The organism is Sphingomonas faeni (genome assembly GCF_030817315.1).
In the GTDB taxonomy this organism is placed as follows: Bacteria; Pseudomonadota; Alphaproteobacteria; order Sphingomonadales; family Sphingomonadaceae; genus Sphingomonas; species Sphingomonas faeni_C.
Genome location: NZ_JAUSZF010000001.1, coordinates 547,671 through 605,341, shown reverse-complemented (window position 1 = coordinate 605,341; position 57,671 = coordinate 547,671). Strand labels below are relative to the sequence as shown.

The 57,671-nt window shown below is 66.4% G+C and carries 44 protein-coding genes, 3 tRNA genes and 1 pseudogene (2 of these 48 cut by a window edge); 21 read left to right on the top strand and 27 right to left on the bottom strand.

The genetic code is table 11. The features are described 5' to 3' along the window. Window positions 1-39, bottom strand: partial view of a sensor histidine kinase gene (locus tag QFZ54_RS02840; RefSeq protein ID WP_307084228.1) — the beginning only. 1,830 nt of this gene lie to the left of the window's left edge; the window shows 39 of its 1,869 coding nt (coding positions 1-39); it begins with the start codon at window positions 37-39; the stop codon falls past the left edge of the window. A 197-nt stretch (window positions 40-236) separates the two neighbouring features. Between QFZ54_RS02840 and QFZ54_RS02835 the strand changes: the two genes are divergently transcribed. Next, on the top strand, window positions 237-704 hold the full coding sequence (locus tag QFZ54_RS02835; RefSeq protein ID WP_055880606.1) for an Lrp/AsnC family transcriptional regulator: 468 nt from the start codon (window positions 237-239) through the stop codon (window positions 702-704). Between the two features lie 228 nt (window positions 705-932). Here the strand turns inward: QFZ54_RS02835 and QFZ54_RS02830 are convergent, their stop codons facing one another. Further along, window positions 933-2,225, bottom strand: coding sequence for a hypothetical protein (locus QFZ54_RS02830; protein WP_307084223.1), 1,293 nt, complete (start codon window positions 2,223-2,225; stop codon window positions 933-935). Between the two features lie 163 nt (window positions 2,226-2,388). Between QFZ54_RS02830 and yaaA the strand changes: the two genes are divergently transcribed. The 5 genes from yaaA to QFZ54_RS02805 all read left to right on the top strand — a co-directional run bounded on the left by yaaA (window position 2,389) and on the right by QFZ54_RS02805 (window position 7,623). Further along, entirely contained in the window at window positions 2,389-3,138 is a 750-nt protein-coding gene (gene yaaA, locus QFZ54_RS02825) for a peroxide stress protein YaaA (protein ID WP_307084221.1), read from the top strand. Further along, the gene (locus QFZ54_RS02820; protein ID WP_307084219.1) at window positions 3,135-3,821 is read left to right on the top strand and encodes an SDR family NAD(P)-dependent oxidoreductase; all 687 of its coding nucleotides are present in this window, start codon (window positions 3,135-3,137) and stop codon (window positions 3,819-3,821) included. The genes yaaA and QFZ54_RS02820 overlap by 4 nt, the downstream gene beginning before the upstream one ends. Before the next feature lie 274 nt (window positions 3,822-4,095). Beyond that, window positions 4,096-4,374, top strand: coding sequence for a hypothetical protein (locus tag QFZ54_RS02815; protein ID WP_307084217.1), 279 nt, complete (start codon window positions 4,096-4,098; stop codon window positions 4,372-4,374). A 121-nt stretch (window positions 4,375-4,495) separates the two neighbouring features. Beyond that, the gene (gene gyrA / locus QFZ54_RS02810) at window positions 4,496-7,276 is read left to right on the top strand and encodes a DNA gyrase subunit A (RefSeq protein WP_307084216.1); all 2,781 of its coding nucleotides are present in this window, start codon (window positions 4,496-4,498) and stop codon (window positions 7,274-7,276) included. Beyond that, a complete protein-coding gene (locus tag QFZ54_RS02805) occupies window positions 7,273-7,623 on the top strand; it encodes a DUF952 domain-containing protein (protein ID WP_307084214.1) in 351 nt (116 codons plus the stop codon). The genes gyrA and QFZ54_RS02805 overlap by 4 nt, the downstream gene beginning before the upstream one ends. 239 nt (window positions 7,624-7,862) lie before the next feature. On the opposite strand, the gene QFZ54_RS02800 is transcribed toward QFZ54_RS02805, so the two are convergent. The 3 genes from QFZ54_RS02800 to QFZ54_RS02790 all read right to left on the bottom strand — a co-directional run bounded on the left by QFZ54_RS02800 (window position 7,863) and on the right by QFZ54_RS02790 (window position 9,155). Then, window positions 7,863-8,810, bottom strand: coding sequence for an alpha/beta fold hydrolase (locus QFZ54_RS02800; RefSeq protein WP_307084213.1), 948 nt, complete (start codon window positions 8,808-8,810; stop codon window positions 7,863-7,865). A gap of 141 nt (window positions 8,811-8,951) precedes the next feature. Continuing rightward, a tRNA-Arg gene (locus QFZ54_RS02795) sits at window positions 8,952-9,028 on the bottom strand. A gap of 50 nt (window positions 9,029-9,078) precedes the next feature. Then, a tRNA-Arg gene (locus QFZ54_RS02790) sits at window positions 9,079-9,155 on the bottom strand. Window positions 9,156-9,249: 94 nt separating this feature from the next. Here QFZ54_RS02790 and QFZ54_RS02785 point away from each other — a divergent pair. Next, window positions 9,250-9,759 (top strand): hypothetical protein, encoded by a 510-nt coding sequence (locus tag QFZ54_RS02785; protein ID WP_307084211.1) that lies wholly within the window; start codon window positions 9,250-9,252, stop codon window positions 9,757-9,759. Between the two features lie 8 nt (window positions 9,760-9,767). On the opposite strand, the gene QFZ54_RS02780 is transcribed toward QFZ54_RS02785, so the two are convergent. Further along, window positions 9,768-12,008 carry a spermidine synthase gene (locus tag QFZ54_RS02780; RefSeq protein ID WP_307084209.1) on the bottom strand — a complete coding sequence of 747 codons (2,241 nt, stop codon included), beginning with the start codon at window positions 12,006-12,008 and terminating at the stop codon, window positions 9,768-9,770. After that, window positions 12,001-12,993, bottom strand: coding sequence for a porphobilinogen synthase (gene hemB, locus QFZ54_RS02775; protein ID WP_307084207.1), 993 nt, complete (start codon window positions 12,991-12,993; stop codon window positions 12,001-12,003). Before hemB ends, QFZ54_RS02780 begins: the two co-directional genes overlap by 8 nt. Window positions 12,994-13,099: 106 nt before the next feature. Here hemB and QFZ54_RS02770 point away from each other — a divergent pair, with 106 nt between their 5' ends. After that, window positions 13,100-13,984, top strand: coding sequence for a diacylglycerol/lipid kinase family protein (locus QFZ54_RS02770; protein ID WP_307084205.1), 885 nt, complete (start codon window positions 13,100-13,102; stop codon window positions 13,982-13,984). Window positions 13,985-14,228: 244 nt separating this feature from the next. Here the strand turns inward: QFZ54_RS02770 and QFZ54_RS02765 are convergent, their stop codons facing one another. Continuing rightward, entirely contained in the window at window positions 14,229-14,849 is a 621-nt protein-coding gene (locus tag QFZ54_RS02765; RefSeq protein WP_307084203.1) for a peptidylprolyl isomerase, read from the bottom strand. A gap of 114 nt (window positions 14,850-14,963) precedes the next feature. Between QFZ54_RS02765 and QFZ54_RS02760 the strand changes: the two genes are divergently transcribed. The 6 genes from QFZ54_RS02760 to QFZ54_RS02735 are packed head-to-tail and all read left to right on the top strand — an operon-like array spanning window position 14,964 to window position 20,085. Next, the gene (locus QFZ54_RS02760) at window positions 14,964-15,869 is read left to right on the top strand and encodes an ATP-grasp domain-containing protein (RefSeq protein WP_307084201.1); all 906 of its coding nucleotides are present in this window, start codon (window positions 14,964-14,966) and stop codon (window positions 15,867-15,869) included. Beyond that, on the top strand, window positions 15,869-16,885 hold the full coding sequence (locus tag QFZ54_RS02755) for an LLM class flavin-dependent oxidoreductase (protein WP_307084200.1): 1,017 nt from the start codon (window positions 15,869-15,871) through the stop codon (window positions 16,883-16,885). The genes QFZ54_RS02760 and QFZ54_RS02755 overlap by 1 nt, the downstream gene beginning before the upstream one ends. Continuing rightward, entirely contained in the window at window positions 16,882-17,616 is a 735-nt protein-coding gene (locus QFZ54_RS02750) for a methionine ABC transporter ATP-binding protein (RefSeq protein ID WP_307084198.1), read from the top strand. Before QFZ54_RS02755 ends, QFZ54_RS02750 begins: the two co-directional genes overlap by 4 nt. Continuing rightward, on the top strand, window positions 17,613-18,275 hold the full coding sequence (locus tag QFZ54_RS02745; RefSeq protein WP_307084196.1) for a methionine ABC transporter permease: 663 nt from the start codon (window positions 17,613-17,615) through the stop codon (window positions 18,273-18,275). Before QFZ54_RS02750 ends, QFZ54_RS02745 begins: the two co-directional genes overlap by 4 nt. Window positions 18,276-18,283: 8 nt before the next feature. Beyond that, a complete protein-coding gene (locus QFZ54_RS02740) occupies window positions 18,284-19,078 on the top strand; it encodes a MetQ/NlpA family ABC transporter substrate-binding protein (protein WP_307084194.1) in 795 nt (264 codons plus the stop codon). A gap of 38 nt (window positions 19,079-19,116) precedes the next feature. Next, complete coding sequence (locus tag QFZ54_RS02735; RefSeq protein ID WP_307084193.1) at window positions 19,117-20,085, top strand: magnesium and cobalt transport protein CorA; 969 nt, start codon at window positions 19,117-19,119, stop codon at window positions 20,083-20,085. Window positions 20,086-20,263: 178 nt separating this feature from the next. Here the strand turns inward: QFZ54_RS02735 and QFZ54_RS02730 are convergent, their stop codons facing one another. Beyond that, window positions 20,264-21,253, bottom strand: a complete 990-nt coding sequence (locus QFZ54_RS02730; RefSeq protein WP_307084191.1) for an NADP-dependent oxidoreductase — start codon at window positions 21,251-21,253, stop codon at window positions 20,264-20,266. Window positions 21,254-21,394: 141 nt separating this feature from the next. After that, window positions 21,395-22,720: a DUF2171 domain-containing protein gene (locus QFZ54_RS02725; RefSeq protein WP_307084189.1), complete on the bottom strand. Its 1,326-nt coding sequence runs from the start codon at window positions 22,718-22,720 to the stop codon at window positions 21,395-21,397. Between the two features lie 248 nt (window positions 22,721-22,968). Between QFZ54_RS02725 and QFZ54_RS02720 the strand changes: the two genes are divergently transcribed. Then, window positions 22,969-23,044: transfer RNA gene (locus QFZ54_RS02720), tRNA-Ala, on the top strand. Window positions 23,045-23,150: 106 nt separating this feature from the next. Here the strand turns inward: QFZ54_RS02720 and QFZ54_RS02715 are convergent. From QFZ54_RS02715 to QFZ54_RS02690, 6 genes are all read right to left on the bottom strand, one after another. Then, window positions 23,151-23,633: a MarR family winged helix-turn-helix transcriptional regulator gene (locus QFZ54_RS02715; protein ID WP_307084188.1), complete on the bottom strand. Its 483-nt coding sequence runs from the start codon at window positions 23,631-23,633 to the stop codon at window positions 23,151-23,153. Continuing rightward, window positions 23,630-24,817: an HlyD family type I secretion periplasmic adaptor subunit gene (locus QFZ54_RS02710; protein WP_307084185.1), complete on the bottom strand. Its 1,188-nt coding sequence runs from the start codon at window positions 24,815-24,817 to the stop codon at window positions 23,630-23,632. The genes QFZ54_RS02715 and QFZ54_RS02710 overlap by 4 nt, the downstream gene beginning before the upstream one ends. Next, window positions 24,814-26,958 carry a type I secretion system permease/ATPase gene (locus QFZ54_RS02705; RefSeq protein ID WP_307084183.1) on the bottom strand — a complete coding sequence of 715 codons (2,145 nt, stop codon included), beginning with the start codon at window positions 26,956-26,958 and terminating at the stop codon, window positions 24,814-24,816. Before QFZ54_RS02705 ends, QFZ54_RS02710 begins: the two co-directional genes overlap by 4 nt. After that, complete coding sequence (locus QFZ54_RS02700) at window positions 26,955-28,265, bottom strand: TolC family protein (protein ID WP_307084181.1); 1,311 nt, start codon at window positions 28,263-28,265, stop codon at window positions 26,955-26,957. The genes QFZ54_RS02705 and QFZ54_RS02700 overlap by 4 nt, the downstream gene beginning before the upstream one ends. A gap of 164 nt (window positions 28,266-28,429) precedes the next feature. Next, window positions 28,430-38,875: a BapA/Bap/LapF family large adhesin gene (locus tag QFZ54_RS02695; RefSeq protein ID WP_307084179.1), complete on the bottom strand. Its 10,446-nt coding sequence runs from the start codon at window positions 38,873-38,875 to the stop codon at window positions 28,430-28,432. Between the two features lie 491 nt (window positions 38,876-39,366). Continuing rightward, window positions 39,367-41,412 carry a M13 family metallopeptidase gene (locus QFZ54_RS02690; protein ID WP_307084177.1) on the bottom strand — a complete coding sequence of 682 codons (2,046 nt, stop codon included), beginning with the start codon at window positions 41,410-41,412 and terminating at the stop codon, window positions 39,367-39,369. A 182-nt stretch (window positions 41,413-41,594) separates the two neighbouring features. Here QFZ54_RS02690 and QFZ54_RS02685 point away from each other — a divergent pair, with 182 nt between their 5' ends. Next, window positions 41,595-42,008: an HIRAN domain-containing protein gene (locus QFZ54_RS02685; RefSeq protein WP_307084175.1), complete on the top strand. Its 414-nt coding sequence runs from the start codon at window positions 41,595-41,597 to the stop codon at window positions 42,006-42,008. Between the two features lie 6 nt (window positions 42,009-42,014). Here QFZ54_RS02685 and QFZ54_RS02680 read toward each other — a convergent pair whose 3' ends face one another. Next, the gene (locus QFZ54_RS02680) at window positions 42,015-42,773 is read right to left on the bottom strand and encodes a competence/damage-inducible protein A (protein WP_307084173.1); all 759 of its coding nucleotides are present in this window, start codon (window positions 42,771-42,773) and stop codon (window positions 42,015-42,017) included. Between the two features lie 51 nt (window positions 42,774-42,824). Here QFZ54_RS02680 and map point away from each other — a divergent pair, with 51 nt between their 5' ends. Then, entirely contained in the window at window positions 42,825-43,652 is an 828-nt protein-coding gene (map, locus tag QFZ54_RS02675) for a type I methionyl aminopeptidase (RefSeq protein ID WP_307084171.1), read from the top strand. 29 nt (window positions 43,653-43,681) lie between these two features. Here the strand turns inward: map and QFZ54_RS02670 are convergent, their stop codons facing one another. Continuing rightward, window positions 43,682-44,140: a hypothetical protein gene (locus QFZ54_RS02670; RefSeq protein WP_307084169.1), complete on the bottom strand. Its 459-nt coding sequence runs from the start codon at window positions 44,138-44,140 to the stop codon at window positions 43,682-43,684. Between the two features lie 104 nt (window positions 44,141-44,244). Here QFZ54_RS02670 and purL point away from each other — a divergent pair, with 104 nt between their 5' ends. The 4 genes from purL to bfr all read left to right on the top strand — a co-directional run bounded on the left by purL (window position 44,245) and on the right by bfr (window position 49,354). Beyond that, complete coding sequence (gene purL, locus QFZ54_RS02665; protein ID WP_307084166.1) at window positions 44,245-46,473, top strand: phosphoribosylformylglycinamidine synthase subunit PurL; 2,229 nt, start codon at window positions 44,245-44,247, stop codon at window positions 46,471-46,473. A gap of 760 nt (window positions 46,474-47,233) precedes the next feature. Next, window positions 47,234-48,484 carry a DUF418 domain-containing protein gene (locus QFZ54_RS02660; RefSeq protein ID WP_307084164.1) on the top strand — a complete coding sequence of 417 codons (1,251 nt, stop codon included), beginning with the start codon at window positions 47,234-47,236 and terminating at the stop codon, window positions 48,482-48,484. An 81-nt stretch (window positions 48,485-48,565) separates the two neighbouring features. Further along, window positions 48,566-48,736, top strand: a complete 171-nt coding sequence (locus tag QFZ54_RS02655; RefSeq protein WP_307084162.1) for a (2Fe-2S)-binding protein — start codon at window positions 48,566-48,568, stop codon at window positions 48,734-48,736. Window positions 48,737-48,838: 102 nt separating this feature from the next. Next, window positions 48,839-49,354, top strand: a complete 516-nt coding sequence (bfr, locus tag QFZ54_RS02650) for a bacterioferritin (protein ID WP_307084160.1) — start codon at window positions 48,839-48,841, stop codon at window positions 49,352-49,354. Window positions 49,355-49,481: 127 nt separating this feature from the next. Here bfr and QFZ54_RS02645 read toward each other — a convergent pair whose 3' ends face one another. From QFZ54_RS02645 to QFZ54_RS02610, 9 genes and pseudogenes are all read right to left on the bottom strand, one after another. Then, entirely contained in the window at window positions 49,482-49,652 is a 171-nt protein-coding gene (locus tag QFZ54_RS02645) for a hypothetical protein (protein ID WP_307084158.1), read from the bottom strand. A gap of 208 nt (window positions 49,653-49,860) precedes the next feature. After that, window positions 49,861-50,046 carry a hypothetical protein gene (locus tag QFZ54_RS02640; protein WP_307089234.1) on the bottom strand — a complete coding sequence of 62 codons (186 nt, stop codon included), beginning with the start codon at window positions 50,044-50,046 and terminating at the stop codon, window positions 49,861-49,863. 39 nt (window positions 50,047-50,085) lie between these two features. Further along, window positions 50,086-51,474 (bottom strand): ribosome biogenesis GTPase Der, encoded by a 1,389-nt coding sequence (gene der / locus QFZ54_RS02635; RefSeq protein WP_307084156.1) that lies wholly within the window; start codon window positions 51,472-51,474, stop codon window positions 50,086-50,088. A 194-nt stretch (window positions 51,475-51,668) separates the two neighbouring features. Beyond that, window positions 51,669-52,994 (bottom strand): outer membrane protein assembly factor BamB family protein, encoded by a 1,326-nt coding sequence (locus QFZ54_RS02630; RefSeq protein ID WP_307084154.1) that lies wholly within the window; start codon window positions 52,992-52,994, stop codon window positions 51,669-51,671. Beyond that, window positions 52,991-53,203, bottom strand: a complete 213-nt coding sequence (locus QFZ54_RS20325) for a hypothetical protein (protein ID WP_373458425.1) — start codon at window positions 53,201-53,203, stop codon at window positions 52,991-52,993. The genes QFZ54_RS02630 and QFZ54_RS20325 overlap by 4 nt, the downstream gene beginning before the upstream one ends. 1 nt (window position 53,204) lies before the next feature. Further along, window positions 53,205-53,732 carry a tetratricopeptide repeat protein gene (locus QFZ54_RS02625; RefSeq protein ID WP_373458424.1) on the bottom strand — a complete coding sequence of 176 codons (528 nt, stop codon included), beginning with the start codon at window positions 53,730-53,732 and terminating at the stop codon, window positions 53,205-53,207. Window positions 53,733-53,804: 72 nt separating this feature from the next. After that, entirely contained in the window at window positions 53,805-54,665 is an 861-nt protein-coding gene (panB, locus tag QFZ54_RS02620) for a 3-methyl-2-oxobutanoate hydroxymethyltransferase (protein ID WP_307084152.1), read from the bottom strand. Window positions 54,666-54,713: 48 nt separating this feature from the next. Beyond that, window positions 54,714-55,112: a hypothetical protein gene (locus QFZ54_RS02615; RefSeq protein WP_307084151.1), complete on the bottom strand. Its 399-nt coding sequence runs from the start codon at window positions 55,110-55,112 to the stop codon at window positions 54,714-54,716. A gap of 232 nt (window positions 55,113-55,344) precedes the next feature. Continuing rightward, window positions 55,345-57,671 (bottom strand): annotated as a pseudogene (locus QFZ54_RS02610) (TonB-dependent receptor) (it continues 98 nt past the right edge of the window).

The window sequence follows — 57,671 nt, the reverse complement described above, 5'->3', positions numbered from 1 at the left end:
GGCGGCAAGGATCGTCTTCAGGCTATCGTCGAACCGCACATCGTTCCCCGGCTTCCGCGGGCTTAGCACGCACTCCGTACCGATTCCTTAACGCGCCCGATAATCCGAAGGAACAACCCATTTTGGTGTGCAAACGCCTTCGTCGCATTGTGGGACAATTGCGTTTCACCGCAACAATCTTATGGCTATGAGGAATGAATCGCTTGGTTTGCGATGCCTATCGGGAGTTGCGTGAAATGAGTTTTGACCGGATCGATCGCCAGATCCTGTCGCTGTTGCAGGCCGACGGTCGGATGACCAATGTCGACCTGGCCGACCAGGTGGGGCTTACCGCCCCGCCTTGCCTTCGCCGTGTCCGCGCGCTCGAGGAAGCGGGGGCCATTCGCGGCTATCACGCCGATCTCGACGCCAGCCGCCTGGGCTTCCCGATCACCGTGTTCGCGATGGTGTCGCTACGCAGCCAGGCCGAGCACGACCTCGCCGCGTTCGAGCATCACATCGCCGACATTCCCGAAATTCGCGAATGCCACATGCTCAACGGCGAGATCGACTTCATCCTGAAGATCGTCGCGGCGGATTTGAAGAGCTTCCAGGAGATCCTGACGACCCACTTGACGCCTGCGCCGAACGTTGCGAGCGTGAAGACGTCGCTGACGATCCGGACGGCCAAGGCGCTGTCGGGGATCCCGGTGGTGGTGGATTAGTCTTCGCTTCTCGATCCTCCCCTTTGCGGCGGAAGATTGAGGGGTTGGGCTAACCTTCGCCCCTCCCTGGAAGGGAGGGGTTGGGGGTGGGTCGGGTTCCGCTGGGTTCAGACCTTCGTGGCACGAGCCGGCCTACCCACCACCTGCCCCTCCCTTTCAGGGAGGGGAGTTCGGACGCCGCACTTGGCGGTCGTAGCTACAAACGAAAACGGTTCGAGACGCCCTAGCTTATACAGCCGGCGCGCCGAGCCAGGTCGTCCACAGACCGGCGACATCGGCCTTTGGCGACGCCTTGACCGCGGAGAACGCCGTCGCGGCGCCGGCCTTGTCACCCGACCGCGCGAGCGCGATGCCCATGTGCAGGTTCACGTCGTCGGCATCGACACCGCCCTTGGTCAGCGCCAGGCGATACAGCTCGATCGACTTCGCGTAGTTGTTCTGGCCGAGATACGCATCGGCCGTACCGGCGGCAAGCTTGCCGTTGGGCGCGGCCGCAGCGCGCTTCTCGAGACCGGACAACGGACCATCGTTGGCGATGTTCTTGTTCGCATCCGCCAGCAGACCCTTGGCCATCGTGTTCGACGCCGGGATCTTGCCCTGCGCCAGGCCTTCCTTGATCACCGCCTGCGCTTCGCTCGGCAGGCCGCGACGGTTCACGCTGTCGGCATATTGCAGATAGTCGGTCTGGTCGGCGAGTGCGTTGGTCGCACGCATCAGGCGGAACACATCGACCTTCTGCGCCTCGTCGAGCGGGATCAGCGCGTTAGCCTGGATGCCCGACAGGATCAGCACGTCACGCCAGTTCTTCGCGGTCGGATACGCGGTGATCCACTTCTTCAGCCACGCCATCGTATCGGCATTACGCTTTGCCGCGTACGACTTTGCGACGGCATAGCGGTAATATTCCTCCGGCGCCTTCTGGCCCGATGCGGTCATCTGCGCGATGCTGGCATCCAGGTCGGCGGTCGCACCGGCGACGTCGCCGCTGTCCATCTTCGCCTTGATGATCTGCAGCGGCAGGTTCGGATCGTTGTAGCCGAGCTCCTTCGCCTTGGCGAAATACTGAAGTGCGATCGGATACTGCTTGCCGTTGAACGCGAGCGCGCCGCGGCGATAGGCGTAGCGGCCGCGATCGGCGGCCGGCGTCGCCGGGTTGGCGATCAGCGCGTCGAGCGGCTTTGCGAGCGTCGTCTCGTTCATTGGTGCGTTCGGGTTGGCGGTCTGCGCGGCGACCAGCTTCTCGTTCTCGAGCTGATAGCGGAGCGCGGCGCCGATATACTTCTCGTAATCGGTCTTCGCGGCGGCATCGATCTGATCGATCGCGGTCTGTGCGCCGGCGTAATCCTTGGCGGTCAGCGCGGTCTGCGCGGCGATGCCGGGCTTCTGGACTTCGGGGCTCAGCTTCATTGCCGGCGCCGCATCGGTCTTCTTGTCCTTAGCGAACGCAGGCGCCGACAGCGCAAGGCCGCTCGTGCCGGTGGCGAACGCCGCAATCAGTGCAAGCTTGGAAATGGTCTTCATGCGGAAACTCTCCCTCTGCGTCGGCCCGCTTACGTAAGTGGCGCGCGACGTCGCTATATGATCCGCCATGCATACGTTCAAGCGAGCGGCTTGGATCCCGCCGATGTGAGATTGCGCGTGAACGTCGATTGAACGCGCCCCCGGCCGTCGCTAGATCGCGGCGATGATCGCTGTCCTATCGCCCGCCAAGACGCTCGATTACGAGAGCGCGCTGCCCAAGCTCGAGCCGACCGCGCCGCGGTTTGCCGACGAGGCGAAGACGCTGGCGCACGCCGCCGCGCACCTGACGCAGAAGAAGCTGTCGGAGCTGATGCATATATCGCCGGCGCTGGCGAAGCTGAACGCGGACCGATTCCGCGATTTCGATACGCTGCCCGAGCGGCCGGCGATGTTCGCGTTCGCCGGCGACGTCTATACCGGGCTGGAGGCGAAGACGCTCGACGAGGCGGCGGTGGATTATGCGCAGGATCATGTGCGGATGTTGTCGGGCTTGTACGGGCTGCTGCGACCGCTCGACCTGATGCGGCCTTACCGGCTTGAGATGGGCACGCGTTGGGCGCCGCGGAAGACGAAGCTGACCGACTGGTGGGGCGATCGGATCGCCAAGCTGCTCGCGGACGACGTCGAGGCGGAGGGATCGGGGACGATCCTCAACCTCGCCAGCCAGGAATATTGGGCGGCGGCTGACGGCAAGCTGCCCTCCTCCATACGCGTCGTCGCGATCGATTTCCGCGAAGGAGAGGCGGAGAAGTTCGTCAGCTTCCACGCGAAGAAGGCCCGCGGGATGGTCGCGCGGTGGCTGGTCGAGCAGCGCGTCGACGACATCGAGGGCATCAAGGGCTTCGACAGCGACGGCTATGCGTATGACGCCGCGGGCAGCAGCGACGCGCAGTTCCGGTTCGTGCGCAAGTGAGCAGCGCTGTCGTCATCGGTGCCTCGGGCGGCATCGGCAAGGCGATGGAGGAGGCGCTGATCGAGGAAGGCGCGTTCGACAAGGTCTACGGGTTCGCGCGATCGGAAAGCGGCGACCGGCATCTCGATCTGGAGGACGAGGCGAGCATTGCGGCGGCGGCTGCGCGTGTCGGGTCGCCGACGCTGGTGATCGTCGCGACGGGATTGCTGCACGACGGCGACAAGGGTCCCGAGAAGGCGATGCGCGAGCTCGATCCGGTGTGGATGGCGCGCAACTTCGCGATCAACGCAATCGGGCCGGCGCTGGTGGCGAAGCATTTCTTGCCGGTGACACCGAAGGCGGGGCGGATCGTGTTTGCGGTTCTCTCGGCGCGGGTTGGGAGCATCGGCGATAACAAGCTGGGGGGCTGGTACGGGTATCGGGCGTCGAAAGCGGCGCTGAACCAGTTGGTGAGAACGATTTCGATCGAGGACAAACGGCGCAATTCGAGCGGGATCGTGGTGGGGCTGCATCCGGGGACCGTGGACACCGGGCTGTCGAAGCCGTTCCAGGGGAATGTGACGCCGGGCAACCTGTTCAAGGCCGACCGCGCGGCGGTGCAGTTGCTCGACGTGATCGATGGTCTGCGGGCGCCGGACAGCGGGAAGCTGTTCGCTTGGGACGGGGTAGAGGTAACGCCGTAACTTCTGCTCCCCTCCCTGGAAGGGAGGGGTTCGGGGTGGGTCGGCCGGTTGCAGATCGCTACAGCTCGCCAATGCGGAAGCCGACCCACCCCCTGCCCCTCCCTTCCAGGGAGGGGTAAGAAGTGAGGGCCTTCTTTCTTGGAAGGCTGGGGCTTGGGTAAGAAGTGAGGGTCCTCCATGACGCCGATTTCACCCATCCGCCATAGGGCGGTCAGGTCCCCCGGCGCATGCTCTGCTCATCGTCCACCAAGGCCGAAGCAGAGAGGATACCCCCATGACCAAGTCCCTCCCCCTCGCGATCCTCGCTGGTAGCGCGCTTCTGTCCGGCGGCGCTGCGATCGCCGCGACGCCAGCCAAGACCGTCCAGCCCAAAACCGTCGCGACGCACACCCCCACGACGAAGACCACCACGCCGACCGGCAACACCAGGGTCGCCAAGCACACTACGACCGTCAAGAAAGGCCGCATGGTCAGCGCAAAGCTCGCGAACGGCAAGACCGTCACCTATGATTGTTCGCTCGCTGGCAACAAGACCAAGACCGCCTGCAAATAACCCGCAAATTAACGATGAAACCCTTCTCTCTCGCGTGCGTACGCGTGCGCGGGGGTAGTAAGGTGCCCCCCCCTCGGCTAAGGTGTGTCACAACACCGCAACAAGCCGAAAGCGTTCAGATTTGACCGACGAGACTATCCTCGCCGAACCCCAGGGCGGCGAGCCCGCCGGCATCGCCACGATCTCGATCGTCGACGAGATGAAGTCGAGCTATCTCGACTATGCGATGAGCGTCATCGTCGCGCGCGCGCTGCCCGACGTCCGCGACGGCCTGAAGCCCGTCCATCGCCGCATACTGTACGGCGCGCATGAGAGCGGCTTCGTCGCCGGCAAGCCGTATCGCAAGTCCGCGCGCATCGTCGGTGACGTGATGGGTAAATACCATCCGCACGGCGACAGCTCGATCTACGATGCGTTGGCCCGCATGACCCAGGACTGGTCGATGCGCGTGCCGCTGATCGACGGCCAGGGCAACTTCGGCTCGATGGATCCCGATCCGCCCGCGGCGATGCGCTACACCGAGGCGCGCCTCGGCAAGGTGGCGAATGCGCTGCTCGGCGATCTCGACAAGGATACGGTCGACTTCACGCCCAACTATGACGGCTCGGAGCGCGAGCCTTCGGTGTTGCCGGCGCGGTTCCCGAACCTGCTGGTCAACGGCGCGGGCGGCATCGCGGTCGGCATGGCGACCAACATTCCGCCACACAATCTCGGCGAAGTCATCGACGCGTGCCTCGCGTACATGGACAATGGCGCGATCACGACGGAGGAATTGTTCGAGATCGTCCCCGGCCCCGACTTCCCGACCGGCGCGATCATCCTCGGCCGCGCGGGCGCCAAGTCGGCGTACGAGACCGGCCGCGGCTCGATTATCGTCCGCTCGCGCCACATCGTCGAGGAGGGCAAGGGCGACCGTCGCTCGATCGTCCTTACCGAGATCCCGTTCCAGACCGGCAAGAACGGCCTGGTCGAGAAGATCGCCGAAGCCGCCAAGGACAAGCGGATCGAAGGCGTCAGCGACATTCGCGACGAATCGAGCCGGATGGGCGTGCGCATCGTCATCGACCTGAAGCGCGACGCGACCGTCGACGTGGTGCTCAACCAGCTCTGGCGGCACACGCCCGCGCAGTCGAGCTTCCCCGCCAACATGCTGGCGATCCGCGGCGGCCGTCCCGAGCTGCTCAACTTGCGCGACATCATCGGCGCGTTCATCACCTTCCGCGAACAAGTCATCACGCGGCGGTCTAAATTCGAACTGGCCAAGGCACGCGAGCGCGCGCACCTGTTGCTCGGCCTCGTCATCGCGGTCACCAACCTCGACGAGGTCGTCAAGATCATCCGCGGCTCGTCGAGCCCGGCGGAAGCACGCGGCAAATTGCTCGCCCGCGAATGGCCGGTGGAGGAGATCGCGCCGTACATCGCGCTGGTCGAGGCGGTCGAGGACAAGCAGCAGGAGGGCATCTACAAGCTGTCCGAGCCGCAGGTCCGCGCGATCCTCGATCTCCGCCTGCACCGCCTTACGCTGCTGGGCCGCGACGAGATCGGCGACGAGCTGAAGGCGCTCGCCGCGACGATCGGCGAGCTGCTCCACATTCTCGGCGACCGGGCGAAGCTGTACGAAGTGATGCGCGGCGAGCTGATCGCGATCCGCGACGAATTCGCCACGCCGCGCCGCTCCGAGATCGCCGCCGCCGCCAACGGCATCGACGACGAGGACCTGATCGAGCGCGAGGACATGGTCGTGACCGTGACCATGCAGGGCTATATCAAGCGCACCAGCCTCGACACGTTCCGCGCGCAGGCCCGCGGCGGCAAGGGTCGCGCGGGCATGTCGACGAAGGACGAGGACGTCGTCACCGAGCTGTTCGTCACCTCGACGCACACCCCGGTGCTGTTCTTCTCGAACCTCGGCAAGGTGTATCGCTACAAGGTCTGGCGCCTTCCCGAGGGTGGCCCGGCCACGCGCGGTCGGCCGATGATCAATCTGCTGCCGCTGGCGCCGGGCGAGACGATCTCGACCGTGCTCCCGCTGCCGGAGGACCTCAGCGAGTGGAGCCGCCTGCACGTGATGTTCGCGACGCAGCGCGGGCTCGTGCGCCGCAACGCGATGGATGCGTTCACCAACGTGCCGTCGAACGGCAAGATCGCGATGCGCTTCGAGCCCGGTGAAAATGGGGAGGCTTCGGAGGACAAGCTGATCGGCGTTGCGCTGCTCAGCGAGCATGACGACGTGCTGCTCGCGACCAAGTGCGGAAAGGCGATCCGTTTTGCCGGCGACGACGTCCGCGAGTTCCAGAGCCGCACCTCGACCGGCGTGCGCGGCATCACCCTGAAGAACGACGACGAGGTGATCTCGCTGTCGGTTCTCCACCGTGTCGGCGCGACGCCCGACGAGCGCGAGACGTACCTCAAGTTCGCACCCTGGAAGGGCGAGCGCGAGGGCGATCACGGGATGGGCGACGAGCGCTACAACGATCTGAAGGACCGCGAACAGTTCATCCTGACGGTCTGCGAGAACGGCTATGGCAAGCTGTCGAGCGCCTATGATTACCGGCGCACGGGTCGTGGTGGTCAGGGCATCACCAACATCGACAACATCGCGCGTAACGGCCCGGTGGTGGCGAGCTTCGCGGCGGCGAAGGGCCATCAGCTGATGCTGGTCACCAACCAGGCCAAGCTGATCCGCACGACGCTGGCGTCGCTTCGCGTCATCAGCCGCAATTCGGCCGGTGTGAAGCTGTTCGACGTGGCGAAGGGCGAACATGTCGTCTCGGCCGCACGGATCGAGGAAACCGAGGAAGACGCCGAGGTCAACCTGGCCGACGCGACCCCGGAGATCGCACCCGACACCGGTGCGACGATCGGCGAAGACACGGCGGCTGGCCCGGAGGACGGCGAATGAGCCGCGATCCGATCGCCTACAAGGTGCTGACGGGGGAGCAGCTGGCGACCTTGGAGAGCGGGAGCTTCGCGGGCGCGCCGGTGGATGTGGCCGATGGGTATATCCACCTCTCGACCGCGGAGCAGCTGACGGAGACGGTCGACAAGCACTTCGCCGGCCAGTCGGACCTGCATGTTGCGGCGATCGATCTCGAAGCGATTGGCGACGACGTGAAGTGGGAAGAGTCGCGTGGGGGACAGCTGTTCCCGCACGTCTATGGCGGGCCGTTGCTGCTGGAGACGGTGCTGTCCTACGGGCCGCTGGAGCGCGATGATGCGGGCAAGGTGAAGCTGCCCGTCGCGGGGTAACCTGCTTCCTTGTTCTCCCGCGAAGGCGGGAGTCCGGTCTGGGCTCCCGCCTTCGCGGGAGAACAAGAACGCGCAAGTTGGCAGCAGATGGCCGCTTCCAACACCACCCCGGCGAAGGCCGGGGCCCAGGTGGGGAGCGCTGCTAACGGAGGGGAGCGCTTCGTTACCTCAACCTTTCCACCTGGGCCCCGGCCTTCGCCGGGGAGGTGCTTGGTGTTCAGGTCAACTCGTTGCGAACCTCACCCAGCGGCGAACGCAGCCCGCACAAACCGCGCACAAGCCTCAGGCGCGGTGATCGGGATCATGTGCCCGCCCTCGATCGTGTCGATCTTAGCCCCCGGAATAACCGCCGCAGTCCGGTGCCCATTCCACGCAGGATCGAGAATCGCATCCTGCCGCCCGAACAAAATCCGCACCGGCAAGCCGATCTCAGCATACCGCGCGACCATCGCCCTCACATCGTCGTTAGCCCCGGCCAGATCCGCCGCCGCCGCCGCGATCGCGATCGGCCGCGCCGACAGTGCGCCGCCGCCCCGCGTCACGAAATCCTCCGGCACGGCCTCTGGCGCAAACACGCCCTCAAGCGTCTTCTTCGCGGTCAACCGGCTCAGCGGGGTACCCAGCACCTGCGCGAACGCCAGACGCGCGCCCGACGGGATCCTGGCCAGCCCACGGAAGCTCTCGGGCACCTGTTCCAGCGGCTGCGTCAGCGGCGCGATCAGCGCCAAAGCGCGGACCAGGTGCGGATGATCGAGCCCGACCGCGAGACTGAGCGCACCGCCCAGCGAATGCCCCACCAGCAACGGCCGATCGAGCCCGAGCTTCTGGATGAAGTCGGCGATGATCGCGCCCTGCCCGATGATCCCCGGCATTGCCCCCGTCGCGGTCGAGTAGCCCGAGCCCGGCCGATCGACGACGATCACGCGGTAGTCGTCCTTCAACAGGTCGACGAGCGCATAGCTGAAGTTGCGCAACTGTCCGCCGAGGCCGTGGACCATGACGATCGTCGGACCGGATCCGACATCGATATAATGCAGCCGCGCGCCCGCGACGTCGAGGAAGCGACCCTCCGCGGGCACCAGCTCCTCGGCCTTCCGCGCGACGCGGCTCGAATAAAGCGACAGCCCGATCCCGGATACCGCCGCCAGCAGCGCCCCGCCGATCAATCCCTTGCCCGTCCGCCTCATCGCCATCTCCTTCAAGTCCATAGTGCGCTGAACGCGCCGCCGTGTCCAAAGTCGCAGTCGCAGTCGCGCAGGCGGATGAACGCGACCGACCGATCGCGAGACCGCATGGCCCGTTGCCTCGACGCCCGATGATAAGAAGAATGGTGCACCCAGAGCGATTCGAACGCCCGACCCTCAGATTCGTAGTCTGATGCTCTATCCAGCTGAGCTATGGGTGCATCGCCGTCCCGTGTCCGGTTCGACAAGCCCGCCGTGAAGCGGAAAATCCTGGTGCACCCAGAGCGATTCGAACGCCCGACCCTCAGATTCGTAGTCTGATGCTCTATCCAGCTGAGCTATGGGTGCACTGGAGGGGCGCTGATAGCAGGCATTTTCGGGGGCGCAAGGGTTTGCCGCGAGAAAGTTGTGTCGGAGGGCGTGGACGCATAGAGCGGCGAACATGAAACTCGCCTTCTCGCTCCGCTCGCTGTCGCTGTTCGCCCTGCTCGCGGTGGCGGCGTGCAGCAAGGATACCACCGCCTATCCGTCGCTTGGACTGCGCCCGGTGGAGAAGCTCGGGTTCGCGGAGCCCGAGGTGAAAACGGCGGTCGCGACGCCCGACCCGGCACTCGACACGGACATCGTGGCGATCGCCGGCAAACTCGATGCCATCAGCACCGGGTTCACGCGCGATGCAGCCAAGGCGGAGGTGCTGGCCCGGACTGCACGCGGCGCTGCGGTCGGCAGCGACGCTTGGCTGGCCGCGCAGACCGCGCTGGCCGGGCTCGACGACTGGCGCGCGCAATCGTCGGCGCTGGTGACCGACGTCGAGCAACGCGCCACCGACCGCGCCGCCAAGCTGCAAGCCGAATATCCGGCGCTGACCGTAATCCGCGACAAGGCGCAGGCCGAGAACGATCGCCAGGGCGCCACGATCGCACGCATCCAGGCGAGCCTGCCGGCCGCCTGATCGAGAGGCTAGAACCCCTTCAACAACGGCAGGATCGTCGAATAATCGTCGGTCCACGCGGTAAAGTCCTTACGCGGCACCAGCTGCGCCCATTTGGGATCGCCCGACCGCAACGCTGCGATCGCACGCGGGTCACGCGACAACGCCACCCAGTCCGACGCCGACGCGCGATCGACGAGCAAGCTCGACGGGCGATATTTCAGTTCGACCGCAATCCAGCCGCCCTCCTGCGCCGCCGCCGCGATCACCGGTTCGAGATCGATGAACCGGTTGGAGATATGGGCCAGCAACAGGCCGTTGCGGGACAGCACGCGGCCATAGGTCGCGAACGCCTCGCGCGTCATCAGGTGCATCGGCACCGAATCCGACGAGAACGCATCGAGCGCGAGCAGGTCGAGGCTGTCGGGCGCATCGTGCGCGAGTGCGATCCGCGCGTCGCCCATCCGGATCTCGGACTTGGGCAGGCAGCGCGACAGATAGGTGAACTGCCCCGTATCGCGCGCGATCCGTACCACCGCCGGGTCGATCTCGTAGAAACGCCAGCGCTGGCCCGGCCGCGCGTAGCAGGATAGCGTCCCCGTCCCGAGGCCGACTACGCCGATCCTGGCCTGCGGACCGTATAAGGCCGGCGCGGCGAGCATCGCCTGCCCGACGCCCGAACCGGCGGCGTAATAGGTGGTCGGCGTCCGCTCACGCTCGGCTGACCCCCGCAACTGGATGCCGTGCACCGTCGTCCCGTGATCGAGCTCGCGCACGCCGCCATTCGGCCCCGGCGTATTGCGCACGGTATAGACGCCGAAATAGCTACGCACCCGCGCCCCCGGATCGAGCGAGAACTCGAGCGACCGGTACCCGCCGAACAATACGAGCGCGCCCGCCAGCACGACCATGTACGGCCGCCGCGCACCGATCGCGACGAACCCGATCGCTGCAATCACGAGGAAACCAAGACCTTGGCTGTTTTCGCCGAACAGGCCGTCCGGGTTGCTGATCCGCAAGCCAATGAGAACGAGCATCGCACCGACGATCGCCAGCAGCGCGACGTGTTTCGCAGACCCCTTGCCCATCCAGAGCGCGCGGAACCGCCCGAACAGATACATCTGCGGCACCAGCGCACCCGCCGCGAGGATCAGCAGCGGATATTCATACGTCCAGTCGAACACCACCGGCGCGATCAGCGCGGCGAACACGCCACCGAGCGCTCCCCCAGCCGACATTGCCAGATAGAACCCGGTCAGCCGATCGGGCACCGGCCGCTTGCGATACAGCGCGGTGTGCAGCGCGACGGAGATCATGAACAGCAGCACCAGCGCGATTCCCGCGCTGAAGAACGGCCGTTCGCTCACCCCACCCATGATGATCCCGCCGAACAGCAGGATCGTGATCGGCGCGATCCGCGTCAGCAGGTCGGCGAGCCAGCGGTCGTTCGCGAACGCCACGCTGAAGCTCAGCAGGTACAGCCCGAGCGGGATCACCCACAGCAACGGCATCGCGACGATATCGGTGGTGATATAGGTCGACGTCGCGAGCATCATTCCCGACGGCACGAGCGCCAGCGCGATCCAGTGCGCGATCCGCCTGGCACCCGGCGGCGCGCTGGTTGCCGCGACATGATCGACCGCCGCAGTCTTCGGCAGGCGGGTGGCGCAGGCGAGCACCAGCACGATCAGCAGCAGATACCCGCCGCTCCACAACAGGCTCTGCCCGTGCACCGCCATCAGCGGCTCGACCAGCAAGGGATAGGCGATCAGCCCCGCGAAACTGCCAAGATTGGACGCGGCATACAGCGCGTAGGGATCACCGCCGCCACTCGCCGCGCTGAACCAGCGCTGGATCAGCGGCGCCTGCGCGGAGACCGCGAAGAACAACGGTCCGATCGACAGCCCGAGCAGCCACGGCACCCACAAGGCGGGGAGCGCGTCCGCCGGCAGGTCCATCGCGATCAACCCGATCGGCAACCACAACGCCGCGACGATCAGCACGCCGAGGTGGATAGCCGCCTGAGCCCGCGGCCTGACCCGCCCAAGCCAATGCGCATACGCATAGCCCGCGAGCAGCAACGCCTGGTACACCAGCATCGCCGAGTTCCACACCGCCGGCGCGCCACCGAGCCGCGGCAACGCCATCCGCGCCACCATCGGCTGGACGAGGAACAGCAGGAACGACCCCGTCAGGATCGTCGCCACGAACATCGTCCGGCACCAGCGCGCCATCAGCGGCTTGGCGTCCGCGCCGACCGTGTCAGCCATTCAGCAATTTCGCCGCATGTGCCGCGTGGTAGGTCAGCACGCCCGAGCAACCGGCGCGCTTGAACGACATCAGCGTTTCCAGGACCATCACGTCGCGCTCCGCCGCGCCGGCCGCGACCGCGTGCTCGATCATCGCGTACTCGCCCGACACCTGGTAGGCGAACACCGGAACCTCGAACGCCTGGCGGACGCGGACGATGATGTCGAGATACGGCAGGCCGGGCTTGACCATCACAGTGTCGGCACCCTCCGCAAGGTCCATCGCGACCTCGCGCAGCGCTTCCTCGGCGTTGGCATTGTCCATCTGGTAGGTCTTCTTGTCGCCCTTCAGCAGCCCGCGCGAGCCGACCGCGTCGCGGAACGGGCCGTAGAACGCGCTCGCATATTTGGCGGCGTAGGACATGATCTGGACGTTGTGGTGCGAGTCCGCCTCGAGCGCATCGCGGATCATGCCGATCCGGCCGTCCATCATGTCCGACGGGGCGATGATGTCGGCACCCGCATTCGCCTGATTGAGCGCCTGCGCCACCAGCATCTCGGCAGTCGTGTCGTTGACAACATAGCCCGCCGCGTCGACCAGCCCGTCATGGCCGTGGCTGGTGTAGGGATCGAGCGCGACGTCGGTCAGCACGCCGACCTCCGGCACCGCATCCTTCAGCGCACGGATCGCCTGGCACATCAGATTGTCGGGATTGAGTGCCTCGCGGCCATCCTCCGTCCGACGCTCGACCTGCGTGTACGGGAACAGCGCGATGCACGGGATGCCGAGATCGCGCGCTTCGCGGCCCCGCGCGACGATGCCGTCGACCGACCAGCGCGACACGCCTGGCAGGCTGGCGATCGGTTGCTCGACGCCGGCTCCCTCGGTGACGAACAGCGGCCAGATCAGGTCGGCGGGGGTCAGCACGGTCTCGGCATGGAGGCGGCGGCTCCAGGCGGAGGCGCGGGTGCGACGGAGGCGAAGCGCGGGATAGCTTGCGGTCATGCAGGCGGCTTTGCGGGATGCGTGGCGACGGATCAAGCGTTACGGCCCCAAAACGGAAGGCCGAGCGTTACGGCTGCGAAACCGCATACCGTGCGTTGGGGGTCTTATGTCGAACGATACGATCACGTCTGCCGCGCTCGTCGTCAACGCGAAGTCGCGCAAGGGCCAGAAGCTGTTCAAGCGTGCCTGTGCGGCGATGTCGGGACTGCCGTACGAGGTCGACGCGCATGCGGTCGAGGATCCCAAGGACCTGGAAGCGACCGTGCTGCGGGCGCTGGCGAAGAAGCCGGACCTGCTGATCCTCGGCGGCGGGGATGGCACGGTGAGCGGGTTGGTAGACCTGATGGTCGGCCATGACGTGATCCTCGGCGTGTTGCCGCTCGGCACCGCGAACAGTTTCGCCCGGACGCTCGGCATCCCGCTCAACATCGAAGGCGCGGTCGAGGTGATCCGTACCGGCAAGCCCCGCCGGATCGATCTCGGCATGATCGACGGTGATTATTTCGCGAACTGCGCCGCGATGGGCATCAGTCCGAAGATCGCCGCCACCGTCCCGCACGGGCTCAAGAAAGTGCTCGGCAAAGTCGGTTATCTCAGCTGGGCGGCGTATCAATATTTCCGCTTCCGGCCGTTCACGCTGATCGTCGGCGAAGGCCCGACCGCGGTTAAGATCCGGGTGGTCGAGGTGCGGATCTCGAACGGACCGTATCATGGCGGCACCGAACTGGTGGATGCCGCGGCGGTCGATTCGGGCGAGATCGTGGTGCAGGCGGTGATGGGTCACGTGAAGCGGCGGCTGGTGCAGAACTGGTACGCGAGCGTGTTCCGGCTCGAGTCGCGGCATGAGAAGGTCCGGGATTTCCGCGGAAAGAGCTTGAAGATCAACACGATTCCGCCGCTGCCGATCTCGATCGATGGGGAGGTGCTGGCGAAGACTCCGGTGACGGCGAAGGTGGCGGCGGGGATTATTCGGGTGATGGCGCCGGCTTGAGTCGGGGGTCGTTCCCTCCTCCTTGTTCTCCCGCGAAGGCGGGAGCTCAGTCTGGGTCCCCGCCTTAGTGGGGAAACAAGTTCGGTTCACGATAGGCCACCCTACCAGCCGCCACCCCGGCGAAGGCCGGGGCCCAGCTGGGGGACGTCGCCAACTAACCGCTGCGTTTCGTTACTGCGACCTTTCCAACTGGGCCCCGGCCTTCGCCGGGGTGGTTAGATTTAAGGCGAAGTAAGGTTTTTCCCTACTTAACCCGACGAACGGTGAGTACCTTAACCGGCGCAGCAATCATCTGCCCCTTCATCACCCCCACCCCAGCCGTCGGCGACGTCGGCGCGGCAAGGATGCGCTTCACCACGTCCATCCCCTCGACGACATGCCCGAACGCCGCGAACCCCGCCGTGTCCCCAGTCCCCGCCGGGTTGGCGTCCAACGACAACACCGGCCCGACCGTAATGAAGAAATCCGCCGTCGCACTTCCCGGCGCGAACCGCGCCATCGAGATCGTCGCATCGACGTGCGACAGCCCGGTCTGGCTGGTCGGCTCGTGCTTCACCGGCGGCAACAGACGCTTCACCTCGCCCTGCGGCCCACCTTGGATCAGCCCCCCTTCCGCCCCGAGCTTCATCGCGCGGTAGAACGTCACCCCGTCGAGCCGCTTCTGATCGACATAACGCAGGAAATTCGCCGTTGTCAGCGGCGCGCGCTCCTTCTCGAGCGCCAACGTGATCGCCCCCTCGCTCGTCGTCATCACGATCGAGACGGTCGCTGGCGCGGCGGGCGGCGGCACGGTCGGAGCCTCCTGCGCCGAGACGGAAACGGCGCCGAGAACGGCAAGGGCGAGCGTGACGAATCTGGAGATCATTCCCAACGCTACCGCGTCGCCCACGCGCTGTCAGCGGCCTCGCGACACGATATTGCCCGCGCCAAAGTTTTGCTTGGGTTTGCACGCCCGCGCGCAATGCGTATCCGGAGAGCGATGACCGATCTCGCCATTCTCTACGAGCACCCGCTCTGGTTCGAACCGCTGTTCGCCGCCCTCGATCGCCGCGGCGTTGCGTTCACCCGCGCCACGCCCGACGGCTTCTGGAACCCCGCCGACCAGAGCGCCCCCGCCCCCGTCGTCTTCAACCGGATCGCGATGTCGAGCTTCCTGCGCGACGACGAGCATCCGATCTTCGACACGATGGCGATGCTCGATCACTGGCGCCGCACCGGTGCGCGCGTGATCAACGGCACCGACGTGCTGGCAATCGACGCGTCCAAGGCGCGGCAATTGTCGCTGATCGCGTCGCTCGGCCTCGCGATCCCCGAGACGCGCGTCGTCCACCGCGCCGCCGACGTTGTCCCCGCCGCGCACACGCTCCGCTTCCCGTTGGTCGTGAAGGCCAACATCGGCGGATCAGGCGCAGGCATCGTCCGCTTCGACAGCCTCGACGAACTCCACGCTGCAGCCACTGACGGGGGCCTCCCAAGCAGTGTCGACGGCGTCCTGCTGGTCCAGGAATACGTCCCTGTCCGTGACGGCGCGATCACCCGGATCGAGACGCTCGACCGCAAGTTCCTCTACGCGATCGAAGTCGCAGGCGGCGGCGCGTTCGATCTTTGCCCGGCGGACGCGTGCGTCGTCCCCGGTTCCGGCATCAAGATGGCCGCGGTCGAGCCCTCGCAAGCCTTGAAGGACGCCGCCGAGGCAATCGCCCGCGCGGTCGATCTCGATGTCGGCGGGGTCGAGGTGATGATCGACGACCGCGACGGCGTCGCGCGCTTCTACGACATCAATGCGCTGTCGAACTTCGTCGCCAAGCCACTCGATGTGCTCGGCTGGGATCCGCACGACCGGCTCGTCGATTACCTGATCGAACAGATCGAAAAGGCCCGCTGATGCGCTATGGTTACTGGACTCCCGTCTTCGGCGGCTGGCTCCGCAACGTCCCCGACGAGGGAATGGAGGCGAGCTGGGCGTACACCAAGGCTCTGACGCAGAATGCCGAGCGCTGGGGCTATGACCTCACGCTGATCGCCGAGCTGAACCTCAACGATATCAAGGGCGTCGAACAGCCCGCGCTCGATGCGTGGTCGACCGCGGCGGCACTGGCGGCGGTGACCGACAGCATCGAGCTGATGGTCGCGGTCCGCCCCAACTTCCACCACCCCGCTCTGTTCGCGAAGGCGGCGGCGAACATCGACCGGATCTCGGGCGGGCGGCTTGCGCTCAACGTCGTGTCGTCGTGGTGGGCGGACGAAGCCAAGCAATACGGACTCCAGTTCGATCAGCACGACGATCGCTACGCACGCACCGCCGAATGGCTGACCGTCGTCGATGGGTTGTGGACGCAGGAGCGCTTCGACTTCGCGGGCCAGTTCTACACCACCGAACAGGCGATCTGCTCACCCAAGCCCGCCAAGCGCCCGACCGTCTATGCCGGCGGCGAGAGCGAGAAGGCCAAGGCGATGATCGCCGCGCAGTGCGACGCCTACGTCATGCACGGCGACCCCGCCGAAGCGATCGCGCCAAAGATCGCCGACATGGCCACGCGTCGCGAGGCAGCAGGCGGCGCCCCGATGCAATACGGCATGGCGGCCTACGCGATCGTCCGCGACAGCGAGGCGGAGGCGAAGCGCGAACTCGAGCGGATCACCAGCGTCACCGAACTCCCCGCGGGCTATGCGAATTTCGACCAGTGGCTGTCGGGCACGCAGCTCGAACGCGAGTTGAAGATCCAGGAATACTCCGTCTCCAACCGCGGCCTGCGCCCCAATCTGGTCGGCACGCCCGAGCAATTGAAGGAGCGCATCGCGGAATACGAGGCGGCCGGTCTCGACCTGCTGCTGCTCCAGATGAGCCCGCAGGCTGAAGAGATGGAGCGGTTCGCGGTACAGGTCATGGGCTCCGCATGATCCGCCTCACCGACGTCGTTAAAACCTACCCGGCAAGCAATGCGGCTGCCCTGGACGGGATTTCGCTGGAGATTCCAGCACGCGGCGTATTCGGCGTCATTGGCCAGTCGGGCGCAGGCAAGTCGACGCTGATCCGCCTGATCAACGCGCTCGAACGCCCGACTTCGGGCCGGGTCGAAGTCGATGGCGTCGATGTCGCGGCACTGTCCGCGGCGGACCTGCGCGCACTGCGACGCCGGATCGGCATGATCTTCCAGAATTTCGGCCTGCTGTCCTCACGCACGGTAGCGGCGAACGTCGCGTTCCCGCTCGTGCTGGCCGGTGTCGCCAAGTCCGAACGCGAGACCAAGGTAGCCGCACTGCTCCACCGCGTAGGTCTCGCTGATCACGCCACCAAATACCCCGCCCAACTCTCCGGCGGCCAGAAGCAGCGCGTCGGCATAGCCCGCGCGCTCGCCACCGATCCCGATATCCTTCTCTGCGACGAAGCGACCAGCGCACTAGACCCCGAAACCACCCGCTCGGTTCTGACCCTCCTCCGCGAACTCAACCGAGACCTCGGCCTGACGATCGTCCTCATCACCCACGAGATGGACGTCGTCCGCTACGTCTGCGACCGCGTCGCCGTCCTCGAACGCGGCCGCATCGTCGAAACCGGCGAGGTCACCGACATCTTCGCCAACGCCACGCACCCCGCAACGAAGCGCATGCTGGCGGCGCTGGCGGCATGAGCTTCTTCGCCAACATCGACTGGTCGGACATCGGCCAGGCGTGCCTCGACACGCTGATCATGCTCGGCGGGTCGCTCGTGCTGACGATCGCGTTCGGGCTTCCGCTCGGCGTCCTGCTCTACCTCACCGGCCAGGGCCGCCTGTCGCAGAACCGCGCCGCCAACGTCGTGCTGGGGGTCATCGTCAACATCCTCCGCTCCGTCCCGTTCATCATCCTGCTGATCGTGATGATCCCCCTCACCGTCATGCTCGTCGGCACATCGCTAGGCGTTGCTGGCGCGATCCCGCCGCTCGTCGTCGGAGCCGCGCCGTTCTACGCGCGCCTCGTCGAGGGATCGCTCAAGGAAGTCGACCGCACCACGATCGAGGCGGTGCAGGCGATGGGCGCCACCACGCGCCAGATCGTCACCGGCGCGCTGATCCCCGAGGCGCTGCCCGGACTGATCGCCGGCGCCACCGTCACCGCGGTCGCGCTCGTCTCGTTCACCGCGATGGCGGGCGTCGTCGGCGCGGGTGGGCTCGGCGACCTCGCGATCCGGTTCGGCTATCAGCGTTTCCAGACCGACGTCATGGTCGTCACCGTCGTGTTGCTGGTCGTGCTCGTCCAGATCATTCAATATGCCGGCGACGCGCTCGCTCGCCACTTCACCCGCCGCTAGGATTTCGTATGAACCGTCGCACCCTGCTCGCCTCGTTCTCGCTGCTCGCGCTCGCCGCATGCGGAGGCGCCAAGACCAATGACGGCAAGACGCTGACGATCGCCGCGACCGCGGTGCCGCATGCCGAGATCCTCGAATCAATCAAGCCGACGCTGGCGAAGGAAGGCGTCGACCTCCAGATCCGCGTCTTCAACGACTACGTCCAGCCCAACCTCCAGGTCGAGCAGAAGCAGATCGACGTCAGCTATTTCGAGACCAAGCCGTATCTCGACCAGTTCAACGCCTCGCGCGGCACGCATCTCGTCACCTATGCCGGCGTCCATGTCGAACCGCTCGGCGCCTATTCGCGCAAGTGGAAGTCGATCGCGCAGATCCCGAACGGCGCCACCATCGCGATCCCGAACGAGCCGAGCAACGGCGGCCGCGCGCTGTTGCTGCTCCAGAAGGCCGGGCTGATCACGCTCAGGAACCCGACCAATCCACTGTCGAGCCTCAACGACATCGCAACCAACCCGAAGAACCTGCAGTTCAAGGAACTGGAGGGCGCCACCCTGCCCCGCACGCTCGGCGAGGTCGATCTCGCGCTGATCAACACCAACTACGCGCTCGACGCGAAGCTCAACCCGGTCCGCGACGCGCTCGCGATCGAGGACAAGAACAGCCCTTACGTCAATTTCGTCGTCGGCCTGCCCGGTGGCGAGAAGGACCCGCGCGTCGTGAAACTGATCGCGGCGCTGCGCAGCCCGGCGACCAAGACCTTCATCGAGCAGCATTATCGGGGTGCGGTGCTCCCGGCCTTCTGATACCGGCGCGGCCTCGTTAGCGTAATCCTTGAGGCTCCATGACGGTCGTCGCCGCGTATCTCTATCGTCATGGCAAGCGCGTCCGCGCGGTCTCGATCGACGAGAAAGTCGATTGCCCCGCGGATCGGTCGGAGTTCGTCTGGATCGGCATCTGCGACCCGACCGACGCCGAGATGCGGACGCTCAAGGAGCAGTATAACCTCCACCCGCTGGCGGTGGAGGACGCGATCAAGGCGGACCAACTGCCCAAGGTGGACGTCTATGGCGACCAGCTGTTCGTGGTCGCGCGCACGGCGCAACTCGAGGACGACAAGATCGCGTACGGCGAAACCGCGATCTTCGTCGGCCACAGCCACATCATCAGCGTCCGCCACGGCTCCGCACGGTCGCACAAGGCGCTCCGCGAACAGCTCGAAGCCGCGCCGACCTTGCTGATCAACGGCGTCGACTATGTCCTCCACGCGATCCTCGACTATGTCGTCGACGGCTACCTGCCGATCATGGAAAGCATCGAGGACGAGGTGCTCGCCATGGAACAACGCACCATCGACGCGTTCCTAGGCCGCGACGAGATCGTCCGGATTTTCGGCTTGCGTCGAGAAATGATCCGCTTCCAGCGGATCCTCGGGCCGATGGGCGAGGTCGCGGGCAAAATCGTCCGCCTCGATCTTCCCTGCATCGACACCGAGGCGAAGCCGTATTTTAGCGACGTGCTCGATCACGTGCGGCGGGTGCAGACGATGGTCGAGGGCCTGCGCGAGGTGCTGACTTCGGTGTTCGAATTCAGCAACCTGCTGGAACAGCAACGCACCGGCGCGATCACCCGCCAGCTTGCAGCGTGGGCCGCGATTTTGGCGGTGCCGACCGCGATCGCCGGGATCTACGGCATGAACTTCGAGAATATGCCCGAGTTGAAGACGGAATACGGGTATTTCGTCGTACTGGGTGTGATCGCGGTCGTGTGTTCCGCGCTTTACGTGAAGTTCAAGCAGGCGAAGTGGTTGTAGGGCGGACGACCACTTCGAGCGCCATCTAACCTGAGTAGTCACACATCTTCCCCCCGGCGGAGGCCGGGGCCCAATTGGGGGCCGCCAATGACGGGCGTTACGATCCGTTACCGCGACCTTTCCAATTGGACCCCGGCCTCCGCCGGGGGGGTAGGTGCTGGAATGGAAGACGTTTAGCTCAAACCTTGACGAGCATCTTCCCCGTATTCCCGCCCGAGAACAGCCCCAGAAACGCATCGGGCATCGTCTCGAGCCCCTCGTGCACCGTCTCCTGCCGCTTCAGCGTACCCGCCGCCAGCATCCCGCCCATGTCCTTGTAGAACTCCTCAGCTCGGCTGATGAAATCGCTGACGATGAACCCGCGGATCTGGATGCGGTTACCGATCAACCGCGCGAGATACTTCAACTGCGTCGCCGCCCCGCTGTTGTACACATCGATCATCCCGCACACCGCGAACCGCGCATGCATATTCGCATGTGCCAGTGCCGCGTCGAGATGCTCGCCGCCGACGTTGTCGAAATACACGTCGATGCCCTTCGGCGCGGCCTGACCGAGCGCCTTCACCACCGGCACGTCGCCCTTATAGTCGATCACCGCATCGGCCCCGAGCGACTTCACCCAAGCGCATTTCTCCGCGCCGCCGGCCGAGCCGATCACCGTCATGCCCTTGGCCTTCGCGACCTGGACGACGGTAGACCCGACCGCGCCCGCCGCTGCCGACACGAACACCGTGTCGCCCGCCTTCGCCTCGGCAACCTGGAGCAGACCGAAATACCCGGTCATCCCCGGCATGCCGAGCTGCCCGAGAAACGCCTGTGGCGGCACGTCGAGCGCGGGCAGCTTCTGCACCTGCGCGGCGGGCACGACCGCCTCGTCGCGCCAGCCTGCCATGTGCAGCACCATGTCGCCGACCTTGATGCCGTCGTCGTTGCTCTCGACCACTTCGCCGACCGCGCCGCCCTGCATCGCCTCGCCCAGCGCGAAAGGCGGGACATAGCTTTTCACGTCGTTCATCCGCCCGCGCATGTACGGATCGACCGACAGCCAGCGGTTGGCGATACGCACCTCGCCGGCGCCAAGCGCAGACTGGTCGAGATCGATCATGGCGAAGTCGGTATGCTTCGGCATGCCTTGCGGACGTGCCTTAAGGCTCCATGCACGGGCCATAAACTTGCTCCTGTGTTGATTATTCGTGTTGCGGGTATGGCGAAACGTGACCGCAGCGCAACCCGCAAAAAAGCCCGGACGTTGCCGCCCGGGCTCATTGTCGGCTGACGTCATGCAACGGCAGCCAATGCTCTCAGACGGTTAGTACGTGGTCGAACCGGACTTGCCGAGCGTGTCCGACGTCGTACCAGTAGTCGTCGAACCCGGGGTCGTCGTGCCGGTGGTCGATGCCGTACCGGTTGTCGAGCTGCCCGCCTGCGTGGTCGAGCCGTAACCGGTGGTGCCGGCATCCTTCTTGTCACCGCCGGTACGATCGCCACCCGTGCGATCACCGCCCGTACGATCACCATAATCGAACATGGCCGAGTTGCGCTCTTCCTCTTTCCACGCCGCCTTGGCTTCGTCGGCCGACTTCGACAGCGTCACTTTGCCGTCGACGGTCTTGATCCAGCGCGACGGGATCGAGTGATGGACGCCACCCGCATCCCTGTCGTTCTTGGTCAGCAGGATGCGGTCACCCTTCACCTTGTCGACCGTACCGACATGGCTGCCGTCCGAACCGACGACTTCCATATGCTCGGCGACCTGCGACAGCGAACTGCGCTGGCCCTGGCGCTCGGTGCGCCATGACGAAAACTCGTTCTCGAACTTGGAACGGTTCTCGTTGCGATACTCGTCATAGTCGCGGTCGAGCGCCGCGATCTGCGTGCTGCGCCAGCTATGATAATGGTCGTCGTGCGTGTTCGACGAGCGGTTGCCGAACGCGCGGTTCTCCCCGCTGCCATAGGAACGATCGTCATAGCGGGCATCGGCCTTGCGGCGACCCTCGGCCTCGTCGTCACCGAACCACGAACGGACCTCGTCACCCGCGCGCGCGATGAACCCACGATCGTCATAGTCGTAGCCCTGCGGCTGGCGACCATAGCCACGGTTGTCGCCGCGCGACGTGTTACGGTGGTCGCCGTACGATGTATTACGGTTGTCGTCGTCTGCGTGACGGTTGGAACCGACGTCCTGGAAACGGCGACCGTCCGACGCGTAGCTACCGTGGTATTCGGTATCGCCCGAGCCCTGACTGCGCCGGCCATAACGCTGCTGCTCCGAGTCATGGCGACCATAGCCCTGCTGGCCGTAATTCTGGCTCGAGCCCTGGCCGTAACGCGACTGCCCATAGCGATCGCCGCCCGACGGCTGCTGGCGATCGTTGTGACCGCCGTAATAGTCGCGGTCGCCCTGATCGCGGTTCTGCTCGCCGCGATATTGATCGCGACCATATTGACCACGGCCCCTCTGGTCGTCGCGCCCTTGATAGTCGCGACCGAACTCACCGGCGGCTGCGTAATCGCGCGCGCTGGATCGGCCGTAATCGCCACCGTCGGAACGGAAATCGCGACCGTAATCCTGCGAGTTCGGCCGACCGTAATAGTCGCCCGATTGACGATCTCGGGTATTGCGTTCGTAGACCATAGGAACCTCCTAATTGCTGTCCTGCGGCTGCCGGCCCCGTCGATCGTTTTGGTCGATCGCGGGCCCGTACATTCCGAAGATTACAAATGCCAAAAGCGCGGAATGTTCCTGGGTTTGCAGAGGCATGGCGGCGACACGACGCTGGTTCGCGACGACATGCAGGCGTTGGTCGGGCTAGCTTCACCAACCGGTTGCAACCCACAAATCGAGCCGCTAAACCGCCAATCACGGCCTGCGGCCGACCGCGCGGGGCCGTAGCTCAGATGGGAGAGCGCTGCAATCGCACTGCAGAGGTCAGGGGTTCGATTCCCCTCGGCTCCACCAGCGCCAAAACCATGTAGAATTTGGTATTAGGCGGTTCGCCGCACCCGCACTCCGGTGAGTGCATCTCGGCCGTTCGACCGTCGGTGTTTCGCCATATCAAGCTCGCTCATTTCGATGACAACTTTCCCAAGGCGGGGAAGTAGGATTGTGGTTCGACCGGGCGCAGCGGGGTCTCGGCGTTGGCGTCGAATAGGTGATCCAGCATCGCGGCCATCGCCGCCTGCCCCTTCGCCGTGATCCCGATATGGACGCGGCGGTGATCGGTCGGGTCGGGATGGCGCACCAGCAACGCCGCCTCCTGGAGACGATCGATCCGTCGCATCGCGCTGGCAGCGCTCTCCCCCGACATCAGGATCAGGTCCTTGACGTGCAACCGCTCACCCGTCGCGACTGCGATGAACAGGTCGATCATCATGTCCCAGGCAGGATCGACCAACAGATCGCGCGGCAGGAATGCGCTCATCGTCGCGCGCAACCGACGCGCCTGACGCGCCCGAGCGAGAAGCGCCGGCGAGACCGGGACGATTCCCGCCGCCCTGTCCCGCCGCGCCGCGAGATCGACCGCACCGTTGGAACGCGACGTGCTCATCGTTCCCTCAGCGCTTCCTGCGCGCGATTGAGCGGCTTGAGCAGATATTGGAGGACGGTCTTGCTGCCGGTGTGGATGTCGACGGTCGCGACCATGCCTGGCGTGATCGGGAACGTGCGCCCGGACTTGTTGGTCAGCGAGTCCGCCTTGGTCTGCACGAACACCCGGTAATAGAGGATGTCGGGCTTCACCTCATCCCGGATCGTGTCCGGCGAGATGCTTGTCACCGTCCCCTCAAGCCCGCCATAGACCGAATAGTCATAGGCGGTGACCTTCACGCTCGCATGCTGGCCGGGGCGGATGAAGGCGATGTCGCGCGGCTGGATCCGCGCCTCGACCAGCAGGCGTTCGTCGAGCGGGACGATCTCCATGATCTTGCCGTTCGGGGGCACGACGCCGCCGATCGTCGAAATCTCGATATTCTTCACCACCCCGCGCACCGGCGAGCGCAGCGTCAGGCGCTGGAACGTATCGGACCGCCCACGCACCACCGGCGCCAGCGAATCGACCTGCTCGGTGACCTTGGCGAGATCCTGTCGCGCCTCGACCATGTATTGCGACCGGAGATCGGCCTTTTTGAGTTCCAGGTCGGCGCGCTGGCGTTGCAGGCGGAGGACCTCGACGTTGCTGGCGGCCCCGACAGCAATCAGCGACTGGCCAATCGCGACCTCGCGGCCGATCAACTGGAGCGACTGGTCGATCAGGCCGAGCGACGACTGAAGGCTGCGGCGGCGCGTGTCGTACAATCGGGTCTCCGCGGCCTTGAGGTCGGGATAGCGCGCCAACTCGCCCGGGAACTCCAGCGGGGTGCCGTTCGCCTCCGCGCGCAGCCGTGCCGCACTGGCGAGCGCGGCACGGTATTTCGCGGCGCTTTCGTCCATGGTCGAGCCCGCCTGGGTCGGGTCCAGCTGGGCGAGCAACTGCCCCGGCTTGACGATGTCGTCCTGCCGCACGAGCATCTTGGCGAGGATACCGCCCTCGAGCGATTGCAGCACCTGTTCGCGGCTGGTTGGCACGACGCGCGCCTCCCCGGTCGCCACTTCGTCGAGATCGGCAAGCCATGCCCAGATCAGCGCCGCTGCGAACATTGCCGCGAGTACCCAGACGAGACGCGTGGCCGAAGCCAGCCGCGCCTCGCCTTCGCCGCCGAACAGATGGTCGTCTTCGGCCGTGATGGTGGTCATGCCGCAGCACTCCGCGTTCCGCGCATCGTCGCGAGCACCTGATCCTTGGGCCCGTCGAGAATGATCCTGCCGTTGTCGATGACGATGATGCGGTCGACGATGTCGAGCATCCGCATCCGGTGCGTGGCGACTACGATCGTCCGCGTCCGGCTCCAATGCCCGAGCCGCTCGATGAAGTGACGCTCGGCACCCTCGTCCATCGACGCGGTCGGCTCGTCGAGCAGAGCGACCATCGGTTGCCGCAGCAGCAGCCGTGCGAGCAGCAACGCCTGGACCTGCCCACCCGACAGGCCGAGCCCGCCTTCCTGCACGACATGGCCGAGCCCATCGCGCAGCCAGCGGACCATGCCCTCGGCGCCGACCATCGCGAGGATCTCGACGATCTCCGCATCGGACGCGGACGGTGCACCGAGCGTCAAGTTCTCGCGCAGCGTGCCGTGGAATAACCGGCTGTTCTGCGTCAGCAGGCCGATGTCGCGGCGCACGTCGGCCGGGTCGATCTGGTGCAACGCAAGCCCGTCGAGCAGGACTTCGCCCGACACCGGCTGGAGCATGCCCGACAGGCCCTGCAACAGCGTGGACTTGCCCGCGCCGTTGCGCCCGAGCAGCGCGATGCGCTCACCCGCGGCGATGTCGAGACTGGCGACCGACAGCGCCGGCGGGGCGTTGGGATCGGCGTAGGTGAACACGCCGGACCGGATCGTGAAGTCGCCGGTCACGGCCGGCAACGGGATACGGTGGTCGCCGTCCGCGCTGTCGACGGGCAGTGCCATGATCTGGTTGAGGCTGCCCATCGCGACGCGCGCATGCTGCAACCGGCCGAGCAGCTGCGTGACCTGCGCCATCGGTGCCATCATCCGCGAGCCGAGGATCGAGGTGGCGACGAGCACGCCGGTCGTGATGTCGCCGGCGATCACCAGCGGCGCACCGACGAAGATGATCGCGGCATAGACCCCGTTCTGCACGCTCTGCGTCCATACCGAGAGACCGTTGGTGACGCCGCGCAACCGTAGCTGCGCCTCGCCGGCGACCGCGTTGTAGTGGTTCCACTGGTGGTGAAAGCGTTCCTCGGCCTGGAGCGCCTTGATATCCTCGATCCCCTGCACCGCCTCGACGAGCATCGCGTTGCGGAGCGAGGATTCGCGCATCGATTCGGTCGCGAGCACCCGCAGGCGGCGTTGCGCGAGCAGCCCCGGCAGCAGCAGCAGGACCAGCGCGCCCAGCGGCACCAGGGCCAACGCACCGCCGATGTACCAGAGCACCGCGAGGAACAGCAGGAAGAAGGGCATGTCCGCGACCGTCGCGACCGTGGTCGAGGTCAGCATGTCGCGCACCTGATCCAGATCGCGGAGCTGCGAGATGAACGTGCCGGTCGACGCCGGCCGTGCGCGGTTGCGGACGCGCAGGGCATGCCCGAACACCCGGTCCGAGATGCGCAGGTCGGCGCGCTTGCCGAGCACGTCGACGATGTTGGTGCGCAGCCGTCGCAGCACGAAGTCGAAGCCGATCGCGATCAGCACGCCGACGAACAGGATGGTCAGCGTCGGGATCGACCCCGCCGGTACGACCCGGTCATAGACCTGCATCGAGAACAGCACGCCCGCGAGCCCGAGGCAGTTGGTCACCACCGACGCGACCATGACGTGCCCGTAGGACGGTGCATCGCGCATCAGGATCTGCCGCAGCCAGTGATCCTGGAACGGACGGATATACGTATCGACGCGCATGTCGGGCGCGGAACGGGACGGACGTGGAATGACGAACCCGGTCGCCGACTCCATCAGTTCCGCGAGCGTCAGCCGGGTCTGGCCGCCACGGTCGCCGGGCAGCGTCAGCCGGACCTGGTCGTCGGCATCGATCCCCTCGATCAACGCGATCTCGCCATCGGCAAAGCGCACGATCGCGGGCAGTCGCCAGCTCGTCAGGCGTACCGCGCGCGGCGTATCGAACCGCACGGTCAGGCCGGTCGCGCGACCGAGCGTGCGGATGCGGGTCTCGTCGTCGCCGCCCAGATCCCATTGCACGGCCAAACGCGCGCGCTGTTCGGACACCGGCAGCCTGTAATGCCGCGCCACCCGCCCGAACAATTCCAGCCAGCTGTCGATCGCCATCACCGGCGCCGCGGCGAGCACCGCGGTCACAGCGTCACCCCGCGCAGGGTCGTGCCCGAAAACCCGAAGGCATCGCGCATCCGCCCGGACAGGAACAAGCAGTCGACCTGAAGTCGCCGAACATCCTGCGTCGTGTTGATCGCCTCGAAGCGGACCTGCTGAAGTTCCTGTTCGGCGTTGAGCAGATCGACCAGCGTCCGCGTGCCCATCTCCAGATACTGGATCCGGTAGAGGCGATTGGTCTCGCGCATGTTGCCTTGCCGAGAAACCAGCGTGTCGATCACGCGCGTGAGGCTGTCGATCTGCTGCTGCGCCTCGGCCATGCCCTGGCTGGTATCGAGCCGCGCACGCCGCGCACTCGCCTCGGCTGCATCGCGTTCATACCCCGCGCCGCGCAGCCGCGCCTTCGTGATGCCGCCGGAGAAGACGTTGCTCGAAACCCGCAGGCCGAAATTATAGATGCTGCGCTGGCCGAACGGCGACGCGATGTCGCTGGAGGCGTCGCCGCCGAGCGACACGGTCGGATAGCGATCCGCGCGGCTCCGTCGGACCGCTGCGTCGGCCCGGTCCACCAGCGCATCGGCGACCATCACCGACGGCACGGTGTTCCATTCCGGCATCGGCCTGGAGCAACTGCGCATCAACCAGTCCGGCACGTCGGGCGCGATCGCCGCCGGTGGCGTGTCGCGATTGAGCAGATAGGCGAGGTTGCTGGTCCACCGCCGCTTCGACGCCTCGATCTGGGTCAGCGTGGCGCTCGCCGCCTCGACCCGCGCTTCCGCCTGGAGCGCATCGGACTGGGTCGCGGCGCCCATCTTCGAACGCTGACCGACCAGCGCGCTGATCTGTTCGATCCGCGACGCCTGGTCGAGCGCGACGGCGTGGAGTGCGGTCGCGCGCTGAAGCTCGATGACGGCATAGGCGCTTTCGCGGATCAGCGTATCGACCGCGAGCAACAGCTCGGCTCGCCCGCCGCGGGTCCCTGCCCGTGCAGCCGCGACGTCGCTCGACACCTTGCCGAAATCATAGAGCATCTGGGATGCGCCGATCTGCGGTCTCGGGCGCCATGTGCCCGAAACCCGGCTGTCATAGCCGCTGCCGAGGCCGGTGCTGACGGTCGGAAGATAGCCGGCGCGGGCCGCGTTGATCTCTTCGCCGCGGGCGCTGAGGACGCCCGCCGCCTCGGTGATCGACGGATGCCAAGTCAACGCTTCCTTGGCGGCTTCGGCCAGCGTCAGCGGCCGCGCCGGGTTCGCGGTCGCGACGGGCGCGATATCCGACGCCGGGCCGGTCTGCGCATCTTCCGCCCTGCCGATACCTGCCAGGCCCATCGACATCACGCCGCCCATTGCAAGTATCGATCGTACGTATCGTGCTCTGTAGTGCATGGGTACCGGGTCCTCTGCGTCGAACACACAGAAGACCCGGTACCTTTAACGAACCGTGTAAGACCAGCGCCTTTATACCATTGATATCATTATATTAAATCCGTTCTGATTTCTTAATAAACAGAATTGGTATTGGTGCCATGCCGGTCCGGATCTTCCGGCGCGACGATATAGTCGAGCGGATCGGCGACCGCGGGCATTGCGACATCGATCGCGAAGGCCGGATGTCCCGCGTCTCCGACACCCTCCAACGCCGCAGGCTGTTCCGGCGGGAGGAAGTTCGCCAGGACGTTCTCCAACTCGCCCTGCCCTTCGAACACGTCGTAGATCGCACGACCGATCGCATCGCTATCGGGCGCGACGGTGACCGAGGCGTCCGCGTCGATCCCACTCGTCACGAACGCATCCAGCGCGATCACGTCCGTTTCGATGCCGACGATCTGGCTCGATACGCTAGCCGCCGCGATCGTGCCGTCAGTCGGTACGTCGATCGTCACGGTCAGCGTGGACGTCGCCACGGTGCCGTTCGGCTGGATCACCTGGTAGGTGAACGTATCGAACAGATCGACCGTCGAGTACCCGAGTGTCGCACTGGGGCTATAGAGGTAATCGCCCGTCTCGTTGACCGTCAGCGTCCCATACTGTCCGGTCAGCACCGCCGCGGTATCGCCGATCTCCGTGAAGCCGGCTCCTGAATCGACCCGGATCCCGGCAAACGGCGTGTTCGCGGTATCGTTGTCGAGCAGATTGCCCTCCGCCGTCGAAGCGCTCCCCAGCGTGAACTGGTCGAGGAACGTCGTCGTCGCGCCGACCGACACGGTGCTCACGAACGACCCTGCCGTCGCGCTGCTCGATATGGTGTACGAGTATCGCCCGACGGGGAGATCCTCGACCGTGAACACCGCGCCAGTACCGATCGGCAGTCCGACGACCGCAATCTGCGTTACCCGTTCGATCACGGTGCCCGCTTCGTTGCGCACGGTCAGCGTGTAGGTCGGCAAGACCGAAACACTGGGTGCGCGGGCAACCGCGATGGACACGTCCGCCACGGTGTTCGCGGCCACGGTGAAGGTGCTACCGCCGGCGCCCGTCGAGAGAAGGCCCAGTGGACCTGTCGAGTTGAACGAGAACGCCGTCGTCGGCGCCGTCGTTGCGACGACGTTGTCGTACGTCACCGCGGCGACCGCGACGTCGGCGGCGGCCACCGGCGCACCGGCGATGTCCGGGCTGCCGATCGCGATCGACAGGACGGCGCTTTCGCGTTCGCCGTCGGTCGGATCGATCAACGTGTAGGTGAACGCATCGGTCTTGCCGATCGCCAGCGCGCTGGCATCCGGCGTGTAGGTATAGCTGCCGTCCAGGTTGATCGTCAGCGTGCCCCAGGCCCCGTCGACGACCGTGCCGTTCGCCGCGACCGCCGTGGTCACGCCACCGATCGTCACGCTGTCGACCTGCGTGCCCGGTCCGACGATATCGACCGCGCCGCCTGCCCCTTGATCGGTGATGACGTTGCCGGATGTGGCGGAGGGAACCACAGCGGGGACTGCGGTGAAGTCCGAGTCCACGCCGGCGACGGCGAGGTTACCGAACAGCGCCGCGCCCGCCGTGCCCGAGAAGGTCAGGAACGCACGGTACTCACCCGGTCCCAGCGTTTCGGTGGCGCTGAGATTGCCGTCGAACACGCTGATATCGAGCAGCGAGGCATTGCCCGATCCGTCGACCGCGACCCAGTTGGTGCCGTCGAAGCGCTGGACGACGACCGCGTAATCGCTGGCGACGCCGATATCGAGCAGGTCGGAGTTGTAAGAGAAGACCGCATCCAGGCTGTGCCCGGCCTCCACCGTGAACCGGACGTCGGGGACCGAAAGCACCTCGGCCTGAAGATTGACCAGTCCGAGCGAGACGAGCACCGGATAGGTCGCACTGCCAAGATCTACGGACGACGTCGGCGGGACCAGGTCGATCGATGCCGTGTTGGCGTTGTCGAAGGCATCGATGTCGAACGGCGCGACGACATTTCCCGGCAGCGATATGTTGCCTGCCGCGTCCTCCTGCGTCACCCCGAGCGTCGTCCCACTGGTCTGGGCCGGCACGAGCGTGACGGTAAAGCTGCCGTCCGCGGCGACCACGCCATTCCCGATCACGGGACCGCTACCGACGCGCACCTCAACGCGCGCGCCCGGTTCGCCCGTGCCAGTGACCGTCGTCCCGTCGCCAGCGACCAGCAGCGCGGTCGGCGCTGCGGGTGCGGTCAGGTCGGGGGCGACCGCGCTCGCCGGATCGGAGAGGTTGTTGGCGCCGTCGCGCTGCGTCGCGACCAGCGTCTCGCCGTTGCGTTGCGGTTCGTCGAGCGTGACCTGGTACGACCCCGTGCTCCCGACGACCGCGGTACCGATCGGCAGCCCGTTGCGCGTGATCGTCACGGTGGCGCCAGGCTCGCCCAGGCCTGTCACGATGTCGCCACCGGCACCGATGTCGATGCTCGGCGCGTCCGGCGCGGTGAGGTCGGGTGCGATCGCGGGAACGGGTGGAGAGACGTTGCCCGCCGTGTCGGACTGGACGACGCTCAACACCTCGCCGTTGCGCTGTGCGGTATCGAGCGGTGCGGTATAATTGCCGTTTGCGTCGACAATCGCGGTACCGATTTCCAGGCCGGCAGCATTGCTGACGGTGATCGTGGCGCCGGCGACACCGGCACCGACGACCGCGTCGCCCTCGGCAGAGACGGTGGCCGTCGGCGAGAACGGTGCCGTATCGTCGGGTGCGACCACGATCGTCGGCAGCGACGGGTTGTTCGCACGGTCGGTCTGCGTGACCGTCAGCGACTGGCTGTCGGTCTGCGCAATCGACAGCGGTACCGCATAAGTGCCGTTTGCGGCCACGATCGCGGTGCCCAGCAGGCCACCGTCTGGGCCGGTGACACGCACCGTCGCACCCGCCTCACCGGTACCGGTGACGAACCCGCCGTTCGCCGAAACGGTGGCGGTCGGTGCGCTCGGTGCGGTAATATCGGGTGCCAGGACGGAGGACGGCAGCGAGAGGTTACCGGCCGCATCCGCCTGCCGCACGGTGAGCTGTTCCCCATTGGCCTGCGGAGTGCTCAGCGGCGTGGTGTAGATGCCGTCCGCGTTCACTGTGGCCGTTCCGATCGTACCGCCTCCGGGGGCCGTAATCGTCACGATCGCGCCGGGTTCACCGGTGCCGGTCACGCTGGTGCCGTCCCCGGCGACCACCGCCAAGGGCGCACCAGGCGCCGTCGTATCGGGGGCCGTGATCCCGGTCGGCAGGGAGCCATTCCCTGCCCGATCGGTCTGGACCACCGTCAGCGCCTGACCATTGGCCTGCGCCGACGCCAACGTCACGGTAAAGCTGCCGTCGGCCGCAACGACTGCCGTTCCCAGCAGGCCGTTCGGGCCCGATACGCGGACCGTTGCGCCGGCCTCGCCCGTCCCGGTCACGCTGCCGCCGCCCGCAGCCAATACGGCCGCCGGAGCATCGGGTGCGGTCGTGTCCGGTGCCACTGCCGAGACCGGTGGCGAGACGTTGCCGACGCCGTCAGCCTGCGTCGCGGTGAACGCCTGGCCGTTCAGCTGTGCCGGGTTCAGGACGATGCTGTAGCTGCCGTCTTGCGCAACCGTGATCGGCCCGATCGTAGCGCCGTCGGGTCCGACGATCGTGACGGTAGCGCCGGGTTCGCCGGTACCGCTTGCGCTCGCGCCGTCGGGGGCGATCACCAGCGTCGGGATTGCTGGTGCCGTAAGGTCCGGTGCCAGTGCCGTAGCCGGCGGCGAGACGTTGCCGCCGCCGTCGGTCTGCGTCGCGGACAGGACCTCGCCGTTCAGCTGTGGCGTACTGAGGGTCGTGGAGTATGTGCCGTCCACACCGATGGTCGCGACACCGATCGCGGCCCCCGCCGGATCGGTCACGACGATCTGCGCGCCGGGTTCGCCCGTGCCGGTCACGATCGTGCCATCGCCGGAGACGATCGCGGTCGGTGCCGCCGGCGTGACGAAGTCCGGGGCGATGGTGGACGCCGGGCCCGACACGTTGCCGGTCGGGTCCGCCTGCGTTGCGGTCAGCGTCTCGCCGTTGATCTGCGGATCGGCGAGCGTGATGGTGTACGTACCGTCTCCGGCGACCGGCACCGTGCCGATGGGGGTACCGCCCGGCCCGGTGATCGTCACCGTCGCACCGGGCTCACCCGTACCACTGACGACGGTGCCGTCCCCGTTGATCGCGATGGTCGGGGCAAGTGGTGCCGTGAGGTCCGGTGCCAGCGCCGTGGCGGCGGGCGATGGGTTACCGGTCGGATCCGCCTGGACCACGCTCAGCGTCTCGCCATTGACCTGCGCTAGGGTCAGCGTCGCCGTATAGGTACCGTCCGCGCCGACGATTGCCGTCGCCACGACTGCGCCGCCAGGCAAGGTGACCGTCACGGTCGCTCCCGCTTCGCCGGTGCCGGTGACCGCAGTGCCGGTGTCGTTGACGTCCGCCGTCGGAAGCGCGGGTGCGGTCAGGTCCGGTGCGGTGGCCGCCACGGGCAGCCCGGCATTGCCGTCCTGATCGACCTGCGTCGCGCTCAGGACTTCGCCATTGACCTGGGCCGTGGTCAGCGTGGCGACGTAATTGCCGTCTGCGCCGACCACCGCAGTCCCGATCGCAATCCCGGCGGGATCGCGGATCGTCACGGTCGCGCCGATCTCACCGGCGCCGGTTACGGTCGTGCCGTCAGCGGATACGTCCGCCGTCAGGCCTACGGGCGCATCGAAATTGGGCGCCGTCGCGGTGACCGGCGGCGAAGGGTTACCAGTCGGATCGTTCTGGATCGCACTCAGCACCTCGCCGTCGATCCGCGCCGGATCGAGGACCAGCGTATAGCTGCCGTCGGCCGCGACGATTGTCGTGCCGATCGTGCTGCCATCCGGGTTGCGCACGGTCACGGTGGCGCCGGGCTCGCCGGTACCGTTCGCGGCCGTGCCGTCGAGCGTGATCGCCAGCGTCGGCGCGGCCGGTGCGGTGATGTCTGGCGCGGTCACCAGCGTCGGCGGCGATGCGTTGCCCGATGCGTCTACCTGGATGGCCTCTAGCTGTTCGCCATTGGCCTGCGCGGGCGAGAGAGCCACCACGAAGGTTCCATCGGCGGCGACGGTGGCGGTGGCGATGGTCGCCCCGGTAGGACCGTCGATCGAAACCGTCGCCCCCGGTTCGCCGGTGCCGCTCGCCTGCGTGCCGTCGGCCGAGACCGTCACCACCGGCGCTGCGGGCCCGGTGATGTCGGGTGCGGTGATGGCGACCGGACCGGACGCATTGCCCGCCGCATCGGCCTGGGTCACGGTCAGCGCTTCGCCATTGGCTTGCGCCGGGGTCAGCGTGACGGAATAGCTGCCGTCGGCGGCGACGAGCGCAGTACCGATCACGGCACCGCTCGCGTTCGCCACGGACACCGTCGCGCCCGCTTCGCCGACACCCGTCACGACGCTGCCATCGGCCGCGATCGCCACCGTCGGCACGTCCGGCGCGGTGATGTCGGGCGCCAACGCATTGGCAGGCGCCGAGACGTTGCCGGCCGCGTCGGTCAGCGTCACCGTCAGGGTCCCGCCATTATCCTGTGCATCCGCGAGCGGTACCGTGAAGCTGCCGTCGGGCGCGACGATTGCCGTGCCGATCACAACGCCGGCCGGATCGCGCACGGTCGCCGTGGTTCCCGCCTCGCCCGTGCCGGTCACTGCCGTGCCATCCGCGTTGACGCTTGCGAGCGGTGCGGTGGGGACGACCAGATCCGACGCGGTCAGTGCGATCGGTGGCGAGACGTTGCCCGCCCCGTCCGCCTGCGTGACGCTGAGCACCTCGCCGTTGATCTGTGCCGCGCTCAGCGTCGCGGCATAGAAGCCGCCCGCGTTGACGAGCGCCGTACCGAGCGGCGTGCCGTCGGCCGCGCGCACGGTGATCGTCGCGCCGGCTTCACCCGTCCCCGTCACCACGTTACCCGTCGCATCGAGCGCCGCGGTCGGTGCGATCGGGGCGGTCAGGTCGGGCGCCACAGCAGTTGCTGGCGGCGAGACGTCGCCATCGACTTCGGTCTGCGTGACGCGGATGGTTTCGCCGTCGATCCGTGCCGGCGTGAGCGCGACACTGTAGCTGCCGTCGGCATTGGCGACGCCGTTCGCGATCACGGCACCGTCGGCGTCGTAGACCGTGATCGCAGCGCCGCCGATCGCGGTGCCGGCCACGGTCGTACCGTCAACGCCTACCGCAGCGGTCGGTGCGTCGGGATCGGTGTCCGCGACAAGATCGGGTGCGGTCGTCGTGGCTGGGGGCGAGACGTTGCCCGCAGCATCGGCCTGCCGGACGGTCAGGACTTCGCCATCGACCTGTGCCGGCGACAGCGCCGCGGTATAAGTGCCGTCGACCGCAACGATCGCGTTGCCGATCACGGCACCCAGCGGATCGCGGATGACGATCGTCGCGCCAACCTCACCGGTTCCGGTGACGCTGAGGCCATCCGCACCGACCGTCGCGACCGGCGCATCGGGCGCGGTGAGATCGGACGCGGTCAGCGGCGTGGGAACGGAGGTATTGCCGGCCGCATCCGTCTGCACGACGGACAGCGACTGGCTGTCGACCTGCGGCGTGGCGAGGACGACCGTGTAGGCGCCCTGCGCGGTGACGATCGCGGTGCCGATCTCCGTTCCGCCCGCATCGCGGACCGAGACGGTCGCGCCGACTTCGCCGGTACCGGTCACGATCGTCCCCGAAGGATCGAGCGCGGCATCGGGCGCAGGCGGCGCCGTGATGTCGGGCGCCGTCAGCGCGAGCGGCGCAGAGGCGTTACCGGCCGCATCGGTCTGCACGACGCTCAGCGCTTCGCCGTTGGCCTGCGCAGGCGTGAGGGTGACGTCGAAGCTGCCATCCGCCGCGACGATCGCGGTGCCGACCGTGGTACCCGCGGCATCGACGACGGCGATCCGTGCGCCGACCTCGCCGGTACCCGACACGAGCGTGCCGTCGCCGTTGATCGCCGCGTCGACGGGCGCGGGCGCGGTGAAGTCGGGCGCGATCGTCGTGGCGATACCCGACACGTTGCCGGCGGCATCCGCCTGCGTCGCGGTCAGCGTCTCGCCATTGACCTGCGCCGTGCTCAGTTGCGCGGTATAGGTACCGCCCGCGTCGACCAGCGCGGTGCCGATCGCGACCCCCGCGGGGTCGGTGATGGTCACGGTCGCGCCAGGCTCGCCGGTTCCCGTCACAGCCGTGCCGTCACCGTTGACGACCACCGTCGGTGCGGCGGGTGCGGTCACATCCGCCGCGACGACGCTGACGGGCGCGGAAATGTTGCCGGCCGCATCGGCCTGAGTCACCACCAGCGTCTCGCCATTGGTCTGCGGCGCGGCGAGCGTGACGACATAGCTGCCGTCGGCGCCGACCGTCGCGGACCCGATGACCGCGCCACCGGGTGCGGTGACGGTGACGACGGCACCAGGCTCGCCAGTGCCCGCCACAAGCCCGCCGTCGCCGGACAGGGTCGCGGTGGGCGTGCCGGGTGCGGTGATGTCGGGCGCGACCGCATCGACGGACGGCGAGACGTTACCGGCCGTGTCGGTCAGCGTGACGGACACGGTCTCGCCATTGGCTTGCGGCGTGGCGAGCGGCGCCGAATAGGTCCCGTCGCCAGCGACGGTCGCGCTGCCGATCACGACGCCCGCGGTGTCGCGGACCGTGACGGTGGCGCCAGCCTCACCGGTGCCGGTGACGGCGCTACCGTCGGGCGCGACCGTGGCGACCGGTGCGTCGGGCGCGACGAAGTCGGGAGCTGCGAGGTTGGCTGGCGGCGAGACGTTGCCCGCCGCATCGGCCTGCGTCACCGAAATCGTGCCGCCGGCATCCTGCACCGTAGTCAGCGTAACCGCGTAGTCGCCGTTGGCATTCGCGGTGGTGGTGCCCAGCACGGTGCCGTCGGCGGCGCGCACGGTGATCGCCGCCCCTGCCTCGGCGCTGCCGGTGACCACGGCGCCGGTCGGATCGAGCGTTGCGACGGGAGCGTCGGGCGCAGTCAGATCGGGCGCGATGGCGAGGGCCGGAGGCGAGACGTCGCCGTCCGCATCGGCCTGCGTGACGCCGATCGTCTCGCCGTCGATGCGCGCCGGTGTCAGGGCGACGGAATAGCTGCCGTCGGCATCCGCTACGCCTGTACCGATGATCGTTCCATCGGCATCGTACAGCGTGATCGCGGCGCCCGCGACGGCGACACCGGTCACGGCCGAGCCATCGGCAGCGACGGTGGCGGTCGGTGCGTCGGGCCCGTCGTCCAGGACCAGGTCGGGTGCCGTGGCCGTCGCGGTCGGCGACACATTGCCGGCGGCGTCGGCCTGGCGCACCGTCAGCACCTCGCCGTCGACCTGCGCAGGCGTGAGCACCGCGGCATAGGTGCCGTCCGCGCCGACGACCGCGGTGGCGATGACCGCGCCGACCGGGCTGCGGATCGTCACGGTCGCGCCGACTTCGCCCGAGCCGCTGATGCTGGTGCCGTCGCCGGCGACGATGCCGGTCGGTGCGAGCGGAGCGGTCAGGTCGGGTGCGACCAGCGTGGCCGCAGGCGACACGTTCCCGGCCGCATCCGCCTGCGTGACGGACAGTGTCTCGCTATTGCCCTGCACGGTGGCGAGCGTGATCGCATAATTGCCCTGCGCGCCGACGGTCGCCGTCCCGAGAACGGCGCCGTTCGCGTCGCGCACCGTGACGGTGGCGCCGGCCTCTCCCGAGCCGGTGACGATCGTACCATTGGCATCGAGCGTCGCGACGGGCGCGAGCGGCGCCGTCGCATCGGGTGCGGTCAGCGACAGCGGTGGTGCCGCATTGCCTGCTGCATCCACCTGCGTCGCGGTCAGCTGTTCGCCATTCGCCTGCGCCGGGGTCAGCGCGGTGCTGTAGCTGCCGTCCGCCGCTACCGTCGCCGAGCCGATCACGGTCCCGCTGGCGTCCGCGAAGACGATGCGGGCACCCGGTTCGCCGGTCCCGGCCACGGACGTGCCGTCGGCGCTGATCGTCGCGGTCGGCTGAGCGGGCGCGGTGAAGTCGGGCGCAATCGTGCTGGCGGTGCCCGATGCATTGCCGGCGGCATCGGTCTGGCGGGCAACGATCACCTCGCCGTCGACCTGCGGGGTCGAGAGGATCGCGGTATAGCTGCCGTCCGCGGCAACCGTCGCCGTCGCGAGCGTCGTGCCTGCCGGATCGGTGATGACGACCTGCGCGCCGGGCCCGCCGGTGCCGCTGACCTGCGTGCCGGTGGCGTCGATCGCGATCGTCGGCGGCGCGGGCGCGGTAAGATCCGGCGTACCGAGATCGACGGCGGGCGAGACGTTGCCGGACGGATCGGTCTGGACGACGGACAGCGTCGTGCCGTCGACCTGCGCCGGCACGAGCGCCGCCGAATAGTTGCCGTCGGCGCCGACGACGACGGTCGCGATGACCGCGCCGGTCGCGTCGCGGATCGTGACGGTCGCACCCGGCTCGCCTTGGCCGGTGACTTGCGATCCGTCACCCGAGATCGCCGCCGCCGGAGCAGCCGGCGCGGTCAGGTCTGGCGTGGCGATCGTGACGGGAGCGGAGACGTTCCCGGCAGCGTCGGTCTGCACGATCGTCAGGTCGGTGCCGTCGACACGCGGGGTCGGCAGCGTCAACGTATAGGTCCCGTCGGCCGCCACGACCGTCGTACCGACGATCGCGCCGGTCGAGTCCGCGACGGTCACGGTGGCGCCGGGCTCGCCGCGGCCGGTGACGATCGTTCCCGTCTCATCGACGGTGGCGCTCGGAGCGGCGGGTGCCGTCAGGTCGGGGGTCGCGGCGGTCGTTCCGGGGGAGACGTTGCCGGCCGGATCGGTCTGCGTGACGACGACCGGATCGCCCTTGATCTGCGGCGACGTCAGCGTGACCGAATAAGTGCCGTCGGCGCCGACGACGCCGGTGCCGATCACCGCGCCGCTGGCGTCGCGAACCTGGATCGTCGCGCCGGCCTGGCCGGTGCCCGTCAGCACGGCCCCATCGCCGCGGACGGTTGCAGTCGGCGACGACGGAGCGGTCGTATCGGGCGTCACGCCGGTGCCGGGCCCGGGATTGGGCTGAGTGGGCCGATCGTCGTCGTCACCACCGCCGCCACCGGCGGCGACCGCGGCCAGTCCCGCCGCCCCGGCGACGCCTGCCAGGATCGCCGGCAGCGCAAGCGACGAACCGCCGCCCGATGCTACGACCGCGAGATCGTCGAGATCTTCGATTTGCGTGAACGTGACCGGCGTATTCGTCGTGCGGGCGTGCCACAGGGTTCCATCGGGTTCGCGCAGGACGAGGTCGTTGGAAACGGCGGGGTCGGCAGAGTAGAAATCGACGACCCGGACCTGCTCGCCGTTCGCCAACCTGACGACGAGATCCTGGCCCTGCCGTTCGATCCCTGCGAGGTCCGCCCGAGCGATGTCGAGCCGGACGATGCTGGGTGCGTCGAGATCGATCGTGCCGGTCGAAACCTGGCTGACTGCGCCGGTAGCCTTCGAGATCACGTCCACGTTCATTGCCGTTTCCTCCTGGTATCACGCTTGTAAAATCGCCCCCCGATCACCCCCGGCGATCGAAAACGGCAAATTCCCGCGATGAGTGAACGGCGCACCGAGTTGCAGCGGTGCAACGATTCCGTTTTCGGAACCAATTCTGATTAGGCGTTGCGAACGCCGGTCGATGACGCGTCGCCAGCGTAGTGCTGGACGCGCGTTCTTCGCGTGTGAGCGCTCATCTGCCGCGACCCGCGCACAGCGCTAAAAGGCCTGGGGGCTTAAGAGGATTCCCCTCCCTGGAAGGGAACAGGTCAGCCAGTCATATTCTTGATTTGTGCAGCGCAGCGCAGCAAAGCGTTGCAGCATGGAACCGCAACGCTTGATGGGGAAACAAGCGTTCAGCAGGAGGGAAGCGGCAAGCGGGCTTCAAGAGTTGGAATTGGTCACCCGGAACAGCGTCACGCGACGCCGTTCCGGGCCGCCGTGTCGGCCTTCACCGACACGGCATCGCATCACCAGATGTGGACGCGCTGCGCCGGTGCCAGATACAGTGCATTACCGGGCTTCACGTCGAACGCGGTGTACCAGGCGTCGACGTTACGGACGATGCCGTTGACGCGGTAGAACGGTGGCGAGTGCGGATCGGTCAACAGCCGCGCCCGCGCCGCACCCTCGCGCAACTTGGCTTGCCACGCCTGCGCATAGGACAGGAAGAAGCGCTGGTCGCCGGTCAGCCCGTCGATTACCGGCGCCTTGCCGTGGACGGCCTGATACTTTTGATACGCGGCATAGGCCGTCTCGACACCGCCGAGATCGCCGATGTTCTCGCCGAGCGTCAGCGCACCCTTTACACGCACGCCGGGGATCGGCTCGTACGCGTCATACTGCTTCGACAGCGCGGCGGTACGCTGCGTGAAGGCGGTGCGAGCCTCCGGCGTCCACCAGTTCTCGAACTTGCCCGATGCGCTGAACTGGCTGCCTTGATCGTCGAAGCCGTGGCCCATCTCGTGACCGATGATCGCGCCGATCGCCCCGTAATTCACCGCGGCATCCGCCTTCGGATCGAAATAGGGCGGCTGCAGGATCGCCGCCGGGAACGTGATCTGGTTGTTGAGCGGATCATAATAGGCGTTCACCGTCTGCGGCGTCATGCCCCAGAGCGTACGGTCCACCGGCTTGCCGAGCCGCGACAGTTCGAGCTGATGCTGGAACTCGCCGGAACGGATCGCATTGCCGAGCGGATCGCCGCGCACGACCTTCAGCGACGCATAGTCGATATACTTCACCGGATGACCGATCCGCGGATCGAACGCGGCGAGTTTTGCCAGCGCCTGCGTCTTGGTCGCCGGGTCCATCCAGCCGTTCGCGCCGATCCGCTCCTTGTACGCAGCACGCAGATTGGCGATCAGCTCACCCATCTTCGCTTCGCTCTCGGGCGGGTAATGGCGCTTCACGTACACCTCGCCGACGGCCTCGCCCATCGTCCCGTTGACCATCGCGATGCCGCGCTTCCACCGTGCGCGCTGTTGCGGCTGATCGGCGAGCGTCTTGCCGTAGAAGTCGAAGCTCGCCTGATCGAACGCCTTGGGCAGCACGTTCGCGCTGGACGAGGCGAGGCGGAACTTCATCCAGTCCTGCCATGTCGAGACGGGCGTGGCCGCGTACAGCTTGCCGAGTTCGGTCAGCGCGGTGGAATTGGTCATGTAGACGATCGGGAACTGGCTGTAGCCTGCGGTCGACAGCAGCAACGGCCAGTCGAAGTCCGGCGCTAGCGCCTTGCGACCGGCGGCATCCATCGGCTTCAGCATCGCCTTCAGATCGCGCGACTGGACCGGCGACCACTGAACCTTGGCCATCGCGGTTTCGAGCGCGACGATCCGGTCTGCCTTCGCCGATGCATCCGGGATACCCGACAGCGTCAGGATCTTCTCGACATAAACGCGGTACGCGGTGCGGAAGGTGTCGTACTTCGGCCCCTGCTCCAGATAATAGTCGCGCCCGCCCATGCCGAGCGAGCCCTGCCCCGCGGCGACCGCATAGCGCTTCGGATCGGCGGGATCGGGCAACTGGCCGACCTCGACCGGCGCGGCATAACCGACCGTCGAGAACAGGACTTGCAGTTTCTGCTTGTCGGTCGCGGCGTCGATCTTCGCAAAATAGGGCTTCAGCGGAGCGGCACCCGCGCGCTCGATCGCCGCCTCGTCCATGAAGCTCGCATACAGGTCACCGAACTGCTTGGCGCCGGGACCGACCGCCGCCGGATCGCGTGCCGCATCGTCGAGGATCGTGCGGACCTGCTGCTCCGCCTGATCCGCGAGGATGACACTGCCGCCGGCGGACGTGCGATCCGCGGCGATCTCGGTACGCTTGTTCCAGCTGCCGTTCGCATAGGTCCAGAAATCGTCACCCGGCTTCACCGACTTGTCGGCGGCGGTGAGATCGATCCCGAAACTGCCATAGCGAGTCCCGGCCGGAGCGGCGGTCTGTGCGAAGGCCGACGTCGACAGCGTGAGCGTCGCGGCGCCCAGCAACAGCCGCGAGATAGGATATGACGGCATTGGAACTCCATGATCGAAGGGCGGTGCGAACCAGGATTGGAACAGGTCGGATCCGAAAAATCCAGACCGATCTTACGGTTCTAGGGCGGACGCCGAACAATATGCGTCCGTTTCCGACGCATCGGCTACGGCAAGACTGCCGGCGGCTTTCGATCGGCGCGATCCAAGCCTACGTCTGTGGTATGGACGAATTGACGCTCAGCGTGGTCGGCATCGACTTTCCCAACGCGGACAAGAGCAAGAGCAACCGGCGCATGGAACTGCTGCTGTGCGTTCCGGGCGAGTCGGTCGAGCTGCGGCGCGAACCGAAGAACCCGCATGACGCCAACGCGGTCGCGGTATTCAGCCTGCGCGGCGTACAGATGGGCTATCTATCGGCCGAGCGCGCACCCTTTATCGGCCGGCGCATGCAGCAAGAGGACTACGCGGTCGTCTTCCAGGCGCTCGCCGGCAGCATGGGCTACGTCCGCATCCGCTTCCGCGGTGGTGCACCGACCTTGCCAAACCCGGTCGAGTCCGCGCCGCGCTCACTCTCCGCACGATACGATCCCGACATTTTCTATCCCGATCCCGACGGCCCCGAATGGGGTGCCTGAGCCGCGTCAGATACCCTGAGCGGTAACGATCCGACCCGTCGCCTCGAGATCCCGCGTCAGGTCCGCGAGACACCGATCGACCAAAGCCTCGTCCGAACTCCGCACCACGAAGTTCGCACCCGTCTTCCCATCGCGGAAGAACGGGTAGCTGCCGATCGCGACACCCTCATGCGTCTTCTCCGCGTCGCGCAACAGGTCCGCGACCTCACTCTCCGCGACCCAGCAGCCGATCGTCTTCGACACCACCGGCCGCCCGCCCTCCAGCGTGCCCGTCAGCGCATCGAGCATGCCCGCAGTAATATGCGGCACGCCCGCCATGATGAAGATGTTGCCGATCTTGATCCCCGGCGCGCCCGAAACCTTGTTGTCGATCAGGTCCGCCCCGACCGGCACCCGCGCCATCCTTGCCCGCGCCTCGGTCAGCCCACCGCGCGTCGCGTAATACGCCTCCAGCACCGCCATCGCGCGCGGATGATGCTCGACCGCGACGCCCAGCGCCTCGGCGATCGCGTCCACCGTGATGTCGTCGTGAGTCGGCCCGATCCCACCGGTCGTGAACAGATAGTCGTTGCGTGCGCGCAAGGTGTTGACCGCCTCGACGATCGCCTCGGTCTTGTCGGCGACCACGCGCACTTCGGCGAGGCGGATGCCCTGCACGTTGAGCCAGGCCGCGATCTGCGCGACGTTCTTGTCCTGTGTGCGGCCCGACAGGATCTCGTCGCCGATGATCGTCAGCGCGGCCGTCCAGATGCGTTCCTCTACCATGCCCCTCGCATAGCCTCGCAAAAGCGCGCCCGCCACGCTATATCGCGCGACATGACCGAATATGTAACCGTCACCTCGGACCAGCCCGACGCGCGCACCGGCGCCATCAAGCTCCACGGCCCCGCCGCGTTCGAAGGCATGATGAAGGCGGGCAGGCTCGCCGCCGAGACGCTCGACATGATCGTGCCGCACATGGTGCCGGGCGTGACCACCGCCGAGATCGACCGGCTGATCTACGACTTTATCATCGCTGGCGGCGGCGTCCCCGCGACGCTCGGTTACCGCGGCTATACGCACAGCGTCTGCATCTCGATCAACCACGTCGTCTGCCACGGCATCCCGAGCGAGAAGACGCTGAAATCGGGCGACATCGTCAACGTCGACGTCACGCCTTTGCTCGACGGCTGGCACGGCGATACGAGCCGGATGTACCTGATCGGCGACGTGCCGATCAAGGCGCGCCGCCTCGTCGAAGTCACCTATGAGTGCCTGATGATCGGCATCGAGCACGCCAAGCCCGGCAACCGCATGGGCGACGTCGCCAACGCGATCCAGCGTCATGCCGAAAAGCACCGCTACGGCGTCGTCCGCGATTTCTGCGGCCACGGCGTCGGTCGCCTGTTCCACGACGCCCCGGAGGTCGTCCATGTCGGCAAGCCCGGCACCGGCCCCGAACTGCGCCCCGGCATGATCTTCACGATCGAGCCGATGATCAACATCGGCCGTCCCGACGTGAAGCTGCTCGACGACGGCTGGACGGCGGTGACGCGTGATCGCTCGCTGTCGGCGCAGTTCGAGCATTCGATCGGGATTACCGAAACCGGCTGCGACATCTTCACGCTCAGCCCCAAGGGTTACACGCAACCGCCATACGTCTGAGCGGTTTGACGCACCGCTTGGCATTTCGGCTATGGCTGCGGTGACAACACCGGAGCATTCGCGCCCTGCGGGGTACGGGCCTGCGGGGTACGGGATCGTACGAGAAAACGACCCAAGATTTTACGGTCGGCATCCGACAATTGAAATGCGTCGGCGATCATTCGATTCTGCTCGTTAAGTTCCACCCTGGCCCGCTCCGCCGCATAAGCTTTGGCGAGAGCTGCCAACTTCGTTTTGTCCGGTGTATCGAGCGCGAGCTGTTCGCCGATTTCGCGGTCGATCCGGTCGAACGCCGCCGAATCATGCTTTTCGCCGCGTGCGACGGATAGCCGGGCCCACGTCTCCGTCCCCGCCGGAGACATCCCTACGAGGCGGGTCATGCCTCGCGACGCCTCCAGTATCGTCTCGGGCGAGAGTTGCACGGCATATGCCGTCCCCGTGACGGCGACGATCCCGGCAATGGCGAAGGTGAGCGCTTTGATCCGCATCGTCGCAGGCTAGGTCGACGTCGGTGCGCTAGCAAGCTTATCGAATGCGAACGATCCGTCCTCCCTACGTGACGAACGCGTCACACCCCGCTAAAGCCCGCCCCATGACCGAGATCACACCGCAGATCGTCGCCGACCACGGCCTGTCCCCCGAAGAATATGAGCGCGTCCTGCGCGCCATCGGCCGCGAGCCGAACATGGTCGAGCTCGGCATCTTCTCGGTCATGTGGTCCGAGCATTGCAGCTACAAATCCAGCAAGATCCACCTGATGAAACTCCCCACCAAGGGCCCCCGCGTCATCTGCGGCCCGGGCGAGAACGCCGGCGTCGTCGATATCGGCGACAACCAGGCGGCGATCTTCAAGATGGAGAGCCACAACCACCCGTCGTACATCGAGCCGTACCAGGGCGCGGCGACTGGCGTCGGCGGCATCCTGCGCGACGTCTTCACGATGGGCGCGCGACCTATCGCCAATCTCAACGCGCTGCGCTTCGGCCGGCCCGACCACCCCAAGATGCGCCACCTGATCTCGGGCGTCGTCCACGGCATCGGCGGCTACGGCAATTGCGTCGGCGTGCCGACCGTCGGCGGCGAGGTGAATTTCCATTCGGCCTATGACGGCAACATCCTGGTCAACGCGATGACCGTCGGGATCGCCGATCAGGACAAGATCTTCTATTCGGCGGCGAGCGGCATCGGCAATCCGATCGTCTATGTCGGCAGCAAGACCGGCCGCGACGGCATCCACGGCGCGACGATGGCCTCGGCCGATTTCGGCGAGGATTCGGACGCCAAGCGTCCAACCGTCCAGGTCGGCGATCCGTTCACGGAGAAGTTGCTGATCGAAGCCTGCCTGGAGCTGATGGCGACCGACGTCATCGTCGCGATCCAGGACATGGGCGCCGCGGGCCTCACGTCTTCGGCGGTGGAGATGGCCTCGAAGGGCGGCGTCGGCATCGAGCTGACGATGGACGACGTGCCGCAGCGCGAGACCGGCATGACGCCGTACGAGATGATGCTCTCGGAATCGCAGGAGCGCATGCTGATGGTCCTCAAGCCCGGCCGCGAAGCCGAGGCCGAGGCGATCTTCAAGAAATGGGAGCTCGATTTCGCGGTGATCGGCCGCGTCACCGATACCGGCCGCATGGTTCTGACGTTCAAGGGCGAGACCGTCTGCGACATCCCGCTCGGCCCGCTCGCCGACGAAGCGCCGCTCTACGATCGCCCGCACGTGCCGACGCCGAAGCCCGCCCCGCTCGAGAACGCGCCGCACAGCAACGACATCGCCGCCGATCTGCTCACGCTGATGGGCTCGCCCGACATCGCCTCGCGTCGCTGGATCTGGGAGCAGTATGACCACATGGTCGGGGCCGACACGGTGCAGCGCCCCGGTGGCGACGCCGCGATCGTCCGCGTTCACGGCACGCAAAAGGCGCTGGCGATGACCACCGACTGCACGCCGCGCTATTGCTTCGCCGACCCGGTCGAGGGCGGCAAGCAGGCGGTCGCCGAAGCCTGGCGCAACCTGACCGCGGTCGGTGCACTGCCGCTCGCCGTCACCAACTGCCTCAACTTCGCCAACCCGCAGCGCCCCGAGATCATGGGGCAAATCGTGGGCTGTCTCGAAGGCATGAGCGACGCCTGCATCGCACTCGACTTCCCGATCGTCTCGGGCAACGTGTCGCTCTACAACGAGTCGAAGGCCACGGGCGGTGGCTCGGCGATCCTGCCGACGCCCGCGATCGGCGCGATCGGTTTGCTGGCGGACTGGCAGAAGAATGCGACGATCGCATTCAAGGGCTCGGGCGACATCATCCTCGCGGTCGGTACGCGTGGCGGGCATCTTGGCCAGTCGCTGTGGCTGCGTGAATGCCATGGTCGCGAACAGCTTGAGGCAGGCCCGCCGCCGCCGGTCGACCTCGCAGCCGAACGCCGCGTCGGCGACCTGATCCGCGAGGCGATCGCGTTGGGGCAGTTGACCGCGGTCCACGACGTCTCCGACGGCGGCATAGCGGTAACACTCGCCGAGATGGCGCTCGCCGGCGGCATCGGCGCGATGATCGACCGCAAACAGCCGTTCGACTGCGCCCGCGCGTTCTTCGCCGAGGACCAGGGCGTCTACATCGTCACCGTCGAGGACCACGCGCTGCTCGACTTCCTGGGCGCCGCGCACGCGGCCGACGTCGAGGCCGAACCGCTCGGCCGCACCGGCGGCAAGCGCCTGATCTTCGAACGCCCCGACCGCGACGACGTGGTTGCGCTCGATGCGCTGCGCACCGCGCACGAGGGCTTCTTCCCGAAGCTGATGGGGGTTGATGCAGCACTGGCCTGATAGGGTCGGCGGGCGAGTAACCAGCAGTGCTCTTGCCCGCCCCCCTTCCCACCACCCCGGCGAAGGCCGGGGCCCAATTGGGAAAGCCACGGTAACGAAGCGCTGCCCTTCGCCATAACCGTCCCCCAATTGGGCCCCGGCCTACGCCGGGGTGGTTCCTATTTGGGAGCAAGCAAACAGCCCCAAACCGCACCATGTGTCCCCGCGAAGGCGGGGACCCAGTCTGGACTCCCGCCTTCGCGGGAGAACAAGGAGGCAGGAGACGTCGTCGGAATGATATTGCAGCTTCCGCCAGGGCGACGGGCGGAGCGCAGTAACGTCCCCCACAGCACACCCTGCCACCCGACTCTCCCACCAACCTGTCCTACACACTCACGATATGCCAGCGTCGGACCATGACCGAAGCATTCCCAGCCGACAGCACCACCAACACGAGCCGATCGACCCCAAGCGTACACCCAACATCGCCCGCATCCGTCCGGCAAAGCCAAGGCCGTCACGCTCGCGATGCAGCCAAGCAAAACCATGCCGCACTGCACTCCCCACGACCCCACGAAAATGCTGCGCGAGCGTCTATACTTTCTATACTTCACTTTTCCCGCATGACCCCCGCCCCCACCGGAATCGCCAAATTCAGCCTCATCAGAGGCACTCCCATCATCGGCATTCCCCAGGTCAATATCCCCGCATTCCACCCCCTACGACGGTCCGACGAAATGCTGCGCGAGCGTCTATACTTTCTATACTTCACTCTGCCCGCATGACCTCCGCCCCCACCAGAATCGCTACGCTCGACCTCATCCGGGGCGTTGCCGTCATGGGCATCCTCGCCGCCAATATCGCCGCGTTCGGCTTCCCCGAATTCGCCTACATGACCCCCGCTTCGATGGGCTGGCCGAGCACGCCCGACCTGATCGCATGGACCACGACCTTCATCGTCATCGACGGCAAGATGCGCGGGTTGTTCTCGTTTCTGTTCGGCGCGTCGATGCTGCTGGTGATCGACCGTGCGGAGGTGAGTGGCGAGGACCCGGCGACCGTCCACCTGCGTCGAATGGCATGGCTGTTCGTGTTCGGCGTGGCGCATCTGTACCTGCTGTGGTGGGGCGATATCCTCGCGCATTACGCGCTGGTCGGCGCGATCGCGTACATGTTCGCACGGTTGCCGGTTCGCTGGCTGGTCGTCGTCGGACTGGCCTGCATCGCCCTCCAGACGATCGAACTCGCGACGCTCAGCGCGTACACCTTCGACTTGCAGGCCTCCGCGCACAGGCCCGGTGCGACCGCGCGCGCGATAGCGAACTGGCAGTCGCTGGCGGATCAGTTCGGCCAACCCTCCCGTACCTCCATCGCGCGAGGCTTTGCCATCGGGGGTGGCGGATGGCGGGATCTGGTCGCGTGGCGTTGGACGCACGCGGTCGGGCCGATCACATCCCTGACCGCCACCGGCCCGGAGACGCTCGGGTTCATGCTGTTCGGCATGGCGGGCCTGCGATCGGGGTTCCTGACCGGCGAATGGTCGCGGCGACGCTATGCCGTGATCGCGGTCGCTGGCGTCGGAACCGGCTGGCTCGCCTATGCGGGGATAGCGACGTTCGACATCGCCCACGGATTCGACGCGCGGTATGTCGCACTGTCTTGGCTGGCCCTGGCCACGCCGTTCCGGCCCCTCACGATCATGGGCTACGCCGCGGCGATCATCCTGCTCGCTCGCCCCGGCGGCTGGTTGACGACCCGCGTCTCGGCAGCAGGCAGGATGGCGTTCTCCAACTATCTAGGGACGACCGTGATCTGCACGACGCTGTTCTACGGTTACGGGTTCGGGCTGTACGGCACATTGTCGCGTGCGCAGCTCTATCTGGTGGTCGTGCCGATCTGGCTCCTGATGCTCCTCTGGTCGAAACCGTGGCTCGATCGATTCCGCTACGGTCCGCTCGAATGGCTCTGGCGCAGCCTCTCCCGGTTCGAATGGCAGCCGATGCGCGGTTCGGCGTTCGCGACCAGCCGATGATGCTATTTGCGAACCTGACGCAAAAGGGCTTGCGAGTGGTTCGCATTATCCGTATCCCCGGCTTACAGCTAGGGAGTTCCCATGGTCGTCTGCGTTTGCAATGCCATACGAGAATCCGACGTTCGCAACTGCGCACGCGGCGGTTGCACCACACCCTGCCAAGCCTTTCGTTCGATGGGCCGGAAACCCAAATGCGGCCAGTGCGCGTCGATAGCGCGAGCGATTATCGACGAGGAACGCGCCGCTGCATAAGCGTCGCAACAGCTAAGAAACCGCAGAAATCCGCCATTTTTCGGGTTGCTGTTGCGGTGTCGCCAGCGCTACATGTTCGTCAGAGGTGACGGAGATATGGCCATGCGCGGCGACCCCCAAGTAATCGAATTTCTGAACGAGGCGCTCAAGAACGAGCTGACCGCGGTCAATCAATATTGGCTCCATTACCGGATGCTCGAGCATTGGGGCGTCTACAAGCTCGCCCAGTACGAGCGGATGGAATCCATCGACGAGATGAAGCACGCCGACTGGCTGTCGGAGCGCATCCTGTTCCTCGATGGCCTGCCGAACTTCCAGCTGCTCGGCCGCCTCCGCATCGGCGAGACCGTCGAGGAGGTCCTGAAGTCGGACCTGGCGCTCGAAGTCGAGGCGACGGTCCAGCTCAAGGGTGCAATCTCGTACTGCGAAGAGGTCAAGGATTACATCAGCCGCGACCTGTTCGCGCGCATCCTCGCCAGCGAGGAAGAGCATGTCGACACTATCGAGCGCCAGTTCGAGATGATCGCACGGATGGGCATCCACAACTACATCCAGCTCAACTCGATCTCGGAACATGATTCGCCCAAGGCCGGCGGGGCGCCCTATCTCAAGGGTTGATCCGCCACCCCGTCATCCTGGCGAAAGTCAGGATCCAGAGCCATATAAGACGACGTCCTTGGCTCTGGATCCCAACGCTCGCTGGGATGACGGACGTATTTAAGGCGGAGAGACACTCAGCGGCGTATCAGTCCCCGCCGAACCCCGTCGGCACAGCACGACGACCGAAGCCGCCGCCAGCGGCCGGCTTGCGGACGACGATCGGATTAGCCTCACGCTCCAGCAACGTCAGTGTCTCGACGAACAATGGCCGCAACCGGACGATATGCTCAAGCGCCTCGTCCGGCGTATCCTGCATCTCCAGGCAGTCGCGCGCGATGACTTCAATTGCTTCGGCCAGATCGGCCAGCGGTTCGGCCCCACTCGGTGCGGGCCTGCACGAACGCCGGCCAATTTAGCAGGGTGCTTCCCTCAAACGAAACTGTCGTCTTCTTCCGATAAGCAAATAGCGCCATGAAGGTCTGCGCTGTTTCATACCCTATCCGGGTAAACACAGTGTAGTCATACTAGACGCAAGTTATGAGAAAGGTTTGGGGGAATTCATGCAGAACGATCTCTATCGTCGCATTGGCCGAGGCCGCGACGGCCGCGAGTTCGGTTGGCGCCTGCGGGTCGTCGGCGATGATCGTGACCGAGCGCTCGCCGTCACGAAGAGCCTTGGCTAGCCGCACGGCGGGCCAAGGGCAGCGCATGCCCCTGGCATCGATACGAACCACGCCGGACACCGGCGCCTAGTTGCCGCCGCCGCCCCTGCCATTATCGTCGTACGGGTTCTTCGGCGCACGGAACATAAGGCGCACCGGTACAGCACCGAAGCCCAGATCCTTGCGCATCGAATTGACCAGATAGCGCTCGTAGCTCGCCGGCAGCTGATCGACGCGCGTGCCGAAGATGACGAAGCTGGGCGGCCGCGTCTTGACCTGTGTGACGTAACGCATCTTGATCCGCTTGCCACCAGGAGCGGGCGGCGGCGTCGCCTCGATCGCGCGCTCGAACCAGCGATTGAGCTCGCCGGTACCCACGCGCTTCGACCATGCGTCGCGCGTGTCGAAACAGGCCTGGAGCAACTGGTCGATGCCCTTTCCGGTCGCGCCGGACACGGTCATCACGGTGACGCCCTTGACCTGGCTGAGACCGTCTTCGAGCGCGCGCTTCACGCCGTTGAACAGCGACGACGCGCTTTCCGCGATATCCCATTTGTTGAGCGCGATGACGAGTGCACGGCCCTCCTGCAGCACCTTGTCGGCGATACGGAGGTCCTGCGCCTCGAGGCCGAGCGTGGCGTCGAGTAGCAGCACGACGACCTCGGCGAAGTCGACTGCGTGGAGTGCATCCTCGACCGACATCTTCTCCAGCTTGTCCTGCACCTTGGCACGCTTGCGCATGCCCGCGGTGTCGATCAGGCGAACCTTGCGCGCTTCGCCACCGGTCGGGTGCCAGTCGTAGTCGACGCTGATCGAATCGCGCGTGATGCCGGCTTCGGGGCCGGTGATCATGCGATCTTCGCCGAGGATACGGTTGACGAGCGTCGACTTGCCAGCGTTCGGGCGGCCGACGATCGCGAGCTTCAACGGGCCTTCATATTCGTTGTCGGGCTCTTCCTCAGGCAGCTCGTCCTTGCCTTCGAGCAGCGGGAGCAAGCCTTCGAACAGGTCACCCATGCCTTCGCCGTGCTCGGCCGAGAGCTGGACCGGGTCGCCGAAGCCGAGCGCGAGCGATTCGAGGATGCCGTCTTCGCCCGCGCGGCCCTCGGCCTTGTTGGCGACGAGGATGACGGGGACGTCGGCGGTGCGGAGCCAGCGGGCGATCTCCTCGTCGAGCGGGACGATCCCGGCGCGTGCGTCGAACAGGAACAGCGCGACGTCGGCCTGCGCGACGGCCGCCTCGGTCTGCTGGCGCATCCGGCCGGGGAGCGTCTGCGCGTCGTGATCCTCGTAGCCGGCGGTATCGATGATGCGGAATTCGAGGCCGATCAGCGACGCATCACCTTCGCGGCGGTCACGCGTGACGCCGGGCCGGTCGTCGACCAGCGCGAGCTTCTTGCCGACGAGGCGGTTGAACAGGGTCGACTTGCCGACATTTGGGCGGCCGACGATCGCGACCACGGGGAGTTTGGACATGGCAGGCCCTTAGCGCGTGTCGCGGCAAAGGTCACCTATGTCCCTCGCCCCTCTGGGGAGCGGAGGGAGGAGCCGTAGGCGACGGAAGGGTGAGGGGAGTTGTGGAGAGCTTTTCGAGCCTCACTCCCCTCATCCTTCCCCGTGCAAGTGTGCCGGGCCCCTTCCCTCTCCCCGCCGGGGAGAGGGAGTCGACGTCACCTGTACGCGGTGACTTTGCCCTTCTGGTCGAGCGTGTAGAGCGTCGAGTTCGCCACGATCGGGGGCAGCGAGAACGGCGTCTTCGTCTCGATCGTCGAACTCACCGTGCCATCGGTCGGCGAGACGAAATTGATCTCGCCACGCGAGTTGGTCAGGACGAGGCGGTTGCCGGCTAAGATCGGACCGAACCAGGTGATCGCGTTGCTGCGCTTCTTCTCGTTCTCGAAGCGCTTCAGCTGCGCGATCCAGCGCGCCTTGCCGTTCGAACGGGACAGGCAGACGAGGCGTGCGTCGTCGGTGACCACGAACAGCCATTCGCCCGCGATCCACGGCGTCGAGATGCCGGCGAAGTTCTGCTCCCACAGGCGCTGACCGGTCGACAGTTCGAGCGCGACCATGCGACCACCCTGCCCGACCGCGTAGACGCGGCCGCCGTCGATCACAGGTGCCGCGTCGATGTCCGACAGGCTCGACACCGACGTGGTGACCGACGTCCGCGACAGTGCATCCTGCCAGAGGATGCGGCCGTTCTCGTAGCGATAGGCGCTGAGTTCGCCGCTAGAGAAGCCCGCGACCACGGTGCCTTGGCTCACAGCCGGAGCGGCGACGCCGAACACGCCCTGCGTTTCCAGCGTGCCCGACTGGACCCACTGGACCTTGCCATCGGCCTGGTTGAGCGAGAAGACCTGGTTGTCCTGCGTCAGGACGTACACCGCGCCATTGGCGACGGTTGGCGAACCACGCAGCGGCGCACCGGGCTTGGCGCGCCACAGGATCGCGCCATCGGCCGCGTTCATTGCGACGACGTCGCCCACGCCGTCGGTGGCGTAGAGCTTGCCGTCGTCATAGCTCACGCCGCCGCCGAAGCGTGCGGCCCTGTTGAGCTTGCCCTCGGTGATGCCCGCGCTCCACAGTACCGCGCCGGTATCGGCCGTGAATGCGTGAACGGTTGCAGTGACATCGGTGACGAACAGCTTGCCGTCAGCAACGACCGGAGCTGCGCCCAGCCGCTCCCGGTTCGAGCCACCATCGATCCCGGCCTGCCAAAGCCGCTTCGGCTGGTCGCCAAGCGCGAGCTGGCCCATCGACTTGGCGGGGTTGCCGCCGGGCTGAGCCCAGGCGTCGTTGACCGCGGGAGCCGGCAACAGGACCTGGACGTCGGCAATCGTCTTGTCGGTCTCGACCTCGTTTTCCGAAACCAGGATCGAAACGCGGTCGCCGACGGTCGGCGTTTTCTTGTTGCCGCTGCCCTTGAAGATTCCACAACCGCTGAGCGCCATCAACGCGGCGACGGCGACCGTCACCCGATATGTCTTCATCATTGCGCCTTGGTATCCTCGTTTGATGCAGCCGGAGTGATCACCCTGGCAGTAGCTCCAGCGCTGGCAACCGCGTCCACACCCAGTACACCGGCCATCTGAACCGCGCGTTGACGGATCGTTTCCGGAACGCCGGTATCGCGCGCAATCTGGCCGAACAACACCCCCGCCTGCTGGCGCTGGTTCATGCGAAGGTAGGAAATCGCGACCATTTCACCTGCGCTGCCGAGCCAGGGACCGCCGGCAACCGCGAGCGGACGAAGTCGCTCGACGACGACCTGCGGCTTTAGCGTGTCGAACTCGGCTGAGGTCTGGCGAACGAGTGCGAGATCGCGCGAACGGCTTGGCGAGCGACGTGTCCGCGGCGATCGCCCCGAGCTTGGCGGCGGCACCCTTCAGATCGTCCTTCTGGAGCAATACGTCAGCCTGCGTGAACAGCGCCAGCGCGCGGTAGCCGTCGCGGTTCGACTTGGCGAGTTCGGCGAGCGGCTTGGACGCGGCCGCGGCGTTGTTGGCGCCGAGCGAATCATACGCCGCCTGAAGCTGTTCGCCCTCAACGCCGGCAGCCTCGCCATTGTGATGCTGCCAGTAGAGAAAGCCCGCGAGTGCGGCGAGTGCCGCAACGACGGCAACCCCGACCCAGATGCCCCAGTTCGTCCAGAACCCGGCGAGCTGGTCACGTCGCAGTTCTTCGTCGACCTCACGCAGGAATGCTTGATCGGTTTTCGGCGGGAGGACCAAGGAATGCTCCGGAAATATTGAGGGGGTGGGCGGCGCGGACCTTAGCCGCGCCGGAACCGAAACGGAAGCGGATCAATCCTTAGGGGCGTAGACCTGCTCCGCGCCCGGAAACGCGCGCGATCGGACGTCGTCCGCATAGGTATGCGTCGCGGACGAGATCGTATCGGCGATGTCGGCGAACCGCTTCACGAACTTCGCGGTACGGTCGAACATGCCGAGCATGTCTTCGGTCACCAGCACCTGGCCGTCGCATTGCGCCGACGCGCCGATGCCGATCGTCGGGCAGGCGATCGTGTTGGTGATCTCGATCGCGATCGGCTCGACCACGCCTTCGATCACGAGCGAAAAAGCGCCGGCCTCGGCGATGCTCTGCGCGTCGGCGACGATCTTGGCAGCCTCCTCCGGCGTGCGGCCGCGGGCGCCGTAGCCGCCGAGGACATTCACTGCCTGCGGGGTGAGACCGACATGGCCCATCACCGGGATACCGCGCTCGGTGAGGAACTTGACGGTCGACGCCATCGCGGTGCCGCCCTCGAGCTTCACCGCCGCCGCGCCGGTCTGCTTGAGCAAGAACGCCGCGCTCTCGAACGCCTTTTCGGGCGACGCCTCATAGCTGCCGAACGGCATGTCGATGACGACGACCGCGTGATAGCTGCCCCGCACCACCGCCGCGCCATGGGCGGCCATCATATCCAGCGTAACGGGGACGGTCGACGGCAGGCCGTAGATCACCTGCCCGAGGCTGTCGCCGACCAGCAGCATGTCGCAGTGCGGATCGAGAAGCTGCGCTGTGCGGACCGTGTAGGCGGTGAGCATGACGAGCGGCGTCTTGCCCTTCTGGCGACGGATCGCGGGAATGGTCAGGCGTTTGAGCGGTGCCGGCGTCGGCGTGGCGCGACTCGTCGCCGTATCGAGGGTATAGGTCGTGGACATGGAAGCGTCAGTAGCGCCTGGCTTGGCACTCGCCCAGTGCCACGCGGGTCAAACCGCCCAGCCCTTCGACCGGGCATGGCCGACGAGCCAGAGCGTGAACGCCGCGACCATACCGACGAGTAAGGGTAGTCCAAGCGTTTCGCCGGCACCTTTGTGCGCGACGATGTCCGTCGAGGCGAACAGCCAACCGAACTGCGCGACCGTCGCGACTAGCGACGCGATCAGGAACGGCCGGGCGTTCGCGCGGCGCATGAACAGAAGGATTGCGCCAGCGAGGCCGGTCAGTACCGCGACGGCAAACAGCGGATCATACCAGCCCGGCAACGTGGCATGGAGCGCCCGGTCATAAGCGCTCGCCTGCCCCATCGAACCGGCACCAAGCCGGATCTGTTGCAGGCACATGAAACATCCGATCACCCCCCAGAGAACGAGGACGCCCGTCGTCATGCGAAACCACAAGGGCCCCTGTCGTACGAAGAACATGTCGCCGCCCCTGCCTGTTTCCTGGAAATAGACTGCGCTCAGCAGAGGGTGCAGGCAAGAGGCGCCGTTCGCGACGAGATGTCGTGGATCCGGAACCGGAGGGACATCGGGAGCTTCCGACTACGACGTCCCTCCGGGCCGTATCCAACATCTATCGCGCTCAACCTGAATGCGTCGTGACGATAAAGCCTGACGATCAGAACGACCGCGAGACGGTCAGTCCGTAGGTGCGCGGATCGCCGGGCTGGCCGACGATCAGGCCGGTGCTGCCCGACTGGAGCGCGAGCACGTCGTAATAGTTCTCGTCGAACGCGTTGCGGAGCCAGGCGAAGACGTTCCAGCTGTCCTTCGCCTTGAACCCGAGGCGGAAGTTGCTGAGCGCGTAGCCGTTGATGTCGGTATAGGCCGAGCGCGAGGGGTTGGACGAGAAGGTCGACCGGTAGCTGCCGTCATAGCCCAGATACACTTGGCCATCGAGCCCCCCGAGCGTCGCCGGCAGGTCGTATTCCGCACCGTAGGAGAACGCCCATTTTGACACGCCGGGCAGGCGCTGGCCGGAGATGTCGCAGTTCTGCGGGCTGATGCCGCCGGCGGTTGCAGGCGCGCTCGGCGTCTGGCCGGCGGTTGCGGTGGTGCCGCCGGACAATTCGGGCGGGCATGGCGCATCGACGAACTTCACGTATTTCGCGTCGGTGTAGGCGCCGTTCGCGTAGAAACTGAACCGGTCGGTGGGGCGGAACGCCGAGTCGAATTCGAGACCGCGGGTGCGGACCTTGCCGGCATTGGCGAGATAGCCGCGCAGCACGCCGAGCTGGCCGTTGGTGACGGTCGCCTGGTAATCGCTGATCTCGGTCCAGAAGCCGGCGAGGTTCAGCGTCAGCCGGCGATCCAGGAACTGCGTTTTCAGACCAAGCTCGAAATGGTTCACCTTTTCGGGCTTCACCGTCGCGGCGGACAGGATCGGGTTGTTGCTGCCGTCGAGCGGCAGGCCGGACAGGTTGATCCCGCCGGACTTATAGCTGCGTGCGTAGGTCGCATAGGCGTGGATGTCTGACGTCACGGTATAGGCAGCGGTGATATCCCCCGACAGGTTCCAGTTGTCGAAATCGGGCTGATAGCTCTGCGGCGCGAGCACACCGCGCTGGTCCGCGGTCAGCGCCGTGCCGGTGCCGTTGGTGACGACCGAGACATAGTCACCCTTCTTCATGTCGTAGTTCAAACGCAGGCCCGGCGCGATCTGGAACCGGTCGCTGACGTTCCAGGTCAGCTTGCCGAACAGCGCCGCGCTGGTGTTCTTGAAGCCGATCGTGTTGCGTGCGGTCAGGCCGTTCAACGTCGCCGGATTGCGCCCGCCCGCGCTGGTAGGGTTGAGCAGGAACGCACTGGCCGCCGGACCCTGCACCTGAAGCCCCTGCGTATCGATCGTCTGGTAGAAGTAGAACGCGCCGAGCACGTAATCGAGCGTGTGCTTGCCGTTGGAGGCGATCCGCAACTCCTGGCTGTACTGGGTCTGCTGCGACGGGTTGGCCGACACGGTCGTGATCGGCAGGCCGATGAAATCGCGATCGTTCGACGGATCCCAGTTCCAGAACCGCCATGCGCTGACCGAGGTGATCGTCGATGCGCCGAGGTCCAGATTGCCGAGCAGCGATACGCCGCCCAGTTCCTGCTTCGCGCGCAATGGCGTATCGACGTCGGTCACACGATCGAACGCGTTGGTGGACGGCACGACATAGCCCTGCGCAGCGGCGAGGGCGGCGTATTGGCGGTTGAGCGGCCGCTGGGTCGCGCCGGTGCGCGCGTAATATTGAACGCAGCAATTCGGGTTCTGCTGGCCGTAGTCACCCGACAGAGCGAGATCGAGATTGTCGGTCGGCTTCCAGTAGAGCTGCCCGCGCACGCTCTTATTGTCCTGCGCATTCAGATCCTTGCCGGTCACGACGTTGTGGATCGTGCCGTCGCGCTCGGTCACCGACGCCGACAGCCGGATCGCGAGCTTGTCAGGGATCAGCGGCCCCGACACCGAGGCCTTGGCCTGGATGAACTGATAGTTGCCGGTGGTGAGTTCGATCCGCGCCTCGGGCGTGAAGCTGGGCTTGCGCGTGGTGATATTGATCGCGCCGGCGGTGGTGTTCTTGCCGTAGAGCGTGCCCTGGGGCCCGCGGAGGACTTCGATCCGCCTCGGTATCGGTAAAGTCGAATGTCGCCGAGGCGATCCGGCTGTAATAGACCTGGTCGACATAGATGCCGACGCCCTGCTCGATCCCGTCGTTGGTCAGCCCGAACGGCGCGCCGAGACCGCGGATGTTGGCGGCGGAGTTGCGCGGGTTGGTGGAGTAGAATTGCAGCGTCGGCTGGAGCTGCGTGAGGCGGCTGACATTGTAGGCGCCGGTTTCCGCCAGCGCGGTGCCGCCGATCACTGACATCGCGATCGGGACGGTCTGGATGGTCTCTGCGCGACGGCGTGCGGTGACGACGATATCGCCGCCACCCTGTTGCTGGTTGCCGAGACGACCATTGGCC

Coding starts and splice junctions, on each gene's coding strand:
- QFZ54_RS02700 (WP_307084181.1), bottom strand. CDS start 28,265: ATGTCGATGGGCCTGGCAGGTATCGGCAGGGCGGAAGATGCGCAGACC.
- QFZ54_RS02770 (WP_307084205.1), top strand. CDS start 13,100: ATGTCGAACGATACGATCACGTCTGCCGCGCTCGTCGTCAACGCGAAG.
- QFZ54_RS02785 (WP_307084211.1), top strand. CDS start 9,250: ATGAAACTCGCCTTCTCGCTCCGCTCGCTGTCGCTGTTCGCCCTGCTC.
- QFZ54_RS02615 (WP_307084151.1), bottom strand. CDS start 55,112: ATGACGACGGGCGTCCTCGTTCTCTGGGGGGTGATCGGATGTTTCATG.
- QFZ54_RS02805 (WP_307084214.1), top strand. CDS start 7,273: ATGAGCCGCGATCCGATCGCCTACAAGGTGCTGACGGGGGAGCAGCTG.
- QFZ54_RS02695 (WP_307084179.1), bottom strand. CDS start 38,875: ATGAACGTGGACGTGATCTCGAAGGCTACCGGCGCAGTCAGCCAGGTT.
- QFZ54_RS02735 (WP_307084193.1), top strand. CDS start 19,117: ATGACGGTCGTCGCCGCGTATCTCTATCGTCATGGCAAGCGCGTCCGC.
- QFZ54_RS02715 (WP_307084188.1), bottom strand. CDS start 23,633: ATGAGCACGTCGCGTTCCAACGGTGCGGTCGATCTCGCGGCGCGGCGG.
- QFZ54_RS02655 (WP_307084162.1), top strand. CDS start 48,566: ATGGTCGTCTGCGTTTGCAATGCCATACGAGAATCCGACGTTCGCAAC.
- QFZ54_RS02690 (WP_307084177.1), bottom strand. CDS start 41,412: ATGCCGTCATATCCTATCTCGCGGCTGTTGCTGGGCGCCGCGACGCTC.
- QFZ54_RS02640 (WP_307089234.1), bottom strand. CDS start 50,046: ATGCGCTGCCCTTGGCCCGCCGTGCGGCTAGCCAAGGCTCTTCGTGAC.
- hemB (WP_307084207.1), bottom strand. CDS start 12,993: ATGACCGCAAGCTATCCCGCGCTTCGCCTCCGTCGCACCCGCGCCTCC.
- QFZ54_RS02760 (WP_307084201.1), top strand. CDS start 14,964: ATGACCGATCTCGCCATTCTCTACGAGCACCCGCTCTGGTTCGAACCG.
- QFZ54_RS02645 (WP_307084158.1), bottom strand. CDS start 49,652: ATGCAGGATACGCCGGACGAGGCGCTTGAGCATATCGTCCGGTTGCGG.
- QFZ54_RS02680 (WP_307084173.1), bottom strand. CDS start 42,773: ATGGTAGAGGAACGCATCTGGACGGCCGCGCTGACGATCATCGGCGAC.
- QFZ54_RS20325 (WP_373458425.1), bottom strand. CDS start 53,203: ATGGTCGCGATTTCCTACCTTCGCATGAACCAGCGCCAGCAGGCGGGG.
- der (WP_307084156.1), bottom strand. CDS start 51,474: ATGTCCAAACTCCCCGTGGTCGCGATCGTCGGCCGCCCAAATGTCGGC.
- QFZ54_RS02740 (WP_307084194.1), top strand. CDS start 18,284: ATGAACCGTCGCACCCTGCTCGCCTCGTTCTCGCTGCTCGCGCTCGCC.
- map (WP_307084171.1), top strand. CDS start 42,825: ATGACCGAATATGTAACCGTCACCTCGGACCAGCCCGACGCGCGCACC.
- QFZ54_RS02730 (WP_307084191.1), bottom strand. CDS start 21,253: ATGGCCCGTGCATGGAGCCTTAAGGCACGTCCGCAAGGCATGCCGAAG.
- QFZ54_RS02815 (WP_307084217.1), top strand. CDS start 4,096: ATGACCAAGTCCCTCCCCCTCGCGATCCTCGCTGGTAGCGCGCTTCTG.
- QFZ54_RS02800 (WP_307084213.1), bottom strand. CDS start 8,810: ATGAGGCGGACGGGCAAGGGATTGATCGGCGGGGCGCTGCTGGCGGCG.
- QFZ54_RS02780 (WP_307084209.1), bottom strand. CDS start 12,008: ATGGCTGACACGGTCGGCGCGGACGCCAAGCCGCTGATGGCGCGCTGG.
- QFZ54_RS02830 (WP_307084223.1), bottom strand. CDS start 2,225: ATGAAGACCATTTCCAAGCTTGCACTGATTGCGGCGTTCGCCACCGGC.
- QFZ54_RS02750 (WP_307084198.1), top strand. CDS start 16,882: ATGATCCGCCTCACCGACGTCGTTAAAACCTACCCGGCAAGCAATGCG.
- yaaA (WP_307084221.1), top strand. CDS start 2,389: ATGATCGCTGTCCTATCGCCCGCCAAGACGCTCGATTACGAGAGCGCG.
- QFZ54_RS02755 (WP_307084200.1), top strand. CDS start 15,869: ATGCGCTATGGTTACTGGACTCCCGTCTTCGGCGGCTGGCTCCGCAAC.
- QFZ54_RS02670 (WP_307084169.1), bottom strand. CDS start 44,140: ATGCGGATCAAAGCGCTCACCTTCGCCATTGCCGGGATCGTCGCCGTC.
- QFZ54_RS02630 (WP_307084154.1), bottom strand. CDS start 52,994: ATGATGAAGACATATCGGGTGACGGTCGCCGTCGCCGCGTTGATGGCG.
- QFZ54_RS02765 (WP_307084203.1), bottom strand. CDS start 14,849: ATGATCTCCAGATTCGTCACGCTCGCCCTTGCCGTTCTCGGCGCCGTT.
- QFZ54_RS02835 (WP_055880606.1), top strand. CDS start 237: ATGAGTTTTGACCGGATCGATCGCCAGATCCTGTCGCTGTTGCAGGCC.
- QFZ54_RS02660 (WP_307084164.1), top strand. CDS start 47,234: ATGACCTCCGCCCCCACCAGAATCGCTACGCTCGACCTCATCCGGGGC.
- QFZ54_RS02725 (WP_307084189.1), bottom strand. CDS start 22,720: ATGGTCTACGAACGCAATACCCGAGATCGTCAATCGGGCGACTATTAC.
- purL (WP_307084166.1), top strand. CDS start 44,245: ATGACCGAGATCACACCGCAGATCGTCGCCGACCACGGCCTGTCCCCC.
- QFZ54_RS02710 (WP_307084185.1), bottom strand. CDS start 24,817: ATGACCACCATCACGGCCGAAGACGACCATCTGTTCGGCGGCGAAGGC.
- QFZ54_RS02745 (WP_307084196.1), top strand. CDS start 17,613: ATGAGCTTCTTCGCCAACATCGACTGGTCGGACATCGGCCAGGCGTGC.
- bfr (WP_307084160.1), top strand. CDS start 48,839: ATGCGCGGCGACCCCCAAGTAATCGAATTTCTGAACGAGGCGCTCAAG.
- panB (WP_307084152.1), bottom strand. CDS start 54,665: ATGTCCACGACCTATACCCTCGATACGGCGACGAGTCGCGCCACGCCG.
- QFZ54_RS02685 (WP_307084175.1), top strand. CDS start 41,595: ATGGACGAATTGACGCTCAGCGTGGTCGGCATCGACTTTCCCAACGCG.